General features: G+C 65.3%; 53 protein-coding genes and 2 pseudogenes (1 of these 55 cut by a window edge). 28 read left to right on the top strand and 27 right to left on the bottom strand.

Translation table 11 applies throughout. The features are described 5' to 3' along the window. Window positions 1-5 precede the first annotated feature (5 nt). The 5 genes from AC5Y47_RS20235 to AC5Y47_RS20255 all read right to left on the bottom strand — a co-directional run bounded on the left by AC5Y47_RS20235 (window position 6) and on the right by AC5Y47_RS20255 (window position 6,981). Window positions 6-782, bottom strand: a complete 777-nt coding sequence (locus AC5Y47_RS20235; protein WP_499946039.1) for a glutamate racemase — start codon at window positions 780-782, stop codon at window positions 6-8. Beyond that, window positions 779-2,713, bottom strand: coding sequence for a methyltransferase domain-containing protein (locus AC5Y47_RS20240; RefSeq protein WP_499946040.1), 1,935 nt, complete (start codon window positions 2,711-2,713; stop codon window positions 779-781). The genes AC5Y47_RS20235 and AC5Y47_RS20240 overlap by 4 nt, the downstream gene beginning before the upstream one ends. Window positions 2,714-2,842: 129 nt before the next feature. Next, on the bottom strand, window positions 2,843-3,229 hold the full coding sequence (locus AC5Y47_RS20245) for a nuclear transport factor 2 family protein (protein WP_499946041.1): 387 nt from the start codon (window positions 3,227-3,229) through the stop codon (window positions 2,843-2,845). Continuing rightward, window positions 3,226-4,215 carry an NAD(P)H-dependent flavin oxidoreductase gene (locus AC5Y47_RS20250; RefSeq protein WP_499946042.1) on the bottom strand — a complete coding sequence of 330 codons (990 nt, stop codon included), beginning with the start codon at window positions 4,213-4,215 and terminating at the stop codon, window positions 3,226-3,228. The genes AC5Y47_RS20245 and AC5Y47_RS20250 overlap by 4 nt, the downstream gene beginning before the upstream one ends. A gap of 84 nt (window positions 4,216-4,299) precedes the next feature. Then, window positions 4,300-6,981, bottom strand: a complete 2,682-nt coding sequence (locus tag AC5Y47_RS20255; protein WP_499946043.1) for an ATP-binding protein — start codon at window positions 6,979-6,981, stop codon at window positions 4,300-4,302. Window positions 6,982-7,026: 45 nt separating this feature from the next. Between AC5Y47_RS20255 and AC5Y47_RS20260 the strand changes: the two genes are divergently transcribed. Then, window positions 7,027-7,392 carry a bleomycin resistance protein gene (locus tag AC5Y47_RS20260; protein WP_499946044.1) on the top strand — a complete coding sequence of 122 codons (366 nt, stop codon included), beginning with the start codon at window positions 7,027-7,029 and terminating at the stop codon, window positions 7,390-7,392. On the opposite strand, the gene AC5Y47_RS20265 is transcribed toward AC5Y47_RS20260, so the two are convergent. Further along, entirely contained in the window at window positions 7,389-7,781 is a 393-nt protein-coding gene (locus tag AC5Y47_RS20265) for a DoxX family protein (protein WP_499946045.1), read from the bottom strand. The genes AC5Y47_RS20260 and AC5Y47_RS20265 overlap by 4 nt on opposite strands. Before the next feature lie 357 nt (window positions 7,782-8,138). Beyond that, window positions 8,139-8,918: an SDR family oxidoreductase gene (locus AC5Y47_RS20270; RefSeq protein ID WP_499946046.1), complete on the bottom strand. Its 780-nt coding sequence runs from the start codon at window positions 8,916-8,918 to the stop codon at window positions 8,139-8,141. Window positions 8,919-9,097: 179 nt separating this feature from the next. Here AC5Y47_RS20270 and AC5Y47_RS20275 point away from each other — a divergent pair, with 179 nt between their 5' ends. After that, complete coding sequence (locus tag AC5Y47_RS20275) at window positions 9,098-9,532, top strand: SRPBCC family protein (RefSeq protein WP_499946047.1); 435 nt, start codon at window positions 9,098-9,100, stop codon at window positions 9,530-9,532. Between the two features lie 96 nt (window positions 9,533-9,628). Next, window positions 9,629-10,414, top strand: coding sequence for an SDR family NAD(P)-dependent oxidoreductase (locus tag AC5Y47_RS20280; protein WP_499946048.1), 786 nt, complete (start codon window positions 9,629-9,631; stop codon window positions 10,412-10,414). Window position 10,415: 1 nt separating this feature from the next. Here the strand turns inward: AC5Y47_RS20280 and AC5Y47_RS20285 are convergent, their stop codons facing one another. Continuing rightward, window positions 10,416-11,591, bottom strand: coding sequence for a serine/threonine-protein kinase (locus AC5Y47_RS20285; protein ID WP_499946049.1), 1,176 nt, complete (start codon window positions 11,589-11,591; stop codon window positions 10,416-10,418). A gap of 209 nt (window positions 11,592-11,800) precedes the next feature. On the opposite strand from AC5Y47_RS20285, the gene AC5Y47_RS20290 reads away from it, so the two are divergent. Further along, entirely contained in the window at window positions 11,801-12,991 is a 1,191-nt protein-coding gene (locus AC5Y47_RS20290; RefSeq protein WP_499946050.1) for an acyl-CoA dehydrogenase family protein, read from the top strand. A 63-nt stretch (window positions 12,992-13,054) separates the two neighbouring features. Continuing rightward, window positions 13,055-13,789 carry a 3'(2'),5'-bisphosphate nucleotidase CysQ gene (locus tag AC5Y47_RS20295; protein WP_499946051.1) on the top strand — a complete coding sequence of 245 codons (735 nt, stop codon included), beginning with the start codon at window positions 13,055-13,057 and terminating at the stop codon, window positions 13,787-13,789. Here the strand turns inward: AC5Y47_RS20295 and AC5Y47_RS20300 are convergent. Further along, window positions 13,773-15,033 (bottom strand): annotated as a pseudogene (locus AC5Y47_RS20300) (sulfotransferase family protein). The gene AC5Y47_RS20295 and the pseudogene AC5Y47_RS20300 overlap by 17 nt on opposite strands. Window positions 15,034-15,095: 62 nt before the next feature. On the opposite strand from AC5Y47_RS20300, the gene AC5Y47_RS20305 reads away from it, so the two are divergent. Further along, window positions 15,096-16,217, top strand: a complete 1,122-nt coding sequence (locus tag AC5Y47_RS20305; RefSeq protein WP_499946052.1) for a DUF1214 domain-containing protein — start codon at window positions 15,096-15,098, stop codon at window positions 16,215-16,217. Window positions 16,218-16,244: 27 nt separating this feature from the next. On the opposite strand, the gene AC5Y47_RS20310 is transcribed toward AC5Y47_RS20305, so the two are convergent. Together AC5Y47_RS20310 and AC5Y47_RS20315 are read right to left on the bottom strand one after the other, a co-directional pair. Beyond that, a complete protein-coding gene (locus AC5Y47_RS20310; protein WP_499946053.1) occupies window positions 16,245-16,892 on the bottom strand; it encodes a TetR/AcrR family transcriptional regulator in 648 nt (215 codons plus the stop codon). A 31-nt stretch (window positions 16,893-16,923) separates the two neighbouring features. Next, on the bottom strand, window positions 16,924-17,691 hold the full coding sequence (locus AC5Y47_RS20315) for a DUF3159 domain-containing protein (RefSeq protein WP_499946096.1): 768 nt from the start codon (window positions 17,689-17,691) through the stop codon (window positions 16,924-16,926). Between the two features lie 155 nt (window positions 17,692-17,846). Here AC5Y47_RS20315 and AC5Y47_RS20320 point away from each other — a divergent pair, with 155 nt between their 5' ends. After that, window positions 17,847-18,368, top strand: coding sequence for a PadR family transcriptional regulator (locus AC5Y47_RS20320; RefSeq protein WP_499946054.1), 522 nt, complete (start codon window positions 17,847-17,849; stop codon window positions 18,366-18,368). An 11-nt stretch (window positions 18,369-18,379) separates the two neighbouring features. Here the strand turns inward: AC5Y47_RS20320 and AC5Y47_RS20325 are convergent, their stop codons facing one another. Beyond that, window positions 18,380-19,582 carry a MalY/PatB family protein gene (locus AC5Y47_RS20325; protein WP_499946055.1) on the bottom strand — a complete coding sequence of 401 codons (1,203 nt, stop codon included), beginning with the start codon at window positions 19,580-19,582 and terminating at the stop codon, window positions 18,380-18,382. Window positions 19,583-19,765: 183 nt separating this feature from the next. On the opposite strand from AC5Y47_RS20325, the gene AC5Y47_RS20330 reads away from it, so the two are divergent. Both AC5Y47_RS20330 and AC5Y47_RS20335 read left to right on the top strand, forming a co-directional pair. Further along, on the top strand, window positions 19,766-20,731 hold the full coding sequence (locus tag AC5Y47_RS20330; protein WP_499946056.1) for an LLM class flavin-dependent oxidoreductase: 966 nt from the start codon (window positions 19,766-19,768) through the stop codon (window positions 20,729-20,731). 11 nt (window positions 20,732-20,742) lie between these two features. Next, window positions 20,743-21,804 carry an NAD(P)H-dependent amine dehydrogenase family protein gene (locus AC5Y47_RS20335; RefSeq protein ID WP_499946057.1) on the top strand — a complete coding sequence of 354 codons (1,062 nt, stop codon included), beginning with the start codon at window positions 20,743-20,745 and terminating at the stop codon, window positions 21,802-21,804. A gap of 79 nt (window positions 21,805-21,883) precedes the next feature. Here AC5Y47_RS20335 and AC5Y47_RS20340 read toward each other — a convergent pair whose 3' ends face one another. After that, entirely contained in the window at window positions 21,884-22,729 is an 846-nt protein-coding gene (locus AC5Y47_RS20340; RefSeq protein WP_499946058.1) for an SDR family oxidoreductase, read from the bottom strand. Window positions 22,730-22,880: 151 nt separating this feature from the next. On the opposite strand from AC5Y47_RS20340, the gene AC5Y47_RS20345 reads away from it, so the two are divergent. The 5 genes from AC5Y47_RS20345 to AC5Y47_RS20365 all read left to right on the top strand — a co-directional run bounded on the left by AC5Y47_RS20345 (window position 22,881) and on the right by AC5Y47_RS20365 (window position 27,916). Beyond that, on the top strand, window positions 22,881-23,906 hold the full coding sequence (locus AC5Y47_RS20345; RefSeq protein WP_499946059.1) for an LLM class flavin-dependent oxidoreductase: 1,026 nt from the start codon (window positions 22,881-22,883) through the stop codon (window positions 23,904-23,906). A gap of 3 nt (window positions 23,907-23,909) precedes the next feature. Beyond that, a complete protein-coding gene (locus AC5Y47_RS20350; RefSeq protein ID WP_499946060.1) occupies window positions 23,910-25,106 on the top strand; it encodes a cytochrome P450 in 1,197 nt (398 codons plus the stop codon). Between the two features lie 158 nt (window positions 25,107-25,264). Next, window positions 25,265-25,615, top strand: coding sequence for a hypothetical protein (locus AC5Y47_RS20355; RefSeq protein WP_499946097.1), 351 nt, complete (start codon window positions 25,265-25,267; stop codon window positions 25,613-25,615). 310 nt (window positions 25,616-25,925) lie between these two features. Continuing rightward, complete coding sequence (locus tag AC5Y47_RS20360) at window positions 25,926-27,038, top strand: ABC transporter substrate-binding protein (protein WP_499946061.1); 1,113 nt, start codon at window positions 25,926-25,928, stop codon at window positions 27,036-27,038. Between the two features lie 71 nt (window positions 27,039-27,109). Beyond that, the gene (locus AC5Y47_RS20365; protein ID WP_499946062.1) at window positions 27,110-27,916 is read left to right on the top strand and encodes an MBL fold metallo-hydrolase; all 807 of its coding nucleotides are present in this window, start codon (window positions 27,110-27,112) and stop codon (window positions 27,914-27,916) included. Here the strand turns inward: AC5Y47_RS20365 and AC5Y47_RS20370 are convergent. After that, window positions 27,913-28,899, bottom strand: a complete 987-nt coding sequence (locus AC5Y47_RS20370) for an alpha/beta fold hydrolase (protein ID WP_499946063.1) — start codon at window positions 28,897-28,899, stop codon at window positions 27,913-27,915. The genes AC5Y47_RS20365 and AC5Y47_RS20370 overlap by 4 nt on opposite strands. An 11-nt stretch (window positions 28,900-28,910) precedes the next feature. Beyond that, entirely contained in the window at window positions 28,911-30,221 is a 1,311-nt protein-coding gene (locus AC5Y47_RS20375; protein WP_499946064.1) for a M23 family metallopeptidase, read from the bottom strand. A gap of 202 nt (window positions 30,222-30,423) precedes the next feature. Between AC5Y47_RS20375 and AC5Y47_RS20380 the strand changes: the two genes are divergently transcribed. Further along, window positions 30,424-31,434, top strand: coding sequence for a phosphorylase family protein (locus AC5Y47_RS20380; RefSeq protein WP_499946065.1), 1,011 nt, complete (start codon window positions 30,424-30,426; stop codon window positions 31,432-31,434). 138 nt (window positions 31,435-31,572) lie between these two features. Here the strand turns inward: AC5Y47_RS20380 and AC5Y47_RS20385 are convergent, their stop codons facing one another. Genes AC5Y47_RS20385 through AC5Y47_RS20395 form a run of 3 tightly spaced genes read right to left on the bottom strand, consistent with a single transcriptional unit; the run spans window position 31,573 to window position 34,029 of the window. Next, window positions 31,573-32,427, bottom strand: coding sequence for a sulfurtransferase (locus AC5Y47_RS20385; protein WP_499946066.1), 855 nt, complete (start codon window positions 32,425-32,427; stop codon window positions 31,573-31,575). A 19-nt stretch (window positions 32,428-32,446) separates the two neighbouring features. Beyond that, a complete protein-coding gene (locus AC5Y47_RS20390) occupies window positions 32,447-33,166 on the bottom strand; it encodes a hypothetical protein (protein WP_499946067.1) in 720 nt (239 codons plus the stop codon). Beyond that, window positions 33,163-34,029 carry an LLM class F420-dependent oxidoreductase gene (locus tag AC5Y47_RS20395; RefSeq protein WP_499946068.1) on the bottom strand — a complete coding sequence of 289 codons (867 nt, stop codon included), beginning with the start codon at window positions 34,027-34,029 and terminating at the stop codon, window positions 33,163-33,165. The genes AC5Y47_RS20390 and AC5Y47_RS20395 overlap by 4 nt, the downstream gene beginning before the upstream one ends. Window positions 34,030-34,046: 17 nt before the next feature. Between AC5Y47_RS20395 and AC5Y47_RS20400 the strand changes: the two genes are divergently transcribed. Both AC5Y47_RS20400 and AC5Y47_RS20405 read left to right on the top strand, forming a co-directional pair. Then, window positions 34,047-34,592 (top strand): TetR/AcrR family transcriptional regulator C-terminal domain-containing protein, encoded by a 546-nt coding sequence (locus AC5Y47_RS20400; protein WP_499946069.1) that lies wholly within the window; start codon window positions 34,047-34,049, stop codon window positions 34,590-34,592. After that, the gene (locus tag AC5Y47_RS20405) at window positions 34,589-35,839 is read left to right on the top strand and encodes a cytochrome P450 (RefSeq protein WP_499946070.1); all 1,251 of its coding nucleotides are present in this window, start codon (window positions 34,589-34,591) and stop codon (window positions 35,837-35,839) included. Before AC5Y47_RS20400 ends, AC5Y47_RS20405 begins: the two co-directional genes overlap by 4 nt. 75 nt (window positions 35,840-35,914) lie before the next feature. On the opposite strand, the gene AC5Y47_RS20410 is transcribed toward AC5Y47_RS20405, so the two are convergent. Together AC5Y47_RS20410 and AC5Y47_RS20415 are read right to left on the bottom strand one after the other, a co-directional pair. After that, window positions 35,915-37,510 carry a Na+/H+ antiporter gene (locus AC5Y47_RS20410; RefSeq protein ID WP_499946071.1) on the bottom strand — a complete coding sequence of 532 codons (1,596 nt, stop codon included), beginning with the start codon at window positions 37,508-37,510 and terminating at the stop codon, window positions 35,915-35,917. Between the two features lie 31 nt (window positions 37,511-37,541). Beyond that, window positions 37,542-38,657, bottom strand: a complete 1,116-nt coding sequence (locus AC5Y47_RS20415; RefSeq protein WP_499946072.1) for a DUF5685 family protein — start codon at window positions 38,655-38,657, stop codon at window positions 37,542-37,544. Between the two features lie 68 nt (window positions 38,658-38,725). Between AC5Y47_RS20415 and AC5Y47_RS20420 the strand changes: the two genes are divergently transcribed. After that, on the top strand, window positions 38,726-39,142 hold the full coding sequence (locus AC5Y47_RS20420) for a protease inhibitor I42 family protein (RefSeq protein WP_499946073.1): 417 nt from the start codon (window positions 38,726-38,728) through the stop codon (window positions 39,140-39,142). Window positions 39,143-39,144: 2 nt separating this feature from the next. Further along, a complete protein-coding gene (locus AC5Y47_RS20425) occupies window positions 39,145-39,840 on the top strand; it encodes a mycothiol-dependent nitroreductase Rv2466c family protein (protein ID WP_499946074.1) in 696 nt (231 codons plus the stop codon). Here AC5Y47_RS20425 and AC5Y47_RS20430 read toward each other — a convergent pair. Both AC5Y47_RS20430 and AC5Y47_RS20435 read right to left on the bottom strand, forming a co-directional pair. Further along, on the bottom strand, window positions 39,820-40,959 hold the full coding sequence (locus tag AC5Y47_RS20430) for an acyl-CoA dehydrogenase family protein (RefSeq protein ID WP_499946075.1): 1,140 nt from the start codon (window positions 40,957-40,959) through the stop codon (window positions 39,820-39,822). The genes AC5Y47_RS20425 and AC5Y47_RS20430 overlap by 21 nt on opposite strands. A gap of 25 nt (window positions 40,960-40,984) precedes the next feature. Next, window positions 40,985-41,506, bottom strand: a complete 522-nt coding sequence (locus AC5Y47_RS20435) for a TetR/AcrR family transcriptional regulator (RefSeq protein ID WP_499946098.1) — start codon at window positions 41,504-41,506, stop codon at window positions 40,985-40,987. 71 nt (window positions 41,507-41,577) lie between these two features. On the opposite strand from AC5Y47_RS20435, the gene AC5Y47_RS20440 reads away from it, so the two are divergent. From AC5Y47_RS20440 to AC5Y47_RS20450, 3 genes are all read left to right on the top strand, one after another. After that, on the top strand, window positions 41,578-43,005 hold the full coding sequence (locus AC5Y47_RS20440) for a serine/threonine-protein kinase (protein ID WP_499946076.1): 1,428 nt from the start codon (window positions 41,578-41,580) through the stop codon (window positions 43,003-43,005). A gap of 139 nt (window positions 43,006-43,144) precedes the next feature. After that, on the top strand, window positions 43,145-43,375 hold the full coding sequence (locus AC5Y47_RS20445; RefSeq protein WP_499946077.1) for a FitA-like ribbon-helix-helix domain-containing protein: 231 nt from the start codon (window positions 43,145-43,147) through the stop codon (window positions 43,373-43,375). Next, window positions 43,362-43,757: a type II toxin-antitoxin system VapC family toxin gene (locus AC5Y47_RS20450; protein ID WP_499946078.1), complete on the top strand. Its 396-nt coding sequence runs from the start codon at window positions 43,362-43,364 to the stop codon at window positions 43,755-43,757. The genes AC5Y47_RS20445 and AC5Y47_RS20450 overlap by 14 nt, the downstream gene beginning before the upstream one ends. A gap of 24 nt (window positions 43,758-43,781) precedes the next feature. On the opposite strand, the gene AC5Y47_RS20455 is transcribed toward AC5Y47_RS20450, so the two are convergent. Together AC5Y47_RS20455 and AC5Y47_RS20460 are read right to left on the bottom strand one after the other, a co-directional pair. Continuing rightward, window positions 43,782-47,021 carry an SNF2-related protein gene (locus AC5Y47_RS20455; RefSeq protein ID WP_499946079.1) on the bottom strand — a complete coding sequence of 1,080 codons (3,240 nt, stop codon included), beginning with the start codon at window positions 47,019-47,021 and terminating at the stop codon, window positions 43,782-43,784. Window positions 47,022-47,129: 108 nt separating this feature from the next. Continuing rightward, window positions 47,130-48,494 carry an FAD-binding oxidoreductase gene (locus tag AC5Y47_RS20460; RefSeq protein WP_499946099.1) on the bottom strand — a complete coding sequence of 455 codons (1,365 nt, stop codon included), beginning with the start codon at window positions 48,492-48,494 and terminating at the stop codon, window positions 47,130-47,132. Between the two features lie 103 nt (window positions 48,495-48,597). Here AC5Y47_RS20460 and AC5Y47_RS20465 point away from each other — a divergent pair, with 103 nt between their 5' ends. Then, window positions 48,598-49,971 carry a WS/DGAT/MGAT family O-acyltransferase gene (locus AC5Y47_RS20465; RefSeq protein WP_499946080.1) on the top strand — a complete coding sequence of 458 codons (1,374 nt, stop codon included), beginning with the start codon at window positions 48,598-48,600 and terminating at the stop codon, window positions 49,969-49,971. On the opposite strand, the gene AC5Y47_RS20470 is transcribed toward AC5Y47_RS20465, so the two are convergent. Continuing rightward, entirely contained in the window at window positions 49,949-50,083 is a 135-nt protein-coding gene (locus AC5Y47_RS20470) for a hypothetical protein (protein WP_499946081.1), read from the bottom strand. The genes AC5Y47_RS20465 and AC5Y47_RS20470 overlap by 23 nt on opposite strands. Next, window positions 50,046-50,306: pseudogene (locus AC5Y47_RS20475) on the bottom strand (cytochrome P450); the annotation flags it as partial. The gene AC5Y47_RS20470 and the pseudogene AC5Y47_RS20475, both read right to left, overlap by 38 nt. Window positions 50,307-50,384: 78 nt before the next feature. Here AC5Y47_RS20475 and AC5Y47_RS20480 point away from each other — a divergent pair. From AC5Y47_RS20480 to AC5Y47_RS20500, 5 genes are all read left to right on the top strand, one after another. Then, the gene (locus AC5Y47_RS20480) at window positions 50,385-51,629 is read left to right on the top strand and encodes a M24 family metallopeptidase (protein ID WP_499946082.1); all 1,245 of its coding nucleotides are present in this window, start codon (window positions 50,385-50,387) and stop codon (window positions 51,627-51,629) included. Then, entirely contained in the window at window positions 51,626-52,786 is a 1,161-nt protein-coding gene (locus AC5Y47_RS20485; RefSeq protein WP_499946083.1) for a M24 family metallopeptidase, read from the top strand. The genes AC5Y47_RS20480 and AC5Y47_RS20485 overlap by 4 nt, the downstream gene beginning before the upstream one ends. Further along, window positions 52,786-53,274 (top strand): VOC family protein, encoded by a 489-nt coding sequence (locus tag AC5Y47_RS20490; RefSeq protein ID WP_499946084.1) that lies wholly within the window; start codon window positions 52,786-52,788, stop codon window positions 53,272-53,274. The genes AC5Y47_RS20485 and AC5Y47_RS20490 overlap by 1 nt, the downstream gene beginning before the upstream one ends. Before the next feature lie 154 nt (window positions 53,275-53,428). Continuing rightward, a complete protein-coding gene (locus AC5Y47_RS20495; protein ID WP_499946085.1) occupies window positions 53,429-54,889 on the top strand; it encodes a DGQHR domain-containing protein in 1,461 nt (486 codons plus the stop codon). A gap of 5 nt (window positions 54,890-54,894) precedes the next feature. Further along, window positions 54,895-55,764 carry an HNH endonuclease gene (locus AC5Y47_RS20500; protein WP_499946086.1) on the top strand — a complete coding sequence of 290 codons (870 nt, stop codon included), beginning with the start codon at window positions 54,895-54,897 and terminating at the stop codon, window positions 55,762-55,764. Window positions 55,765-55,796: 32 nt separating this feature from the next. Here AC5Y47_RS20500 and dbpB read toward each other — a convergent pair whose 3' ends face one another. Continuing rightward, window positions 55,797-56,680 carry the 3' portion of a DGQHR domain-containing protein DpdB gene (dbpB, locus tag AC5Y47_RS20505; protein ID WP_499946087.1) on the bottom strand. Its footprint extends 214 nt past the window's final position, so only the last 884 of its 1,098 coding nucleotides appear in the window; its start codon lies beyond the right edge, outside the window; it ends in the stop codon at window positions 55,797-55,799.

Below are 56,680 nucleotides of genomic sequence, written 5' to 3' on the forward strand. Positions count from 1 at the left end.
TCAGCTCACGAGGCCAACGCGGTGCGCACAGGCGTCCGGACGGCGGTGGCCGTCAACACCGTCCCCCAGGCGCGGGCCGCGCCCCGGCGCATCGCATCCGGGTCACCTGTGGTGAGAAACCGCCGGACGGCCGGGTCCGCGCGCTGATGGTGCGGGTACCGGGCGGCGATCGCGGCCGCCATGTGCTCAGCCGGATCGATCAGCCGGGTCTGTGGTAGCGCCGCGGTGAACCAGCGGGATGCGGCGGGGTAGTGGGTACAGGCCAGCACCAGCGCATCCGCCCGTCGCAGCGGGGCGACGATCCTGGCCAGATCGGCCTGGAACTGCGTCGAACCGGTGCGCCCGGCTTCAATGTGCGCCGAAAGTGGTTGTGCGACACGGCACATCACCTCTCGGCCCGGCCGGGCGAGACCACGGCGGTACTGACCGGCGGCGATGGTACGCCGCCCACCGACGACGCCGATGCGGTCCAAGTCCCCGGGTACCGAGGCCAATCCGTGGGTGATGATGCCTTCCACCGGGACGACAGCCGTCCTCAACCGGTCCACGACCGTGCTGGCCGCGTTGCATGCCAGCACCACCTCGGTGGCGCCTCGTTCGGCGAGGGCGGCAATCACGGTCATCAGGCGCTCGGCCAACGCGTCGGGCGGCAGCCGGCCATAGGGTGTGGCGCCGGCGTCCGACCAGTACAGCACCGGCAGTCCAGGCACCGACCGGTCCAGGGCGTTGAGCAGACCGACGCCGCCGATGCCCCAGTCGACGATGCCCAGGCATGGCGTCATGGGTAGGACAACGGGGCGGTCTGCCCCTTTTCCAGGGGCCCGGAATCGAAAGCCACGACGCGCGCCGACATGGTTGCCGTCAGTGTCTCCAGGCGGCTGTCGGGAAAGCGGCTGCCGAAATACCAGCGGTACTCGTGCTCGGCCCGGATCGGGTTGTGCCGCAACATGTTTTGCCAGTCCGCATGCGTGGTCAGCGCGGTCAGGTCGGTGGCGAACTGCGGCCGGGTGTGGCGGGTACGCAGGTGCGCGACGGCCGAACGGGCCAGCACGGGCAGGTCGCGCATCCGCGCCGGCTGTTCGACCATGTCCACCACCCACAACCGTCCGCCGGGGGCAAGCACCCGGCGGATCTCGGCCATTACCGGATCCCAGTCCAGATAGCGGAATGACAGGAAGGAGATCACCACGTCGACGTGGTCGTCGGGCACGTCCAGGGCGGGTCCGCTGACCTGACCGAATCGCAGCCGTGCGCGGCCGTGGCTGCGTTCCCGCGCCCGGGCCAGCATGGCCGCGGAACTGTCCACCCCGACGGCGAAGTCGATGTCGCCGTTGTCGTCCAGCGCGCGCAGCAAAGATCCGTTGCCGCAACCGATTTCCAGTATCCGCACGCGTCGGCCGAGCTCGTCGTGGACCGCAGCCAACCGGCTTGCGGCCCACTGCCACTCGGCTTCCCGGACGCGGATGTCGGCGTAGGCGCGGTCGTAGAGCTCGGCGACCCGGTCATAGGAACGCCCGGGTTGGGTTGCGGCGGGCAGGCTTTCGATCATCGGCTCGGCGGGACAGCCCAGGTACTTGCGCATGCTGCCGGCCCAGCCGTGCGACTTCTTGCCCGGAGCCGCGATCAGGTAAAGATCCGGGCGAGCCGCCGGATGGCGGCCCGCCCACGCAAACCGGTCCTTGCGAAGCGACACGGTGGTGTAGTTGTGGTTGCCGAACGTGGGCACCCCGAACACGTCGGCGAAGAACGGAGCGAACCAGCGCGCGGTCCGGCAGGCGTGAAAGTAGGCGCGACCATCGGGCGCGAACGGGATCGTCATGGCCCGCCATTCGTGCGGCGAGAACTGCTCAGGCCAGTCCGTCGAGCCGAACATCGGGCCGTACATGCCCGAATGGCTGATCAAGTGCAATTGGCTGATGAGCCTGCCGGACAGGGCGAGCCAGGCGAGTTCGGTTTCGAAATCCGCCTTGTGCCGAACCCCGGAGACGATCACTTCCGCGTCGGGGTGTGCGGCGGCCAACTCGCGCCCCATCGTCGCAGCGGCCACCGCGAACTCGGCGGATCCGCCGCGGTAGTGGGTGGTGTGCGCCACCCAGATGACCGGCCGCTGTTGGGGTTTCGGCGCGACGTCGGCAAAGGGAACCCGCACGTGGTCACCCGCCGGGATCCACGCGCCGAAGTCGCCGACGAGCTCGAGCGCCTCGCCGCGCTCCAGGTCGAAGACCCGCATGCCCGCCGGCGGCGGGCTGTACAGGTGCAGGGTGAGACCGCCTGTGTCGGCGGCCATGTCGTGGATGACGTCGGGCGAGATCTCGATGGCCGCGTCCGGCGCGCGCAGGATTCTCTCGATGACGGCGAGTTGTGTTCCGGCCCAGTCGAATCGCCGCTCGTGGAACAGTCCTTCGACCGCGACCACGAAACCACCCGATCCGCCGTGATCGTGCGGGGCGCAACTGTGCCCGGGACGCCAGCGGGCGAGCATGATCTCCACCTGGTCGTCGACGCGCAGGATCGACCGGGAGTACGGTTCACCGTCGCCGGGTTCTTGCGCCAGCGTCGAGAGCAGCGGGCGGGCCGCCGCAGTGCGGGCCAGCAAGTCGGGACCGGGAACTTCGCCGCGCACCGCGACGCGGGCCAGTGCGTCAAGGAGCGAAGCCAACTCGGCGAGCGGTTCGCGTGTGCTCGGTGCTGACGGGTGCGCGATGTCGGTCATGAATGATCCCTTTTCGACGAACCCGCCCGAAGTGGCCGTCGTGACGATGTTGTTACCGAGGCAACGCTCTCGCCGGGATCTACAAGGATTCTTGGAAGATTCTTGGAGCGGTCGAGCCGGCCGGACCGATCAGGTCGCGGCCAGCAGCTCGGCCATCTTCGGAATGATGGCCTGCAGCGCCTTGAGCGGGCGGATCATCACCTTGAACGAAACGATCTTGTCCGCGTCGTTCCAGTGGATGATGTCGACGCCCTCGACGGTGATGCCGTCGATCTCAGCGCTGAACCGCAGGATCGCGGACTTCTCGCTGTACCAGTGTTCGAGGTAGCGGAAGTTGTTGCCCGCGAACAGCTTTTCAGCTGCCAGCAGGTAGGCGCGGGTCTTGGCGCGGCCCTGCTGGGGGGTGAAGACGGCGGGGGAGTAGAACGTCGCGTCGTCGTCCAGCAACTCGTCCAGGGCGCCCGGGGCACCCGACTCGATGAAGGCCAGCCACCGCTGGATGACGGGCGGTGTCACACCGAGGCCCGCGCCGCGGTCATGCCTGCCAATCGCCCGGTGATCAGCTCCTCGGCCTCGCTGACGATCCGCGACACCAGCTCGCCGACCGTCGGGATGTCGTTGATCAGGCCCATCGCGGTGCTGACGCTCCAGATGCCGGCATCGAGGTCGCCGTCGTCGAACACCCGGCGGCCCCGCACCCCGGCCACCAGGTCCTTGATGTCCTCGAAGCTGCCGCCGTCCTTGAGGATCTCGACGACCTCGCGGGACACCACGTTGGATGCGACCCGCGCGGTGTTGCGCAAGCTGCGGAAGATCAGCTCGGTGCCGCGCTCGTCGCCGGCGACGATGGCCTCCTTGACGTTCTGGTGGATGCAGGATTCGGCGGTGCACATGAACCGCGAGCCCATGTTGATCCCGTCGGCGCCCAGCGCCAGCGCCGCGACCAGGCCTCGGGCGTCGGCGAACCCGCCGGAAGCGATCATCGGGATCTCGATCTTGTCGGCCGCCGCCGGGATCAGCACCAGCCCGGGGATGTCGTCCTCACCGGGATGGCCCGCGCATTCGAAGCCGTCGATGCTGATGCCGTCGACTCCCAGGCTCTGCGCTTTGACCGCGTGCCGCACCGAGGTGCACTTGTGCAGGACTTTGATGCCGTTGTCGTGAAACATCGGCAGGTGCGGCGCCGGGTTGGAACCGGCGGTCTCGACGATCTTGATACCGGCCTCGACGATCACCTGCCGGTACTCGTCGTAGGGCGGCGGATTGATCGCGGGCAGGATCGTCAGGTTCACCCCGAACGGCTTGTCCGTCAGATCGCGCGTCTTGGCGATCTCGTTGGCCAGATCGGCCGGCGTCGGCTGGGTGAGCGCGGTGATGAAGCCCAGTGCGCCCGCATTCGCAACCGCCGCAACCAGTTCCGCGCGACCGACCCACTGCATGCCGCCCTGGGCGATCGGGTGTTCGACACCGAACGCCTCGGTGAACTTCGTCGTCAATGCCACTTCGACGTCTCCTATTTGTGCTGTTTCCGCCAGCTACGGTAGGCGTTGCCGTTTTGCCCGGCGGCGCCGGGATGCCGATCGAGCTCAGCACGCGCCGCCGGCCCGGAGTTCCGTTCGGGTCTGCTCGATCTGTTCGTAGGCATAGTTCGCCATCGCGGCGGTGGACATGGCGGCACCGGCGCGCGTGCAGGATTCATAGACGTCGCGGCCCAGCACGTCGCGCAGCTTGGCGACGAGAGTGTTGAGTTCGGGAACCGACTGGGCGGTGACCGGAGTGAACGCCGAACCGGCGAGCGTGGCGGCGGCCTGGAAACGACCCTGCCGCTCCAGAAAGCTCGCCAGCAGAGCCAGCGGCGTGCTGATCATCGTGGTGCTGCCCGACTCGTGGTGATTGCGGATGGCCAGCTCGAAGTAGTCGAGGGAGGTCAGCGGGTCGCCGTACTGCGATTCGACGCGGCACAACACGGACGCGAGATGGGAGACGCTGCTGCGGTTGCCGGAATCCTTCGCGATCGACAGGCCGCGCCGCATCGCCGTCAGGGCCCGGGCGGGATCGGTGTCGCGGAACGTGAAGCCGACGGCAAGGAGTGCGAAACAGAGCGCGAGCGGATTGCGGGTAGCCTCGGCCGCCTCGATCAAACCGTCGCACAACGCCATTGCCTCGTCGTTCGGACCCTCGATCGCCAGCGCGAAAATCAGACAGCCCCTGGTCAAGGTCAATACATCGCCATGACGCGCCAACTGCCTGCGGCTCAATTCGACACCGCGCTGTCGCTGCCCGCTCACGGTGAACGCCCCACTGGGCCAACCCCGCACGTCAAAGGGCACCGCGCCCTGATCGCGTTCGAGCAACGTCACGGCGGCTTCGGCATGTGGCACCGCGTCCTCCAGCCGTCCGGCCGAGTAACACATCGACGCCAGCAGCGTGAGAAAAGTCAGCCACGGATGGTCCGCAGCGACAGCGGGTTCCAGCAATTCTTCCGCCCACGACAGCGGTTCGAATATGTCCAGCGAATAACCCAGGAACGCCGCGTAGGCGGCGATGGTGGCGCCGCCGTCGAGGTCTCGACGGTCTACGGTCCAGCGGAAGGCAGTACGCAGATTGGCCAGCTCGACGGTGAACCACGCGTACGCCTCGCACTGCTCCGGACTGTCCCACACGGTCATGGCATCGGTGATCCTGCGGGCGAAGTGACGGGCATGCGTGTTTCGAACATCCTGTGCTACACCGTGATTGACCAATTGCTCCTCGGCGAACTCCCGGATGGTCTCCAGCATCGCATACCGTGTCCGGCCCGCCATCCGGTTCACGACCACCAGCGACTTGCGCACCAACGCATCCAGTAAGTCCAGGATTTCGTAGTCGTCACTGGCATCGACGGCCGCTACCGCGCACGCACTTTCCAGGTCGAACCCACCGGTGAACGTCGAACAGCGTTCCAGGAGAACCTGTTCCGGTTCGTCCAGGTGGTCGTAGGACCATGCCACCGCGTGCCGCAGTGTCTGATGCCGACTCAACCCGCGCCGGGAGCCGACCAGCAGTCGGAATCGGTGGTCGAGCCGGTCGCGCACTTCGATCGGCGACATCGACGCCATCCGGGATGCGGCGAGTTCAATGGCCAACGGGATTCCGTCCAACCGGCGGCAGATCTCGACGACGGCGTTTTCATCCTCGGCATCAGCGGCCGAGAACCGCGCCGAAACACTCTGTGCGCGTTCGACGAACAAGCTCGCAGCCGCCGAGGTGATGCCGCCTGCCAACTCCAGGGAAGGCACCGACCACACTTGTTCGTCGGCGACTTCGAGACGTTCGCGGCTGGTCGCCAGGATCCGCACACTCGAGGACGGGGTGAGGATCGCCTCGATCAGGTCGGCTGCGGCGTCGCGCAGGTGTTCGCAGTTGTCGAAGATCAACAACCGCACTCGACCTTCCAGCGCGGAGGCGACGCTCTCGGCCACACTCTTGCCCGGTTGCTGCATGATGCCCAAGACGGCGGCCACCGCATCGGGGACCGCGGCCGGGTCGGTGACCGCCCCCAACTCGAAAAACCAGACGCCGTCGGGAAATTCGTCCGACATCCGCGCCCCGACCTCCAATGCGAGGCGGGTCTTGCCGACCCCTCCCACGCCGGCCAGGGTCACCAACCGATGAACCTTCAGTGCCGCCCGCACCTGATCGAGCTCGGACTCGCGTCCGACGAAACTCGTCAACGTCGGCCGCAGGTTGCCACGACTGGTGTCCAGGGCGCGCAGTGCGGGAAACTCGACCCGCAGCCCGGGCGCCCGGACCTGGAATACCCCGATCGGGGTGGGCAGGTCGCGCAGTCGCCGCGGCCCGAGATCGATCAGGTCGACCCCGCTGACCAACCCGGCCGTCGAATCGGTCAGCAGGATCTGGCCGCCATGGCCGGCAGACATCACCCGGGCGGCGCGATTCAGCACCGAACCGAAATAGTCTCCGTCCCGCAGCTCGGCTTCTCCCGTCGCCAAACCCATGCGCACCGGCAATTCCAGTGCTCGCTGGGCGGTCAGCGCGGCGTCCACCGCGGAGCGGGGCGAGGCGAACGCGGCGCAGACGCCGTCGCCGGTGCGCTTGAACAGCCATCCGCCGCAACTTTCGATCGCACGGCGAAGCACCTGATCGTGGGCGGCCAGCGCTGTCCGCATGCCGGCGGCGTCGGCCTCCCACCGGCGCGTCGAACCCTCCACGTCGGTGAACAAGAACGTCACGATCCCGGTAGGCGCAACCCCCGGAAGTGCGGTCACTCAGGCAGAATGCCACAGTCCGCAACCAGGTGACAGACTTCTGACGTGGCAGAACCTCAATTCACTTCGGTGGCGCCGATCGTGCCCGTGGCAAACCTCGATGCCGCTCTGGAGCGCTACCGACGGCTCGGATTCGACGTCCGGAGCTATGACGGTCCGGATCGGTACGGGTTCGTCGACCGCGGCCTGGTGTCCCTGCACTTGACCGAGTGGGCCGAACACGACCCGCTGACCACCGCCTCCGGCGTGTACTTCTACGTCAGCGACGCCGACGCGCTCTACGCGCAGTGGAAAGCGTTGGACAGTCTCGGCGGTCGACTGCATCCGCCGCAGGACACGCCTTACGGCTTACGGGAGTTCGCGTACGTCGACCCGGACGGCACGCTGCACCGGGTCGGCTCACCGCTCTAGCTGTTCCGATAGATCTTCAGGGCGGTAGTGATCATCGGAATCTGAAGTGGCAGACGGGCAATGGCGATGGCGCGCATGTACCAGGGCTTGTCCCACCACAGCCGCACCATGTTGATGTTGCCCGGCCAGACCCCCAGAAAAAGCGTGATAGCCGCCAGCGCGCCGAGCCTGCGGGTGGCGGGCGCCAACAACAACGCGCCGATGCCGACCTCCGCCACGCCCGAAGCGTGGGTGTAGAACCGTGCGGTGCCCGGCAGCTCGACCGGGATGATGTCGTCGAACGGCTTGGGCGCCACGAAGTGCAGAACCCCCATTCCGACCAACCCCGCACCCATCCGGGACGCGGTTTTCTGGACAGAGTCACGCGGGGCTAATTCTGTGGAGGTCATTCCCTCATTGTTACCTGCCGCGCCGATCGGTCCGCACTAGACGTCGCCGCGCTGCGGTGAACCAGGTTTCGGCGCGTGAAGCCTGGGCGTTGCGCGTGAATCCTGGGCGTTGCGGGTGAAGCCTGGGCGGGATCCTGCCGATTTTTCCGCCCAGGCTCCACACCGAAAGCCGTCACTTCACACTCAACGCCCAGGCTTCACAACCGAAGTCATGCAGCAACCGAACGTCCCAACCGGCCGGGGTGAACCCGTGCTCGAGCCGGGAATTCGGAAGTCGAGTGCTACACCATTCCCGGCGCGGACCCTGCTGGACTCAACCGCCGCGTCATGTCAGAACCAGCAGACCACCGACACGTACTAGACGCCGGTGGCGCGGTGGTTGATCTCCCGCAGCACCCACGGTGGCGCGATGTGGGCGATCGTCATCAGCGCCTTGGCCTGCTTGCCGACCGCGAAGTGCGGACCGTGCGGCAGCCGGGGGCGGCCCTGGGCGATCTTGAACACCGTCTCGGCGACGTCGTCGGCCGTGAGGTTGATTCCCATCGTGCGGGTGCTTCCGGTGTCGACGCCTTGGACCATGCCGGTGTCGACGAACAGCGGCCACACGGCGCACACCCGGATGTCGTCCGCGGCCCACTCCAGGTCGAGTGCCTCGGTGAGCCCGCGCAGCGCGAACTTGGAAGCCGAGTACGTCGCCAACTCTGCCTGCCCGTACATCGCCGACGCCGAGGACATGTTGATGACCTGCGCGTTGGGTGTCGCGCGCAGATAGGGATAGGCCGAATGGCAGCCGTTGAGAGTGCCCTTGACGTTGACGTCGATGATGCCGAGCTGATCGGACAGCGGAATCTCGGCGAAGCGGCCCGCCTTGAGGATGCCGGCGTTGTTGACCAACACGTCCAGCTGACCGCCGGTACGTTCGGCCAACTCGCCCAGCCGGGTGGCCCAGGCGTCGGCGTCCTGCACCTCCAGCGAGTCGACGACGGCGCCGGGGCTCAATTGCTCACGCAGCTCGTCGAGAGCCGCGGGGTTGCGGCCGTAGGCGGCGACGCGGTAACCCGCGCGGTCGAAGCGAAGGGCCGTTGCCCGGCCGATTCCTGCGGTCGCGCCGGTGACGGCGACGGTTTTGGTGGCCACACCCAGATCGTTCCCGCCGATGGCTGGGGATAACCGGGAATCGGACGGGAAATGTGCGGACGCTACCATCGCCCCCGGGTGCCTGTTCAGCCTGAGGAGACTCGCCGGACACCGGCCCGGGCTCCGCCGGGGTCAGACACGGCCACTTCGATGCCCATCGCGGCGAGGTAGGAGATCTCATGGTCGAGATTCACCTGGAACGCACCATCGCGGCACCCGTGGAACGGGTCTTCGACTGGTTGGCCGACCCCGCCAGCCTGGCGGCGGCGCCGTTGGTCATCAGATCCGGATGGGCGAAAGGCTCCCCGGCGCCCGGCACCGGCGCGACTCGGGAAGTGTGGGGGACCGGCATGTGGTTCCGCGAGGACATCACCGCCTACGACCGACCGCACAGCTACACCTACCTGATCGTGCGTTCGGTGCCCGCGTTCGACCACGACGGCGGCACGTTGACGTTCACTCCCACCGGCGAGGGCACCCACGTCGACTGGCTGACCAACTACACCCACCCGCTGTACGCCGGCGGCAAGGCGATGGAGAAGATCAGCCGCCCGCTGCTGCGATGGAGCTTCCTGGCGATCCTGAACGCCTGCGCCAGGGAGTTAGAGAAGTGAATCTCAGAAACGCCCGTCGCACGGGCGGTCGCGGTGCAAGACTTTTTCCATCAGTCCAATGCGGCCGTCGAGGGGTAGTCCGGGTTGGCTGGACACATGAACGCTGACCGGGCCCGTTCGCGCACCTTCGTCGTGACCGGCGCCGCGTCGGGTATCGGCCTGGCCACCGCGCAGCGTCTGCTCGACGAAGGTGGCACCGTCATCGGCGCCGACGTGTCCGCACCGCCTGACCTCGGCGCCGAGTTCCACTTCGTGACGGCCGACATCAGCGACGAGGCCGCGGTCGAGGCGGTGTTTGCCGCGGTTCCCGACCGCCTCGACGGCGTCGTCCATTCCGCCGGAGTGGCCGGCGGAGGGCCGGTGCATCTGCTTCCCCGCTCCGAATGGGAGAGGGTCATCGCCGTCAACCTCACCGGGACATTCCTGGTGGCCAAGGCGGCGCTGGCCCGGATGATCGAGCAGCCCCGGGTCGACGGAGAGCGCGGCTCGATCGTGACGCTGGCCAGCGTCGAAGGTCTGGAGGGCACCGCAGGGGGCAGCTCCTACAACGCCGCCAAGGCTGGGGTGGTGCTGCTGACCAAGAACATCGCGGTCGACTACGGTCCCAGCGGCATCCGGGCCAACGCAATCTGCCCGGGATTTATCGAAACCCCTTTGGCCGAAAGCGTTTTCGGGATGCCGGGGATGGAGGGTCCGCGAGCCTCGATCACCAGGGAGCACGCGCTGCAACGGTTGGGCCGTCCCGAAGAGGTCGCGGCCATGGCGGCTTTCCTGGTGTCGCCGGATGCGTCGTTCGTGACGGGGCAGGCCATTGCGGTCGACGGCGGGTATACGGCCGGCCGCGACCATGAGGTCGTGCAGATGTTCGGCTTCCCCGACTGAGTCAGTGGTTCTTGCCGCCTTTGGGTTTTTTGCGGGGGTTCGGCGGCGGACCCGGTGCCGGCGCGGGGACACTGCTGGTCTCCGCCGCCGATGTGGGCGGCGTCGTCGTCGCCGTGGTGCTCGGCGGTGGCGGCGCGGGCGTGGTGGTGGTGACCGGCGATGACGGTGGTGCCGAGGACGGCTTGCCGACCGCAATCAGGATCGCTGCCAGCAGCAAGGTCGCGACGAGCGCCACCGCCCACCACCTGCGTCTGCCGAGGCTCGGTTGAGGCGGCGGACCCACATAGGAGTAGGTGCCGGAACTCGGAAGTGGTGCCGTCATCGCTCTCGTAGGCGGGGGAGACGTCCGCGGAGGAAGCGATACGAACGCCGGACCGGTACCGGTCAGCGCGGCACGCATCGCTGCGGCTTCTTCGAACCTCTCGGCGGGATCACGCGCCATCGACCGCTCGATCACGGCCGCAAGGTTGTGGGGAGCATCGGGTCGCAGCGACGACAGTGGCGCCGGCGCGTCGTGCAGGATCGCCCGAGCCAGGGCACCGAGATTCGTCTGCGGGAACGGTCGGCGTCCGGTCAGGGCCTCGTAGCCAACCACGCCGACGGCATACAAGTCGTCTGCGGGTGTGGCCGGTTTGCCGGTCAACCGGTCCGGGCTCAGGTAAGCCATGCTGCCCAGGATCTCGCCAGTCATCGTGTGGGCCCCGCCGCTGGTCTTGGCGATTCCGAAGTCCCCCAGCTTCGCCTCCCCGGTGGCGGTGAACAACACGTTGCCCGGCTTGACGTCGCGGTGCAGCACCCCGGCGTCATGAGCGACGATCAACGCGGCGAGGATGCTGTCGAGAACGGACCGTACGAAGGCCGGCTCCAGTGGGCCTCGCGCGATGTGGTCGGCAAGCGACACGCCCGGCAGCCGCTCCATCACGATGAAGGGCAACCCCTCATGCTCGCCGACATCATGGACGACCACGATGTGCGGGCTGGTCTGTGCCGCGGCGACGCGCGCCTCAGTCTCGAACCGCACCCGGTCTTGGGCCCGACCGCCTTCGGAGTGCAACAGTTTGATCGCCACCGGCCGGCCGAGCTTCAGATCGCGACCTTCGCGAACCTCCGCCATGCCACCACGACCCAGGACGGGCCCGAGTTGATAGCGACCGCACAGCGTAGCCCTCGGTTCCAATGCTGTTGAGGCACTGCCAGTTTGAAGGGGGGCGGAGCTCGGAGGATGCGTTCTCATTCTGGTCGGTGCCCCTCGTGCCGCTATCGACGGACGCATACTTGGTCCCGCGCAATTTCGCACACGTGGATTAGCCGGAATCGGAGAAATTGAAACCTGGGCGCGGGTGCATACTGTTCGAGTCGCAAGCTGACTGGAAAAGGAACACCAAAATGACACGGACAGCAGGCGGCCCGGTGGTGTCCAAGGTGCTCGCCCAAGCTCGGGGGATGCGCAACCTGGTGCAGGCCGAGGCCGCGGCATCCGAGCAGCTGCGCACCATGAGCGACCCCATCGTCGACGAGATGTGGGACAGCGGGCTGATGACGTCGCTGAGTCCCCCCGAGGCCGGCGGTATCGAGCCCTCGCTGGCCGAGATGATCGAGACGTGGATCGAAATGGCTTGGCAGGACGGCTCTTTCGGTTGGATCGGAATCGCCAACCTGCCGTCCAGGTTCGCCGCCGCCACCTATCTGCCCGACGACGGGTTCGCCGAAGTGTTCACCGCCCACGACAACCACGTCACGATGGGCGGACAGTTCTTTCCCAACGGGCAGGGCGCCGTCGTCGACGGCGGCTACCGACTCACCGGGTCGTGGAGCTTCGGCTCCGGCACCGGCCACTCGCAGTACGTCGCAGCGGGCTTCTTCCCGATGGACAACGGCGAGATGCGCTGGATCAGCGAAGGCGTTCCCGACATGCAGGTGGCCGTCATCGCGCGCGAGGAGATCCAGTTCAACGACGGCTGGCATGTGCAGGGCCTCAAGGGAACCGGGTCCTACGACTACAGCGTGCAGGACGTGTTCGTGCCTGCCCGGCGCACGTTCGGGCTGTTCGACCGCGTCCCGCACCGCGGCACGTCGCCGGCCGCGCGGATGGGTCTGATGCCGGTGACTGCCGCCGGGCACGCGTCCTGGGCGCTCGGAGTCGCCAAGAGCATGCTCGACGACGTCGCCGAACTGGCCGCGACGAAGTTCCGGATGAGCGACATGGCGTCGCTGGCCAGCCGTCCGACGTTCCAGAAAGGGTTGGCACACCACGTTTCGGCGTGGCGTGCGGCCCGGCTGTTGGTTCTCGACGCGTTCGGCGCCGCCGAGTCCGCCGTCGCCGCCGGTGCCGATCTGAGCCCGACCCTGCGTGCGGACATGCGCGCCGCCGCCGTCTACGCCACCGACACCGCCCGCGCGTGTGCCGAGTGGTCGCACCTGGTGGCCGGCACCAGTTCGATCCGCGAGGGGAGCCGTCTCGAACGCGCGTTCCGCGACATCTACACCGGTACCCAGCACGCGTTCATCAGCGAGAAGGTGGCCATCGACTCGGCGCAGATCTGGCTGGGTGTCATCGAGGACCAGTTCGGGCTTTGAGTAGGTGGGTAAGTCGGTTAATATAGCCAACATTTCCCCCATCCCGCTGAGGTAGCCGCTTGCATGAATGACCATGACCTGGCCGCGCAACTGGCCACCCAAGCGGGCACGTTACTGCTCACCGTCCGCGAGGAGTTCGCCAGCGCCGACGCGAAGGAGCGAAAAGCCGCTGGAGACAAGCGCTCTCACGATTTCCTGATGGACGCTCTGAGCAACGAGCGCCCAGGGGACGCGGTGCTTTCGGAGGAAGGCGCCGACGACCCGGTCCGGTTGCGTTCGGAGCGGGTCTGGATCGTCGACCCGCTGGACGGCACCCGCGAATTCTCCGAGCTCGAGCGTGGCGACTGGGCGGTGCACGTCGCGCTGTGGCAGGCGGGGGAGTTGGTCGCCGGGGCTGTGGCGCTGCCGGCGCAGGGGATCACCCTGGCGACACCGACCGTTGCGCCGCCGCCGGCCGGGTCCGGGAAGCCCCGCATCGTGGTGTCGCGCACCCGCCCACCCGCGATCGCGCTGGCGGTGCGCGAAGCGCTGGACGGCACCCTGGTCGAAATGGGTTCTGCCGGAGCCAAAGTGGCCTCGATCGTGCAGGGCGTGTCCGATGTCTACGTCCATGCCGGGGGACAGTTCGAATGGGACTCGGCCGCGCCGGTAGCCGTCGCCCGGGCCGCCGGCCTGCATACCTCACGCATCGACGGGTCGGCGTTGGCCTACAACCAGCCCGATCCCAAACTGCCGGACCTGGTGGTGTGCCGGCCCGAGTTGGCCGAGGCCGTACTCGCCGTCACCCGCGGCTCGTGACGCTCGACCTGTCGACGAACCGCTCGACATACGGCGCGAACCGTCGTCTCAGCTCGTTCCTGTCCAATCCGAGATCCTCGGGGTGGTACTCGACCCGGCCCAGCCGGCCGCGGCGGTGCCCGACCAGATAGTCGGCGACCGCGGTGCGTGACTCGGGGGAGGGCGCGTAGCGCGCGACGTCCCAAACGCGTTGCACCATCGCCAGATCGTCGGCCATGAACTCGTCGAACCGGACGTCGATGGTGCGCTCGGCCGGCAACTTGTCGTGGTCGCGAAGGCATGCGCTGAGCAACTCGTCGATCCGGGTGATCCAGTAGTCGGCGACGGTGTGCACGTCGACCTGATCCACCGACATGCGCATGGTGTAGGTCATCATCGTGGCCATCGAGATCGAGACGTCGACCGGGTCGCGGTGGGTGATGACGAACGTCGCGTCGGGAAAGACGTTCAAGGATCGGGACGAACTGCTCCAGATGCTGCGGCGACTTGAGCACCCAGCGCCGGTCGTACCCGTCCTGGTGCTGCAGCACCTGCAACATCATCCGCAGAAATTGGTAGCCCGGCGTCTGATCGTTGTCGCGCAGATAATCCGACCATCTCGGCAGATGAGTGAGCGTGGTGAAGAACCCGCTGGAGAAGTCCTGAACCATCAGCCCGATGTCCTCGTGGATGTGGTCGATCGTCATCTCGTGCATCAACGTGAAGTACGGCATCAATGTGTTCGAGATGTTCAGCGCGTCGCCGGTGCGCAGGCGGCGCGGCTCGATGGTGCCCTCCTCGCCCGGCGCGGGCAGCGGCTCCTGAGCTTCCCAGTACGGGAGCGACCGCAGCGCCGGATCGGCTGCGAGCAGGCTGTGCAGGTGCGTGGTACCGGTGCGTGGCAACCCCGCGATCACCAGCGGCGCCTCGATCTCGACGTCGAAGATCTCCGGGTGTCGCTTGAGGTGGTCGATGACGCGCAGCCGACCCTTGAGGAAGGTCAGCATCAATGAGAACGCGTAGGTGCGGCCGAAGGCGGTGAAGTGGGGCAACTCGCCAAAGGCCTGCAGCAGCACCGCCATTCGTTCGCGGTAGTCCTGGTCGCCGAAGTCGGTCAGACCGGTCTGTGCGGACGCTTGCTCGTGCAAGCCGTCCACGGTGAGCGGGCAGTACTCGGCCATCGCGGCCATGCCGTCGATGATCGCCTGCGCTTCGGGCGTGAAAGTCGGTCTGGCGAGGTCGGTGATGTGCACGACGTCGGTCACCGTCGGACCATACTCCCAGCGGTGCAGATTTTACAACATCCGCGCTGGTGTATCTTGATCGGATGGTTGCACCCGAAAGTTCGGCGGCGTGGCGCGAACTTCTCAGCGCCTTCGCTGATTTCGACAAACTCTTCCTCGAGGGCGCCAAGGCGGTACGCGGCGAGGCCGCCGCCGCCGAGGGATATCGGTTTCTGGCCACCATGCTCGGGATGGCCTTCGACGTGAACGTCTTCGGGGACCCGGTGGCACCCCGTTTCGCCGATCTGCTGACGCCGTTTCGCCACGACCGTCGCTGGGGCGGTGACAACACCGACGCTTACTACAGCTATGCCGTTGTCGACCCGCGCCGCACCTACCGCGTCAGTGGCGCGCCGAACGGCAGCGCGATGTATTCGGTCGCTGTCTACAACGAACCCAAGCCCGGTGCCTGGCCCGATCGCACGGTCGGCGTGCTTTACGACGAGGACATGCCCCTGGATGCCGAAGGAAGGTTCGCCTGTGTGTTGGGCCCGGCGCGGCCGCCGGGTTACGACGGGCCGTTCATCGAGTTGGGCGGCGACGCACGCGGCGTGTTGACCCGGGATTACCACCTGGATCCCGCGCGTACCCGTCGGGTGGACTGGACGATCGATGTCGTCGACCATGGCGGACAACCCGCTGTCCCACTGAAAAGCGATGCGGCAGTGGCAGAGTCGTTACGGGCAGCGTTGCGCTGCGCGCAGGACATGTTCGCCATCGTGCCGCTGGTATTCCCAGGACAGAGCGAGTTCAGCAACGCCTTTGCCCCGCCCTACCGTGCCGGCGCCGCCACGCACGGCTACTCGATGCAGAATGCGGTCTACTCGTTGGGCACCTATGCTCTGGAGCCCGACGAGGCACTGGTGATCACCTCGGTTCATCCGCCGTGCCGGTTCTGGAATCTGACGCTGTGGAATCAGTACATGGCCGCGCCGGATCTGGAATACGGTCGCGGTGGGATCAACTGCGGCTCCGCGGTACCCAACAGCGACGGCACCGTCACCATCGTGATCGCCCGGCGCCAACTCGAGCATCCCAACGCGATCTCGACCAAGGACCATCCGGAAGGGCTGCTGTCGTTCCGTTGGTTTCACGCCGACGAACTGCCGGCACAGCCCGTCACCGCGGTGATGCCGGCCTCCCAAGCCCCGCGGACGGTCACCTAACGTTGCGCGAGCAGACGTAAAAGCCCCTCAAACGGGACGTTTTCGGGGGCTTTTGCGTCTGCTCGGCAGGGAACGGGGCGGGGTCAGCACCACCGGGCCGATCCAGTGCCGCAGCACCTTGCGCAACTGCGCCGCCGAGCGCGGCGGGTCCGGGGGCGCCAGCACCATGGACTGCACCAGCCGTAGTAGGTACTCGACCAGGTCGTCGAAGTCCTTTCCCCGGTATCCCAATGCGGCCCAATCGATTCCGGTATGTTCGAGCAGAAGTCGCGACCGTTTCAGTGCCGTTCCGACGACCATCTGCCGGCTGGTCAGCTTGGCCCGTTCGGCGTCCAGGAGCATCATCAGCAACGGTTCACCGGGTAGTTGCTCGACGAGATAGGCGACCGTTTCGACGAGCAGGTCGACGGGATCGCTGATACCGGAGGCGAGGTCGGCGATCCGCCCGGTCCATCCACCCAGGGCGACTTCGCCGGCCGCGGTGACCAGGTCGTCGATCGTCGGGAAATACCGGTAGACGGTCGGTCGGGTGACGCTCAGGTCGTCGGCGATGACCGAGATGCTTGTCTGTCGTGGGCCGCGCTGCTCCAGGCTGCGGATAGCTGCGTCGACAATGCGCTTGCGCGCCTCCTCGTCGTCGGCGGGCGGTGCTCCGCCCCAACCCTTTCGGCCCACGGTGGGTAATCATACGGTGAGGGTGCGGCTGTCAAATCCGGTCAGGCGGCAACTTCGCCAGGACGCCCGAGATCACGCCGCCGACCACGATCAGCACGACGCCGACGACGGTGTCGATGGACGCGGTTGCCAGGCCGGCGATCCCGGTCACGATGATGAACGTAGGCAGCCAGTCCAGGATCTGCAGGATCGAAGGGACCTGCGCCGGCTCCCCGTTGTCCAGTGCGGACATGGCCGAGGCGTAGTCGGGGTAGAACTCGGTGAACGCGACCGCCAAGAAGATCGCGCCAAGCTGCAGGATCCAGCCGGTCCAGAAGTTGCCGGGGTCGCCCAGCACGTAGTCGCCGACGAAGCCGACGCCGGCCGCGAACGTGAACGCGCCGGCCCACACCGCCGAGATCACCTTGTTGATCTGTTTGAACAGTGGGCTACCCCAATGTTCTTGCGGTGTGGTGTCTTTGGCGTAGGCCATGGTGAAGGGCTTGCGGATGAGCACAGAGAGCCAGGCGAACATCGCCAGTGAGATGTTGGTGATCTCGCCGGCCCACACTTCCAGGAAGCGGATCACGTCGTGCGTGGCGAACAAGCCGACGATTGCCATCGCACCGAAGAACGCCGCGCCGAACATCTCCAGCGAGTGAATATTGATGTTGCGGACAAGACCAATCAGCATCACCAGCACCGAGAAGCCCAGCGCCGCAACGACTGCGACCTCGAAGCGGCCGGGTTGGGACAGGGCCGACAACAGCGCCCAGGGCGCGATGCCGGAAAAGGGCGATTTGAGGAATCCGTCGAGCATGCTGCCGGCGCTGCGGCGCTCGGACCGCTGCCGGTCGCGGTTGGCGAAGAGGGCTGTCTGGGTCATGAGCTGTTCTCCAAAACGTGTCTATAGTGACATGTCGATAGTGACTTATCAGTAGTGACATGTCAATGCTGGATGGTTAGGATGGGCGGGTGAGCCTACGACATGCCGCGCTCGGGTTGCTGTCCCAGGAACCCGGCAGTGGGTACGACCTGCTGAAACGGTTCAAAGAGTCGATGGACAACATGTGGCCGGCCACCCAGAGCCAGCTCTACGGTGAGCTCAACAAGCTCGCCGCCGAGAAGCTGATCGAGGTCTCCGACCGGGGCCCGCGGGGCCGCAAGGAGTACGCGATCACCGATGCCGGCCGGGCCGAACTGCATCGCTGGATGTTGGCGCCGCAGGAGGATCCACCGATCCGCAACGCCGCGATGCTGCGCGTCTTTCTGCTCGGGCAGCTGCCGCCCGAACGGGCGCGGGAATATCTGGAATCCCTGCAGACCATGGCCAGGCAGGAACACGCCCACTACCGCAAGATCCTCGACTCCTACGACTGGTCGGACGACCACGACGCGTTCTTCGCCCGCGCCGTGCTCGAGCAGGGATTGCGCTGGACGCAACACGAGATGGACTGGGCCGAGTGGGTCATCGAGCGGCTCGACAAGCGGGCGTGAGGTGCCCGCTGCTAGCGTTCGCGCAACGCTCGTCCCATGCGCGAGACCGCCTCAGTCAGAATGGTTTTCGAGGTGGCGAAGTTGAGGCGGACGTGTCCGGCGCCCCCGGTGCCGAACACATGTCCCGAGCTGAGCGCGACGCGGGCGTGGTCGCGAAACCAGCGGGCCGGTCCGGACAGGTCGGAGACGACCTTGATGCCGTCGCCGGCCTGGTCGTCGATGCCGAGTTCGCGGCAGTCCAGCCAAGCCAGGTAGGTCCCTTCAGGGCGCAGCAGCCGCACGCCCGGAAGGTGTTCGGCGACCAGATCGCCTAGCAGCGTACGGTTTTCGTCCAAGCCGGCCAGCAGCGCATCCAGCCAGGTGCCGGCGGCGGTGAATGCTGCCGTGTGCGCGATCAAACCCAGATGGCTGGCCCCGTGGCCGACTTCCTCGGGCATCCGGCGGAGTTCGGTGGCCGACTCGGGGCCGGCCACGGCGATGGCCGCTTTGATACCCGCAAGGTTCCAGGCCTTGGAGGCCGATGTCAGCGCCAGGGCATTCTCGGCGCCGGGCACGCTGAGATACGGGGTGAACCGCGCCCCGGACAGGATCAGCGGCGCGTGAATTTCGTCGGAGACCACTCGAATATCGAAGCGGCGAGCCAGTTCGGCGACGGCGCGCAGTTCGTCGGCGGTGTGCACCGCTCCGGTCGGGTTGTGCGGATTGCACAGCAGGTAGGCAACTTTGCCGCCGGGGCCGGCCGAGCGGCGACTACGCGCGAACGCATTCTGCAACGCGTCCAGGTCGATTCGGCCGTCGGTACCCAACGGCGCCTCGACCACCACGCGCCCGTCGTGCGCGACGAAGGCGTAAAAGGGCGCGTAGACAGGTGAATTGACGATGACGGTGTCGCCGCGGTCGGTCACCAGGCGCAGCATTTCGACGATTCCCAGCATGACGTCGGGAACGACGCGGGTCCGGCCCACCGCCATGTCCCACTGCCAGCGCTGCGCGGCGAATTCGCCGACCGCCTTGGCGTAGTCCTTGCCGTGCGGGTATCCGGTGTCGCCGGAATCGACGGCCCGATGGATGGCTTCGGCCACTGCCGGCGCCAGGTTGACATCCATCTCGGCGACCCACAACGGCAGCACATCGGCCGCGTGTGCTCGCCATTTCATACTGCTGCGCCGGCGTAGTTGGTCGAGCGTCAACTCCTCGAGGGGGTTAGCCGTCACCCTCGGATTTTAGCCCGCGCCTCTTCCCCCGCGACCGCGCCCGTTCTCCCGCACCCGCGCCCGTTCTCCCGCGAGCAGACGCAGAATCGCACTGAAATCGCTCGATTTGTGCGATTCTGCGTCTGCTCGCGGGGAGGGTCAGCGGCATGGTGGATTGAACAAACATTAGGTTAGGGTGCGAGAGTGTTCACCCTCCGGTTCGACATGCGCGCGCCCAGTTGGGCCGGGTCGGCCGCCGACCTCTACGGCGCGGCTGTCGACATGTGCGCCTGGGCGGAGACGCGCAGAGCGGTGCTGGTCATCTTGTCCGAGCACCATGGCGCCGACGACGGCCACCTGCCGGCGCCGCTGATGTTGGCCTCGGCCATCGCTTCGCGCACCAAGCACTTGGCGATTCTGGTTGCGGCGGTACCGATCCCGATGTGGGACCCGGTCCGACTGGCCGAGGAGATCGCCGTACTGGACCTGATCAGCCGGGGACGGGTGTCCTACGCGTTGGGTGTGGGGCATCGCGCCGAAGAGTACGAGCACTTCGGCATCGACATGACGACGCGCGGCCGGGTGGCCGACGAGATCGTCAGTGTGCTCGCTCCGTTGGTGCGCGGCGAGACCGTGCAATACCGCGCCCGTCAGGTCCGGGTCACCCCGCGGTGCGCCACCGCCGACGGCCCGCTGATGCTGATCGCCGGGGGCAGCAAGGCCGCGGCCCGGCGGGCGGGTCGCCACGGGCTCGGCTTCATCTCCCAGACCGACTCGCCGGGTCTGCGGGAGTATTACGAATCCCAGTGTCGCGCAAACGGATACGAGCCGGGACCCTACCAAGGCCCGGTGCCCGGCACGCCGACCACGGTGTTCGTCGCCGACGATGTCGACAAAGCCTGGCGGGAACTGGGTCCCCACCTTCTGCACGACGCGAAGATGGCGGCGTCCTACCGGCCGCACGACGACACGGTCGCCAGCATCACCCGCGCCGACACCGTGGCTGCGCTCCGGGAAGAGGGCGGCCCGTACCGCATCCTCACCGTGCAGCAAGCCGTCGAGTACGTCGGTAGCGGACGGCCGCTGCCGTTGCATCCGCTGTGCGGTGGCGTGTCGCCGGACGTGGCGTGGCCCTACCTGGAATTCGCCGCCGCAGCGGTTCAGACGTGAAGGAGACTGCGATGCGCGTTGTCGTGTGGGCGACCGGGGGAGTGGGGTCCATTGCTATCGACGCCATCCGGCGCCGGCCGGACCTGGAATTGGTTGGCGTGTGGGTACATTCGCCGGACAAAGTCGGCAGGGACGCGGGTGAGCTGGGCGGCGGGGCGCCGCTGGGATTGGCGGCGACCGACGACGCCGACGCGCTGCTGGCCTTGCGGCCCGACTGCGTGGTCTATGCCGCCAGCGGTCCCGAGCGCGACGCCGGCGCGGTGCCCGACTACCTGCGGTTGCTGTCGGCGGGCATCAACGTGGTGTCGACGTCGTCGACCAGTCTGGTCCATCCGCCGTCCTACTTCGCGCCGGACTGGCGCGGCCAACTCGAGGCGGCCGCCCGCGCCGGCGGGGCTTCGTTCTACGTGTCTGGGATCTTTCCCGGTTTCGCCTCCGACGAGTTGGCCCTGCTGATGACCACCCAATCCAAGAGCATCCGCCGCATCACTGTCAGCGAGGTGGCGCTCAATGATCACTATCCGGTGGCCGACGTGATGATGGACGGCATGGGATTCGGCCGTCCGCTGGATTTCGAGCCGATGCTCAAGACGCCTGGTTTCATCGAAATGGCATGGAAGGCACCGCTTTACCTGATTGCCGACGGGCTGGGCGTGCAAATCGAGGAAGTGCGCGGCACGCTGGACCGCGAGCTGACCGATCGCGACATCCAGGTGGCGTTCGGCACCATCCCCGCGGGCACGTGTGGTGCGGTGCGCACCCGGGCCGCGGCGGTGGTCAACGGCCGCGAGGCCATCGTGATCGAACACGTGATCCGGATGGCGCGCGACGTCGCACCCGACTGGCCGGCTTCGGAGTTCGACGCGACCTACCGGGTCGACATCGACGGGGATCCCGACATCCACTGTGTGCTGACGCTCGGCGCGGCCGAGGGGCACGGCGCCGGACGGGCGGCGATGGCCGCCACGGCGATGCGCGTCGTCAACGCGATCCCCTATGTGGTGGCCGCGCCGCCGGGACTGCTCAGCTCGTTGGACCTACCGACGACGTTGCCGCGGCACGCTTTTGACTAGCGCGAGCAGACGCAAAAGCACCTCATTTCGGCACGAAATGAGGTGCTTTTGCGTCTGCTCGCGCAGACTCAGGCAGGGCTCAGGCCAGCTGGACCCGGCCGGTGATCAGGTCCATGATCGCCTTGCCCGGCGCATACGAGCCGGTGATCGACGACATGGCGTGGCCCTGGTCGACGTTGAGCGTGATGCCGTTGATGGAGCCCGAGGCGTCGCTGTTGAGCATGATCATCGCCTTGCCGATGTCCTCGGGGGTCAGCGTCGCGGTGCCGGTGTCGTCGCGGTAGTCCTGGGCGAAGGTCAGCCACAGGTCGGCGTTCGCGCGGGCCAGCGGAGTGTCGGTGGGGCCCGGGCAGACGGCGTTGATCCGAATGCCCTTCTTCTGGAAGTGGTAGCCCTGCCAGGCGACGTAACCGTTGATCGCCTTCTTGCTGAAGCCGTAGTGGATGATTCCCTTCGGCTCGCGCTCCTGGCACCAGTCGTGCGCCGACTTGTAGTCGGGCGTGGCCAGGAAGTCCTGCACCAGTTCCAGGTCGTTCTCCCACCCCATGCCTGCCACCGACGAGATGAAGCAGATGGCCGCGCCGCGCTGGAGCAGGTCCTTGTCGAGCAACCGCTCGATCAAGTGGCGGTGCCCGATGAAGTTCACCTGCATCAGCTTCGGGCCATCGGCGACACCAGCGGCGGAGAACAGCGAGTGGACGGGTCCGTCGAGTTCGTCGACCGCACGGTCGATCGAGTCCTGGTCGCTGAGGTCGAGCGAGATCACCTTGTCGGTGTCGAAGTCGACGGGCGCGAAGTCCATCACCGTGACGTGTGCGCCGAGATCCTTGGCGATCTGCGCCGCGGCTGCGCCCATGCCGGTCGCACCACCGACCACCAGAACGCGCTTTCCTTCATAACCCAGTAAGTCTGACGCCGTCGTCATCTTTCCTCTTTTCGCTGGTGGTTAATGCACCGACGTTACAATATCCGGACCAGCTGTAAGTTACAAACCTGTCCCGGTTTCAGCGGTTGACCTCGATCTCGGGTCCCACGTAGCGTACGTGAGACAAATATTAGGTCGGCTAGGAGTAGCTGTGTTCACCCTGCGCTTCGACATGCGGGCTCCGGCGTTCGGAGCCGACCCGACGGCGCTGTATGCCGCCGTGCCGCAGATGTGCGCGTGGGCGGAGGGGCACGGGTGCCTGGCAGCCGTCGTGTGTGAGCACCATGGTTCCCCGGACGGTTATCTGCCGTCACCGATGCTGCTGGGTTCGGCGGTGGCGGCGTCCACCGAGCGCCTGGCGCTCAGCTTGATCCTGATCCTGCCGTTCTACGACCCGGTCCGGCTTGCCGAGGACATCGCCGTGCTCGACATTCTCAGCGCCGGCCGGGCGTCCTACATCATGGCGCTGGGATACCGCCCCGAGGAGTACGACATCTTCGGGCTGGAACTGGGTGATCGGGGTCGGCTGGCCGACGAGAAGCTGGGTCTGCTGCGCCGACTGCTGGCCGGTGAGACGGTCGTCGAAGATGGCCGGCGGATCTTCGTGACGCCTCAGCCGCTCACCAAGGGCGGTCCGGCGATGATGTGGGGTGGCGGCAGCCTGGCCGCGGCGCGCCGCGCCGGTCGCTACGGACTCGGGATGCTGGCCAATGGCAATGTCCCGGGAATGCGTGCGGCATACGAGGATTCGTGCCGCAAGCACGGACACGAGGTCGGGCCGGCCTTCTTCCCCGACCGCAACACGCCCTCGGTCACCTTTGTCGCCGACGACGTCGAGCAGGCCTGGTCGGAGCTCGGTGAGCACCTGTTGCATGACGCGCGCACTTATGCCGAATGGAATCCCGGCAACGAGACGTCCGCGGGTTTCTCGCACGTCACGACCGTGGACGAGCTGCGGGCGACGGGCACGTCGCACGTGATCATCACCGTCGACGAAGCAGTCTCGCGGGTGCGGTCCGGAAAGATGCTGACGTTGTCGCCGCTGTGCGGCGGGCTCCCGCCCGAGGTGGCGTGGCCGTATCTCAAGCGCGTCGGCGAGGTCGTGCTACCGGAGGCGTCCGGGGCGCCGCCCGGCGACGGCGCGCTCGGCGAGTTGCTCTCCAACAAGAACGGGTGACCCATGACCGGGGCGAGCGCCACTGAGATCTATTACGACCCTTTCGATTTCGACATCGACGACGACCCGTACCCGGTCTGGAAGCGGATGCGGGACGAGGCTCCGCTGTATCACAACGAAAAGTACGACTTCTACGCGTTGAGCCGGTACGAGGATGTCGCGCCTGAGCTGACGAACTGGGAGACCTACCGGTCGGGCCGCGGCACCACCATGGACATCATCATGAGCGGTGTCCAGGTGCCGCCGGGGGTGATCCTGTTCGAGGATCCGCCCCTGCACGACCTGCATCGCCGTTTGCTGTCAAGGGTTTTCACGCCGCGGCGGATGGAAGCGATCGAACCGCTGACCCGGGACTTCTGCGTGCGGGCGCTTGACCCGCTAATCGGGTCGGGCCGGTTCGACTTCATCGAAGACCTCGGCGCGATGGTACCGATGCGCACCATCGGCTATCTGCTGGGGATTCCCGAAGAGAACCAGGCGGCGATCCGCGACCGCGGCGGACGGGCAATCAACTTGCGCGAGGGCACCTTTCGAGCGGTCGAAGCCGACCTGTTCGAGAAGAGCTACGAAGTGTTCTCCGACTACATCGACTGGCGGACCGAGCATCCGTCCGACGATCTGATGACGGCGCTGCTGAACGCCGAGATCGAAGAGAACGGTGTCACGCGACGGTTGGACCGCACCGAGGTGCTGATGTACACCAGCACGATCGCCGGCGCCGGCAACGAGACCACGACACGGCTGATCGGATTCCTGGGTCAGCTGCTCGCCGAACACCCCGAGCAGCGTCGCGAACTCGTGGCGGACCCGTCGCTGATCCCGATGGCGATCGAGGAGACCTTGCGCTACGAGGCTCCCTCACCGGTGCAGGCACGTTACGTCGCGCATGACGTCTCATGCCGCGGCACGCTGGTACCGGAAGGCTCGATCATGTTGCTGCTCAACGGATCAGGCAATCGTGACGAGCGTAAGTTCGCCGACGGCGAGCGCTTCGACATCCACCGCGGCGCCAGCCACCTCAGCTTCGGACACGGACTGCACTTCTGTCTTGGGTCGGCCCTGGCGCGCATGCAGGCGCGGGTGGTTCTGGAAGAGGTGATCAAACGCTGGCCGCAGTGGTCGGTGGACTACGACAACACCGTCAAGGCGCACACCAGTAGCGTGCGCGGCTGGGCGAGCCTACCGGTTATCACCGCGTAGCTGTGTTCACCGGGGTTCTCTGTCACACGCGCCCCATCCGTCACCGCGTCGAGACAGTTGACGCCATGCCCGCCTCAGCGCGACTTGCCCACCCACGCGCGACACCCTGTGCGCGTGACGCTTCGATGCCCTCGATGTGGCCGCTGAATGTCATACCAATGTGCAACGGTAGCCTCATGACTCTCATCCTGAGCGGAATCGAACTGCGTTACGTACTTGCCTGGCAGCTACAGTTGCACGGGCAGGCGACTATCCCCGAGATGACGAAAGCATTGAGCCATCACGGCTTTGGCGTCACCGGCCGACCGTCGAAAGCCATCTCGGATGCTTTGCGTTGGGAAATTTCCCGAGGCCGAGTAAAGCGAATCGGTTGGGGCAAGTATGGTCCATCCGGCATTCCGCGCAGCACCCAGCACCGTATACATCAACGAGTGCTGGCGCTCCGCGGTGAGGCGGACGCGCGACGGATGCTTGAGGAGATTGGGTACACCGACCCACGCGATTCTTAGGCGGCGTGGGTCGCGGCAATGCTGGCGAATGTCGCGCTGGGGCGGGCAAGTCGCGCTGAGGTGGGCATCAGGCGAACTATCCGCGGATGTTGACCGATGTGGGGGGTGTGCTTCAGTGCCGGAACTGCTTCGAGCGGGAATGTCGCGCATGGGTGGGCAAGTCGCGCGGAGGTGGGCATACGGCCAACTGTGTTGGGACGGTGACTTATCTGGTGCATGTGACCCAACGGGCGGGCGATTGTTGACTCGGCACTCAGGTCTCTGCACGATGAACAACTGTTAGGTTTCAATCCTCAGGCTAGGAGAATGAGTGTCCTACGAAAGCACCGCGCAGCCAATCAAAATCGGCTACCTGATGGACTTTCTGCTCCCCGAAGGATTCCCGAAGACCTACTTCGAGGACTTGACCCAACCGTTCGATCTGGTGTTCAAACAAGCGGTCGAGCAGGGGTTGATAGACCGGCCGATCGAGATCCTCTACCGCGAAGTGGAAGGCCTGCCGAAGGGTTCGGTCAAAGCGGTCATCGACGCCTACGGCGAGTTGTGCGACGAAGGCTGCCTGGCGATCTTCGGCCCCAGCATCGCCGACAACGCGATCCCGGCGCGGGAGGCGATCGAGGAACGTTTCAAGGTGCCCTGCATCAGTGTCACGGGATCCGATGTCGCACTCGGCGAATGGTTCTTCGCCTTTCCGATGGGCTCACACACCGACGAGCCGATCTTCTGGTCCGACCTGTTGACGAAGGCGGGCCACACCGAAGTCGGCGTACTGGTCGAGCAGTCGATAGTCGGGGAGACCTATCTGCGGAATTTTCGGGATGCGTGCAGGCGTAAGGGTATTCGGGTGGTGGCCGAAGCGTCGATAGCGCAGACGGCACAGGACGTGACCGCCGCGGTGAACACCCTTCACGCAGCCAAGCCGCAGGCAATCGTGCACTGCGGCTTCGGGTTCGGCGTGGTTTTCGTCAATCCCGCACTCCAGGCCCTGGGCTGGGACCCGCCGCGCTACTGCGGCACCGCTTTCCAGAACGCCTGGCTCAATCCGATCATGTGGAACGCGTTCATGGGCTGGACAGGTGTGGACCAGTACGACGAGGGCAATACGGTCGGGCAGAAGTTCCTGGACGAATACCACCGGGAGTACGGTCGCCGGCCGGAATGGTGCGTGCCGGTGGTCAACAGGGACATCGCATGCACCCTGCTGCGGGCACTGGCCGAGGCACACCCGTTGAGTCCGCGCGGTGTCAAGGAGGCGCTGGAGCGGGTGAAGATGATGCCGGCGGCGTCCGGCGCACCCGGCACGCGGGTGTCGTTCGGCAACTGGACGCGTCGGGCGTGGATGGGCGCGGGTTACCTGGTGGCCCGGCGGCTCGATGCCGACGGCGTGAACTCCCACCTGGTCGATCGCTTCGGGGAAGAGTAAGTCCCGCCTGCGCCTGACCGGATCAACGACGACACGTTTTGTCCGCCGTTCTCCGGGAACTCGCAGCAATCATGGACATCACCGTCACGTTCATCGGCAACGCCACCACGCTCATCCGCGCCGGCGACATCACCGTGCTCACCGACCCCAACTTTCTGCACAAGGGTCAGCACGCCTATCTCGGCTACGGCCTGGTATCCAAACGCCGCAAGGCACCCGCGCTGACGATCGACCAGCTCCCGTCGATCGACGTCGTGCTGCTGTCGCATCTGCACGGCGACCACTGGGACCGGGTGACGACGAAAGGGCTGGACCGTGAACTTCCGATCCTGACCACGCCAGCGGCGGCGAACCGGTTGCACTCCAAGGGCTTCGAGCGCGCCGCCGCATTGTCGACGTGGCAGGCGCACACGATGGTCAAGGGGGATGTCCAGCTCACCGTGACGGCGCTGCCGGGTCGTCACGCCCCGCTGTGGACGAAGCGCCTGCTCCCGCCGGTCATGGGCAGCATGCTCGAATTCGGAACGGTGGACAGCCCGACCAGGCGGCGCCTCTACATCTCCGGGGATACGCTGCTCATCGACGAACTCGGCGAGATCCCGGTCCGGTTCGACGCCATCGACGCGGGCATACTCCACCTCGGGGGGACCCGGCTGCCCGCCGGCGCGCGATTGCCGTTCGGGTTGACCGTGACCATGGACGGGCAGCAAGGTAGCGGGCTCGTCGAACGGCTCGATTTGCCCAAGGTCATCCCGGTCCACTTCGACGACTACACGGTGTTCGCCTCACCGCTGTCCGACTTCAAGGCCGAAATGAAACGCCGCGGCCTCGACGACCGCATCCTGGAGATCGAACGCGGCCACTCGGTGTCGGTTTAGCTCGCCTGATCCACCAGCACCGCGCCCTCGGGCCGCTCGCCGAGGGTCTGCAGCTGCAGCGCGATGTCGGCGCCCTGCGCGGTCAGGCGAATGATCTGCGCCAGTTCGGCGGGTGCGTCACATTGCAGGTAATGATCGGCCGTCGGGACCACCCAGTAGCGGCTCCGACCGGGCATCCCCCGCAGGTAGGTATGCCAGACATGGTTCGCGACCCGCAGCGGGGCGACAGCGTCGTGCAGCCCCCAGATCAGGGTCACGTTGACCGGCAACTGCGAAAGCGCTTCCAGCCAACGCTTCTCGTCGGCGGCCCGCTCGTGCAAGTACTGGATCGTGTCCGGCAGCACCCGGATCCCGTCGTTGTAGGCGAAACACTTTGTCAGCGCAGAGATCTCCGGATCATCCGGCATCCGGCGCGGCATGAACGTGGTGACCCCGAGGCCGGCGGCCAACAGCTCCGGCGTCGTCTCGGCAGCAGCGGCACGACCCGACGCGGCGTCGAGGAGCGCGAGCTGAAAGGCGGTCAGATTGGACAGCGGCAGATAGATGTTGCCGTTGGTGATGATCAAATCGACAGGCAGCGCTGACTTCTCAGCGAGCAGGCCTAACGCGATCATGCCGATGCTGCAGCCGCGGTCGTGGGTGATCATGCGGTAGTCACTCAGTTTCCACACCTCGGTGATGGCGTGCACGAGCAGTCGCGCGTCGTCGTAGAGCGAATAGACGTACGGCTCGGGTGGTTTGTCGGAGACGCCATAGCCTGGGAAATCCAGCGCGAAGATCTCGAATTCGCCGGCCAATTCCCGCGCCAGCGGAAAGTAGTCGATGCTCGACGTGGGGAAACCGTGCACACACACCAGCGCAGGTTTGCCCGGCGTACCGAATCGTCGCAGGAACACCGTGACCGGCTGCCGGTCGTTGGCGTCGGTGGTCGACCGCCAGCTCAATTCGGTTCCGCCGGTGTGCCATTCCACGAAGATATCCATCGTCGAGCCTCTCAGGTTTGCGGGAACGTCACGACGGCCAGCAGTAGCGGCAACTGTTTGCCCTTCAGTTGCGGGGTGGGCAGTATGTCCGGGCCGAGAAAGGAGCCGCTGAGGTAGTTGTCGGCATTGAACACCGCCGTCGTACTGACCTGACCCTGGTAGCTGAAACCCTCGAGCACGTAAGGCAATCCATCGGCTTCGAGTAGCGACGGGCCACTCATCAGCTGAAAGTGCAGATGCGGCGCGTTCGAATTGCCGGTATTGCCCAGCTCGGCGATCTGCTGTCCCTTCTTGACCTTGTCGCCCGGTTTCACCAGCAGTGATCCCTGGATGAAATGGGCGTACATGGCGTAGACCCCGTCGCCGATGTCCATGATGATGTGATTGCCGTCGATGTTCTCCACGGTGAGTTTCGCGGCCAACGCGGGATCGGATGACGGCAGGATACCCGGCTTGTTGGCTTCGATGCTGTCCAGCGTCGACACCACGGTGCCGTCGGCGACCGCGTAAACCGGTGTCCCGTAACTGATGTAGCTCTCATTCACCGCCCGGTCGCCCACGTAGAAATTGCCTTGGTCGTTCATCCGCATCCAGTCGATCGCGAAGCGCTGGCTGTTGTTGAGTTTCATGTTGACCGGAAGGATGGCGTCACGGTGCGCCCACCCCGGATCGCAGCAGCCGTTGAAGGCGACCCAATTGTTGCCGCGCAAGGGAGAACCGATGATGCGCGGCGTCCCGGCCGAGATGTCGAACGGTGCGCCGAGGGTGTCGATGGCCCCGGATGTCTTGGCGGCGCTCGGATTACTCACGCCGGTGCCGTGCAGCCGCAGCATCACCGCTTTCGGGAAATCCGAGAGGTTATCGAGCCGGAAGTCGACGAGCAACGACCGCGACGACTGCGGCGCGATGGTGAAGTCGGGTGCGGGCGCGGCGGGCACCAGGCGCAGCCGGTTGCAGTTGCCGTAGTTGCAGGCGGGATCGACCAGTTGATTTCCCGAATATGACGCCAACACCCTCTTGGGGTCCCGGCCGTCGACCACGTCCACCCCGGTCAGGCTGGCCGGCTCCGCCGTCGAGTTGGTGACTTGCATGTCGAACGCCAGGTGATACTTGTCGTCGGTACCGGGAAACGCGAAGGTCGGCCGGCTGATCGGTGACACCGTCAACGGCGTGAAGGCATCTGGGACGCTGACGCCGGCCAGCGGGTCGCTGGTCGGGGGCGCGTCGCCGGCGGGCTGCTTGGGCGCCGATGTACAGCCGGCAAGCACGAAGGCGAACCCGATGGCTGCCAGCTTTACCCAGCAACGGTGCCGCTTCGCCATCTGGTGTTGCCTCCTTGGTCAGCCGTACGCTCGGCCACCGTCAGCTCCCTCGAGTCGCGGTTGCGTCACGGCACTTGAAAAGAACGGTAACGAATCTCCAACCTCTCGCCGTGTCGCGCGAAAATCAAGCCGTTGTTGTTCCAGCCACGTCCATGAGAGTCCCGGCCATGACCGACGAAACCTCGACGACGAGAGGGAGACTGTGCTCAAACGGTTGCGCGCTGTCCTCGTCGTGGTCGTCGCGGTCTGTGTGGGCGGCGGATTGGCCGTCGCAGATCCCGCCGGGGCCGCGGGCGTGACGGCGGCGACGTGCGAACAGCGAACGCTGGTGCTGACCGCCTTCCCAGCCGAGACCGACGCGGTCTTGGCGCACACCACGCTGGACGCGAATCCCAAAGCGATACATGACAATCAATATTTCTATCGCGGTTCGATCGCCGGCAAGAAGGTGCTTGTCGCCATGACCGGGATCGGCATGGTGAACGCCACCCGCGTCACCGAGACCGCACTGAACCGGTTCACCTGCGCCTCCGGCGAGACCATCGCAGCGGTGGTGTTCTCCGGGGTCGCCGGAGGAGCCGGGCGGACCAGCATCGGCGACGTGGCCGTGCCCGCCCGGTGGAGCCTGGACAACGGAGCGACATTCGCCGCCGTCGATCCCGGCATGCTGGCCGCGGCGCAAGCGCTCACCGTCAACCTCAGCAGCGTCAACAACCTCGGCAATCCAATGTGCCTGTGCCGTCACGTCCCGACCGTAAAGCTGATCGATCTGAAACGGTCGCCGCAGCTGTTCGTCGGCGGCGACGGCTACAGTCATGACGCCAACAACGGCCAGGCCTTCCCGTGTGTACCCAACGGCGGCGACGTCTTCGGATGCCAACCGTGCAGCCCGCCGGGGCGTTCCTTCTTCTACACCGGGAACTTTGTGCAGGCCATCGGGCCGTTCCTGACCAAAGGGTTGCTGAGCAACCTCAACATCCAGACCGCCGAGAATCCGGCTTTCGACGCGGTGGACCAGGAGACGGCTGCGGCGTTGGCGGTCGCCGCGGCGCACGGCGTCCCGTTCCTGGGCATCCGGGGCATGTCCGACGGGCCCGGTGACCCGCTGGGCCTGCCGGGCTTCCCGTTTCAGTTCTTCTTCTACAAGCAGATCGCCGCGGAGAACGCCGCCCGGGTGGTCGAGGGATTCTTGGGGACGTGGGCCGGGGCATGAAGTGCTGTTGCGGCCGTCGGCCGGACTAAGCGCTTCGCCTTACCCTGACGCGCCCCGCGAGGGTCCGCAAATGTACGGCAGAGCACCCTTTTTCTGGCATTTTGCGGACTCTCGTGCACTCAGTGAACCCGCCACGGCCTACTCTGCCCCGCGCTGCACAGGGCGTCCCGGCTCCGAACTCCATTCCGACCACGAGCCGGGAAACAAGGCGGCTTGATGGCCCGCGACGGCCAGTGCGGCCACCAGAACGGTGGCGGTAACACCCGAGCCGCAATACGCACCGACGAGCTCGTCCCGCTCAATTCCGCTGTCGGACAACCGTTGCGCGAGCGCCTCCTCGGAGAGAAACGCACCATCGTCGGACAGCAGAGTCATGAAGGGCAGGTTCTTCGCACCGGGGATGTGGCCGGCCCGTGCATCGGCGGGTTCGCTGTCACCGCGGTAGCGTTCGGGGGCGCGCGCATCGAACAGCGGCAGCGCACCCGCGCCAGCCTGCTCGGCGGTCAATGTGGGCAGGCCACCGGCATACAGATCCTCGTGCTGCACAACCACATTCCCGGGCGCAGGATCCACCGCGCCGGCTTCAAGCCGACCACCCGACGCGCGCCATGCGGCCAGCCCGCCGTCCAGGATCCGCACGTCGGGCAGGCCCGCCGCGGTCAGCACCCACCACGCTCGTCCAGAGCCGGCCCGATTCCAGTCGTCGTACACCACCACCGGCACGCCCTGCCGAACCCCCCACCGCCGCAAGGCTTCCTGCACGCTACTGCCCGACGGCAGCGGATGCCGGCCGCGCCCGTCGACGCTGTGGTCGCTGAGCTCGTCATCCAGGGACACATACACCGCGCCGGGAAGGTGGCCGTCCAGGTAGGCGGGTCGTCCGTCCGGGACGTCGAGTTGCCAACGCACATCGAGAATGCTCAGCGGTTCGCCCGACTCGACGAGGTCGGCCAGTTCGGTGGCGGTGATCAGGACGCGGTTCCGAGGTTGCACACGTTCACCTTAACGACCACTACCGCGGCCAGGCCTCCCAGCTGATCATGCTGCGCAGCGGCCCGGCGAACACCGGCCGCACCGCTGCCGAACGCCAGCGCTCCTCGACCAAAGGCGCCGCGGCGGCCGTCACGGCCAGCGGGTCGTCGTCGAGGTAGACGACGGTGACGTAGTGCGCCTCGGTACGCCACCCGCGGGGCGCCGGCTTCCACGTCGACCCGAACGTCCACGCCCCGGCGGTGCCCGGAGTGGCCAGCAGCGCCGGATAGTGTTCGGCGTGCAGCCATTCCAACCAGTGATCGGGGCGCTCGCCGGTTGGTTCTTCGACGATCAGCAGCACGCCGCGGTGCGGCCGCCACGGCACCACCTCCGCCGACACCAGGGCTTGCGGTGCCGAATGCCATTGCAGCAGGCGAAGTCCGGAGATCTGCAGCAGCGGGCGCATGGCCGGCATGCGGCCGTTCTCCCGCAGCGCCCGCCCGAGGTCGACGAAGTCGTCGACCGTCTCCGCGACGGGCTCGCCGACCAGATAGTGCACGACGTTGCCGATCTCACCCAGCGGACCATTCGACGCCAGGAGGTGGTCCCGGTCAGCGATCCAGCGCAGCCCGTGCAGAATTCCCGGCAGTTGGAACTGCTCGGGCATGTGATCGAGCAGGTGCCACCGCAGGTAGCTGCCGTCGTCGTCACGCGGTGCTGCACCCGTGAAGCTGAAAATACCGGCCCGGACGCGGTTCACGAGGCGTTCAGTTCCGCGAGTGCCTGCAGATTCTCCAGATAATGCTGCAGCGAGGTGCTGGCGAAGTTGGCGCTGACGATGGTCGCGCCATGCGCGACGGCCTCGGCGATGAGTTCGCGCGACCGCTCAGGGTCGTGGATCGGATCCAGCCTCCTGGCCGGCGCGAGGACAACGTCGAAGTCCGGGCGAATGTCGAAGCGGCTCAACCAGTCCCGCGCCTGTCGCAGACTCACCGAGAAAGGTGTCCAGCCGTCGGCCAGGGTGACCGCACGGCGCAGCGACCGCAAGGTGCGCCCGCCCACCCAGATCGGGACATGATCCTGCACGGCACACGGGTCGACGACCATGCCGCCGAACGAATAGAACTCGCCGCGGTAGGACGGCTCGCGGACCGACAGCGAGGCACGCAGGGCGCGCACCGCGTCGTCACCGCGGGCGCCACGGTCGTCGAACGGCGCACCGATCAGGTCGAATTCCTCTTTCAGCGAGCCCACGCCAACGCCCAGGATGAGCCTGCCGTTGCTGAGCTTGTCCAGCGTGCCGTACCGCTTGGCGATCTCCAGCGGATGATGGTAGGCCAGCACCAGCACGTTGGTAGCCAACCTGATTCGGCTGGTCCGGGCGGCCAGATAACCCAACGTCGGCAGCGGATCCCAATAGCGCACCCCCCGCCGTTCCTCTTCGGCGGCAGGCAGTGCGATGTGTTCGCTGCATGTCAGATGGTGATATCCCAACCGATCCGCGGCCTCGGCGACGCGGGCGAGATCCTCGACCGACGCGGTCCGTTCCCAGTCGGCGTTCATGCCCGGGATCGTGGTGACCACCGGAGAGGCGATCGACAACTTTGCCGTCGGTGTGCTCATCGCGCTAGATTCTAACAATGCTCGAATCAGTCCGGACGAGACGTCCATACGGCGAACTGGACCGCGGACAAGTGGTCTCTTCGCTGCACACGCTGGCCCGGCGGGTGGGGGTGCAGCAGGTCACGATGCGCGAGCTGGCCGCCGAACTGGGGGCGGCGGTGCCGTCGGTCTACTACCACGTGCCGGGCAAACAAGCGGCCCTCGACCTGCTGGCAGAAACGGTGCTGGCCGGCATCCCGGTGCCGCGGCAGGGGCCGTGGGACGTCAGGCTCACCGAGTTGTATTGCACAGCAAGGGAAGCGCTGCTCGCGGTCCCGGGGATCGCCGGCATGCTGCAGACCGGCGGCGGCGGTGAGCAGGCGCGACGGCTGGACCGGCTCAGCCGCTCCCTGCTGGTCGAGGCGGGTCTCGCGAAACCGGTTGTGGCGGCGGCTCACATGGTGCTGTACACCTACCTGCTGGGGTCGGTCAGCCTGGAGGAGTCAGCGCCGGCCAAACGGCAGTCCGCCGCACGTTTCCGTGCCGGACTCGACGTGATCATCGCCGGGATCAGGGCGTCATGACGGTTCCTCAGCTCGGCTCGGTAGTAGTCGAAAACCTGGACAGCCCAGCCGATCGCGACGCCGCCCGGGTGCTTGATCCGGACACTTTCGTCGTCGGCGCTCCGTTCGATGCGATGGCCCGGCTGCGGGCCCAGAACCCGGTGCATCCGGTGCAGTTGTCCGGGCTGCCCAGGGCGTGGCTGCTGACCCGGCACGCCGACGTGCGACTGGTCAGCCGCGACACCGACACGTTCACCAGCAGCAACGGCAACACCCTGATCCAGGTCGAGGCGGGCCCCACCTCGGCGATGCTGCCGGGCATCGACCCGCCGCGACATGTGCTCTACCGCAAGCTGATCAACCAGGGTTTCACCGCCCGCAACGTGCTGCGCCTGGAACCGCACATGCGCCGGGTGGCTCGCGACATCGTCGACGACATCCGCGAGAAGGGCGAATTCGACGCTGTCCCAGACATTTCCGCGGAGATGTCACTACAGGTGATCGCCGACGTGCTCGGGGTACCCGCCGAAGACCGGCTGGATGTCTTCCGGTGGAGCAATGCCATCGGAACCCTGGGCATCGAGGATCCCGACTATGCGCCCACTCCCGAGGCGCTCGGGCAAGCGGCCGCCGAGATGTTCACGTACTGCAACGATTTGGTGAAACATCGACGAAAGCACGGTCTGACCGACGACATCCTGTCGGCGCTGCTGGCCGCCGAGGTCGACGGCGAGAAACTCAACACCGAGCAGCTCAACGAGTTCTTCGTCCTGCTGGCGATCGCCGGCAACGAGACCACCCGCAACACCCTCAGCCACGGCATTCTGGCGCTGTCGCAGCACCCGGAACAGCAGGCCCTGCTCGCCCGTGACCCCGACGCTGTCAAAGCGGCGGTCGAAGAACTACTGCGATGGGCGACCCCGGTGCTCTACTTCCGGCGCACCGTGACCCGCGATGTCGAGATCCGCGGGCAGCGCATCCCGGCCGGCGACTGGGTGCTGATGCACTATCTGTCGGCCAACCGCGACGAGGACGTGTTCGACCGGGCCGATGAATTCGACGTCACCCGAACCGATGCCGGGCATGCCGCGTTCGGCGGCGGGGGTGTGCACTTCTGCCTCGGTGCCCAGCTGGCCAGGCTCGAGCTGCGGGTGATGCTCGAAGAGCTGTATCCGAAGGTGCCCGGGCTCACCGTAACCGGCGAACCCGACCGGCTGCGGTCGTCGTTTTTCCATGGGATCAAACGACTTCCGTGTAGCACGGGATGATCAGCCGTACCGCCGAGCGTGAATCCTACGACGCAGCAGCGGCGTGTTACGCAGCCAGATTCACAGTCGCCGTAGTCAGTCCACGTCGGCCGGGCCGAGCAGTCGCACTTCCTCCAGATCCAGGGCGGCTTGCACTTCGCGCAGCACGATGTCGTCGATCAGGCGTTGGTCACGAAGCTCGGTAAGGGCTTGGCGTTTGCGCTCCAGCACGCGCAGTCGCACGGTACGGATCTGATCACCGGCTTCGGACAGCCTGTTGCTGTCGTCGGAGTCGTCGCCACCGGCCTCGACCAGTAGAGCGTGCTCTTCGTACTCCTTCTGCAGGCGCGCCCGGATCTTCGGTCCGACACCGAGTTCGTCGGTAATCTCCGGTAGCGCCTCCAGCGCCGCTTGGGCGCCGCGGGTACGGGCCAGCTGCAATTCGTCGGCGCGGGCGACGTCTTCGGGCAACCGCGCCCAGCGCACCACGGCGGGCAGGGTGCTGCCCTGAAGGAGCACGGTCACCAGAATCACGAAGGAGACGACGTAGATGATCAGGCTGCGATTGGGGAAGGGGCCGCCGTTGAACGTTTCCAGGGGCACGGCCAGCGCCGCGGCCAGCGACACCGCTCCCCGGAAGCCCGCCCAACTGGTGACGCAGCGCTGCCGGAAGTCCGGCTGCTGAATGTCGCGGTGCAAGCCCTTGTCCAGGGCGCGGCCCAGAAGCGTGGTCAATTCCACCCAGGCGAAGCGCGTCACGATCACCACGGCCGTGACCGCCAGGGCGAGGTAGGTGGCGTGGCGAAGGCCGCCCCCGCCGTCGACGATGGCGTGCACGTCGCCGGGAATCTGCACGCCGATGAACACCCACAGCGAGCCGTTGATCAGGAACGTCGAGATGTCCCAGAAGGCGAACGCCTGCAACCGGGAACGGGCCCGGATCACCCGCGGGCCGACATAGCTGATCACCAGCGCCGACACCAACACCGCGACCACACCGCTGCAGTCGAACTCGACGGCCAGCAGGAACGCCGCGAACGGGGTCAGCACGCTGAGGGCTCCCTCTTCGAGCGGTGCGTCGATGCGGCGACGCAGCAGCGTCACCAGGCCACCGACGATCAATCCGGCGGCGATGCCGCCGAGGTAGGAGTAGACGAATCGACCGGTCAACGCGAGCGGGCTGACCTCGTTGCCGCCGACGGCGACCGAGACCGTGACGCCGAACAGCACCAGCGCGGTGCCGTCGTTGATCAGGCTTTCCCCGCGCAATACGGTCAGCGCGCGGCGCGGCAGTTTCTTCGCCAGGCCGGCCACGGCCGCGGCGTCGGTGGGGGAGAGCACGGCGCCCAGCACCGCCGCCGCGTGTGATTCCATGCCCAGCGCACGCGCCGTCGAGGACACCGCGACCGCGGTGACGATCACCAGGCCGACGCTGGTCATCACGATCGGCCGCATGTTGGCCTTGATCTCGCGGAAGCTGGTGTTCAGGCTCTCCCAGTACAGGATCGCCGGCAGGAACAACAGCAGGACCAGTTCCCCGTCGATGTGAATGTGACCGAACCGCGGGATCAGCCCGAGCAGCGTGCCGAGGAAGATCAGCAGGACCGGGGGGCCGACGCGATAGCGCTGGCCCAGGACGGTGCCGACGACGACGGTGAATACCAGCGCGACGATGACGACAAGCGCAAACACCTGCCCATCCTTGCCTACGGCTCAGCGGCGGCTAGCTGCAGTCACAGCAGTCGCCGCAGTCGCAGCAGCAGCCGTCGCCGTCACAGCAGGAGTCGCAACAGCAATCGCACTCGCAGTCGCAGCAGCAGGCGTCGGTGCACCGGTCCCAGCAGCCGCGCTTCTTCTGCGGCTCGGGCGGCAGCTGACCGGGGGGCGGATAGCCGCCCGGCCCGTACATGCCGTATTGGTTGCCGCCGAAGTTGATGCCGTCCTGCTCGCCGTGTGGGCTTCCGTAGGGGTAGTTGGCCGTCGGGACGGCGCCGGCGAACGTGCGGGAGACCGAGCGGCGCAATTCCTTGGTCAACAGCCGGCGCGGCAGCCGGCCGTCGGTGAAATCGACGTCGGCCAGGGCCAGTTCGATGCCGAGCGCCGCGTCGTCGCACAGCTTGCGGACCTCGGCGACGGGTGTTCCGGTGGCGGCCAACGGATTCCACTTCCCGCGCGCCTGGTCGTCGTGGTAGTCCTCGACCGCGTCGAGCAGGTGCGCCACCCGCCCGAACAGCAGCCCGATCTCACGCAGCGGCGCCTCGTTGGCCGGGCGGCCCGCCAGCACGGCGGTGTGGGCGAACGCGGCGGCCACGGCCGTCTCGGTGGGCTCGGTGACGGCCAGCAGCGAGCTGCCCGGCCCGGCCGTCTCCTCGAGTTCGACCTGCCGGTCCATCGCGGCCACCAGCACACCGGTGTCGAAGCCCAGGGTGTGGCCGGTGTCGGTGCCGCGGCGGACCCAGCTTTCGGCGATGCGCCGCGCGGCCGGCCGGATCGCCGCCACGCCGACCAGGCCGTCGCGGTCGTCGACGTGGTCGCGGACCTTCGCCGCCGCCAGCGCCAACGACACCACCGCCGCCAGGCGCACGCATTCGCCGGTCGCCACGTCGGCACGCTTCATGCCGCGCAGCGGGCACGGCCCGGCGGTGCGGCGGGTGGGCTTGGCCTCGGACTGGGCTTCCACGAGCAGCGAGACGATCAACCCGTCGTAGTTGGTCGCGATCCGCGCCGCCTGCCCGTAGTCGTCGCGCAGCGCCAGGCACAGGCCGCACAGTTGTGCTCGCCAAGCCGCAGTCAGTTCGCCGCCGAGCCGGTGACGGCAGGGCCGAATGATGCCAAACACGGATTGAAGCTACCCGACCAACTGCAGATTTGGGCAGATCTGTGGGCTCACGGCCTAGTGTTCGTCTTATGAGAATCACGCTGCTGGCATTCGCTGCCGCGCTGCTGTTGGTGGGTTGTTCGAGCCCGGGTGCGGCATCGACCAAGACCGTGGAAGTATCCATGGACGATGTTCTGAAGCAAGGCAACATCATTCGTGAGGTCACGCTTCGGACCGGCGACACGCTCACGGTGTCGCTCGGCGCCAACCACAGCACCCCGTACCGGTGGACGCCCGAGCCGAAGATCAGCGACGCCGCGGTCCTGAAGCAGGACAGTCATGAGTATTTCCGCGGCAACACCGACCGCATCGGTGCGCCCGGCACGGAGGTGTGGACGTTCACGGCGGCCAAGGCCGGGAAGACCAGCATCGTCACCAGTTACGGCCCGGTCACCGGCGATGGCGCGCCGTCGTGCACATTCACCGCGAATGTGACGGTGCAATAGCGATGACCGTCGACTTCCACTTCGACCCGATGTGCCCCTTCGCCTACCAGACTTCGCTGTGGATCCGCGAGGTCCGCGCGCAACTCGGGATCACCATCGACTGGCGGTTCTTCAGCCTGGAGGAGATCAACCGTGTCGAGGGCAAAAAGCATCCGTGGGAACGGGATTGGTCCTACGGGTGGTCACTGATGCGGATCGGCGCTTTGTTGCGGCGCACCGGAATGGACCTACTCGATCGTTGGTATGCCGCAATCGGCCATGAGCTGCACACGCTGGGCGGCAAGCCGCACGATCCCGATGTCGCCCGACGACTGCTGGTCTCGATCGGCGCCGAAGCCTCGATTCTCGATGCGGCGCTTGCCGATTCGACGACGCACGACGAGGTGCGTACCGAGCATCAGCGGGTGGTCGATGCCGGCGGGTTCGGGGTGCCGACGTTGTTTATGGACGGGCAGTGCCTGTTCGGGCCGGTGCTGGTCAATCCGCCTGTCGGACAGGAAGCGGTGAAGCTGTGGGACGTGGTCACCGGCATGGCCGAGTTGCCCCACGTCTACGAACTGCAGCGGCCCAAGTCGGCCGCGGACGCCGAGCTGATCGGGCGCAGCCTGCGGCCTTATCTCGACGGGCGCGATTGGGTCAGCATCAATCGCGGCGAGGTCATTGACCTGGAGGGGCTTTCACACCATGGCGAGCGGTGAGATCTTGAGCCCGATTGCCAACGCGCCGGCCAGTTCTCGGCTGGTGTCGTAGTCGAAGATCACGTGCCCGCCCAGCACGTCGACGTCGCGTTTGGCCCGCTGCAACGGGTTGTCGAGGAAGTGCACGCTGCCTCCGGATGCTTCGAGCAGCTGGCCTATCACGGCACGCGACTCCTTGACGACGTGCGCGGCGGCCAGCCGGGCATCGGCTCGTACGGTGCGCGGAACCCGTTCTCCGGCTTGGAGAATCGCTTCGATGCGGCCGATGGTGTCGGCGATCAGCCCGTGTAGAGCACGCAGCCGGACCCTAGCTTCGCCCAACCTGGCCTGCGCTGCCGGTTTGTCTTTCTGCTTGCTGCCCTCGTAGGCGATGACCCGCTCGCCGAGGCGCTCGGCGAACAATTCGACGACCCGCTCGGCCGTGCCCAACGCCGGCATCGACGCCAGAAACGCCAGCGCGGGCACCATCGGCCAGCGGTAGAGCGTCGCGTCGTGCAAGACGGCTCCCGGTGCGGTGCCGCCGTAGATGTCGGTGACTTTGACCAGTCGGTGCTCGGGGACGAACACGTCGGTGATGACGATGTCATTGGATCCGGTGCCGCGCATGCCGTCGGTGTGCCAGACGTCGACGATCTGGTAGTCCTCGGCGGGCAGCAGCGCCAGGGCGGGATAGATCCCGTCGTCCGGGCCGCACAACGCGCCGACGATGGTCCAGTTGCCTTCCATCACACCGGTTGCCCAGGACCAGCGTCCGGCGAGCCGGATACCCCCGTCGACCGGTGTGCCGCGCCCCGTCGGCGCGAGCGGCGACGAGGCCAGGAACGGTTGGCTGGCGAAGCCGTCCTGCTGGGCCTGCTCGCCGAACAGCGCCAGCATCCAGTTGTGCAGGGTGAAGAATCCCGCGGTCCACGCGGTCGACGTGCACCCGTGCGCGAGGCGCCGGACCGGATCGAGGATCCGCTGGAAGTCGGCCTGCCGCCCGCCGTAACGCGCCGGTTTGAGCAGGTCGAAGAGTCCTTCTTCGTTCAGTTCCTTGACGGTCTCGGCAGGTAACCGCCTTAGTTCCTCGGTCTCTTGGGCGCGGCGCCGGATCCGTTCGACGAGGTCCTCGCTGATCATGCAGACACCATACCTTTTGGTATGGTCACCGGCGCAACATGAAGTCCAGGAAGTCCTCGTGGTGCAGCCACTTCTTGGGTGATGGACCGGCCAGGTGCAGCAGGCCGACACCGGCGGCGAACGTGGTGTGGGCACGCAGGTCAGCCTCGTCGTCGTCGAATCCGTACTCGCGGAACGCTTGTCGCACGGCGCTGAGGATTCGACGGTCGGAGGCGTGGACGGCGGCGGCGACGGTCTCGTCGGACCGGGCCCATTCGCGCATCGCCCGCTCCAGCGACCATTGTCTCGGCCGGACCAGCGACGCCATCATCCGGGACAGACGTTCGCGGGGCGGCAGATCGCGCGTTTCTTCGATGTCGCGACGGTCCTGGTCTTTGAGCTGCGCCCACGAGTCGATCAGCGCTTGGCGATAGGCGGCCATGTCGTCGAAGTGCCAGTAGAAGCTGCCTTTGGTGACGTTGAGGCGCGTGCACAGCCGGTCGAGTTTGAGCGCGTTGAGGCCGTCACCCGCAATGATCGCGTAGCCGGCCTGCAACCAGTCGTCCATCGTCAACCGGGTGTTGGTAGCCACGGACCGCAGCCTACGTAGCGTCCCGGAAAAACGGGTAGCCCGGTGGGATGACTAGCTCGGATTCGCGTGTTGGTACCCGGTTTGGGCCTTACCAACTCCGCTCGCTGCTGGGTGCGGGCGGCATGGGCGACGTGTACCGGGCATACGACACCGAGCGGGATCGGATGGTCGCGTTGAAGCTGCTGCGCCGGGAGCTGGCCGACGACCCGTCCTTCCAGGAACGCTTCCGGAAGGAGTGCCGACTGGCGGCGCGGCTGCAGGAACCGCATGTCATCCCGGTGCATGACTTCGGCCAGATCGACGGCGTGCTGTTCATCGACATGCGTCTGGTCAATGGCGGCACGCTGCAGGATCTGCTGCGTTCGCAGGGTGCCCTGGACCCGGTGCAGGCGGCGTCCATCGTGACTCAGGTGGCGTCGGCGCTGGACGCCGCGCACGCCGACGGGTTGGTGCACCGCGACGTCAAACCGGAAAACGTGTTGCTCACCGCCGACAACTTCGCCTACCTCGCGGACTTCGGGATCGCCCACATCGCCGGCGATGCGAACGTCACGGCCACCGGATCGGTGATCGGGTCGCGTCTCTACATGGCGCCCGAACGCTTCAGCGGCGACCGGGTCGGGCCGCAGACCGACGTCTACTCGCTGACGTGCGTGCTGTACGAATGCCTCACCGGCCGGCCGCCGTTCGAGGAGTCCGAAGTGATTGCGGCACATCTGATGTCGCCGCCGCCGAGACCGAGCATCATGCGCCGCGGGATCGACCGCGCGTTCGACGGGATCGTGGCCACCGGTATGGCCAAACAACCCGCGGCACGGTTCGGTTCGGCAGGGGAGTTGGCGGCGGCGGTGCGCGCGGCGGCCGGGTCCGGTATGGCTCCCGTCGGGCCGAGCCCGCCCACACCTACCCGGCCGTTTTCGGTCCGGTACCCGAATCCGGAGGACAGTGGCTACAGCCCGTATCCTTCGGCGCCGGCTCCGGTTGTGGCCGGTCGACCCAGTCGGGTTCCCGTGCTGGTCGGGGGTTTTGCGGCGGTGATGTTGTTCGTCGCGGCGGTGCTGGCTGTGGTGCTGGCGTTCGGGAGCCGACCCGCGCGCGAGGCTGCCGGGCCCGTTTCGGCCGCGCCGACGACACCGTCGCTGTCCCAGCCCGTCGACGGAGCCGACGGCTTGGGATTCATCGGCCACACCGCCCGCTGTGATCCGGGCAATCCGCCTGCCGCTGTGCTGCGCACCGCCCAGTCGCTGGTGGTGGTCTGTCAGAGCGGACCGCAGAGTTACTACTACCGCGGGGAGCGGATCAGCGACGGCGCCAACATCGAACTCGGCAATGCGGTGCGCACATCCGGCGGGTTCGACGTCACCAATCCGGCCAACGGTGTGCGCTACGAGATTCGCCCGCAACGACTTACGATCCTCAGCGGCAGCCACGTGGACTCCGCGGAACCCGTATTGCAGTACGCCACAGGGGTTTAACGTTTTTGGGACCCTGCACCGGGTGTCACATCCGTCACTGCAGTCACCGGCGTAAAGCGTTTTCTCGAATGCCCGCCTCTCAGCGACAACAGGTTTGTGGTGACTTGCGTTATAGCGCCAGTAGCGCCAAAGTGGCGCCATGCCCAGCGTGCAGATCAAAGACGTCCCGGAAAGCACTCACCGAGTCCTGCGTGAACGCGCGGCGCGTGCACATCAGTCGCTTCAGGAATATCTTTTGACTCGCTTGATTGACGAGGCGAATCGCCCCACGCTGGATGAGGTTTTTGACCGGGTGACCAAGCACAGTGGTGGACGGGTATCGGTCAAGGCCGCCGTGGAGCACATCCGGGCCGACCGTGATCGTCGTTGATGCCAGTGTCTTGGCTGTAGCGCTGGGCGACGACGGGGATGACGGCGAGCGCTGCCGGCACCGGATAGTGGGCGAAACAATATTCGCCCCCGAACTCGTTGACCTCGAAGTGGTTTCGGTATGGCGTCGGCACGTTTGCGCCAAACTGATGACAGCGCGGCGGGCTTCGGCTGCGGTCGCAGACCTGGCGGATTTGCCGCTGCGTCGTTCCACTCATCAGCCGTTGCTACCGCGCATCTGGGAACTGCGGCACGTCGTCCCACCCTACGACGCTGCGTACGTTGCGCTGGCCGAGCAGTTGGATGCACTACTGGTTACTGGTGATGCCCGCCTGTCACGTGCGTCCGGAGTGCGGTGTGCGGTCGAGGTTGTAGTCGGCTGAGGCGCTCAACCCGTCGGGCGCGGCTCACGCAAGCAATCCGCGGATGTCGTCGGCGGTAAGCGCGGAGCCGAACGCGTTACCGTCGTCGATCACGCTGGCGAAAAGTTTGGCTTTGCGGGCGTTGAGGGCGACCACCTTGTCCTCGATGGTGTCGTGGGCAATGAGGCGGTACGCCATGACGTTACGGGTCTGACCGATGCGATGGGTGCGGTCGATTGCCTGGGCCTCGGTGGCCGGATTCCACCACGGGTCGAGCAGAAAGCAGTAGTCGGCCTCGGTGAGGTTCAGACCGAATCCGCCGGCCTTCAGGCTGATCAGGAAAACCGGTGCGTCTCCGTCCTTGAACCGCTGCACGACTGCTGCCCGCTGACGTGTTCGCCCGTCCAGATAGCAGTAGTCGATGCCCTCAGCGTCAAGGCGATCGCGGACCATGGCCAGAAACCGGGTGAACTGACTGAAGACGAGTGCCCGGTGGCCACCGTCGGCGACGTCGCGCAGCTGCTCGGTCAGCAGTTCGATCTTCGCGCTCGCCAGCCCCTCTTGAGCCGGGTCGACCAGCCCGGGATGCAGGGCCATCTGTCGCAGCACGGTCAACGACTTAAGGATGGTGAATCGGTTCTGCTGCATGTCATCGAGCAGGCCGAGCACCTTCTGCCGCTCTCGTTGCAGTCGCTTGTTGTAGAGGGCGCGGTGCCTGGGCGGCAGCTCGATCTGAAGGATCTGCTCTTGTTTTGCCGGCAGCTCGGCAGCCACGAGCTCCTTCTTTCGGCGTTTGACCAGAGGTTTGATGCGACGACGGAACAGAGCCAACAGCTCTGGGTCCCCGGTCTTTTCGATCGGCTTGGCAAAGAAGTCGGCGAATGTCGTCGGGTTGGGGAACAGTCCAGGAGCGGTGATCGACAGCAGCGACCACAGCTCCATGAGGTTGTTCTCTAGCGGAGTTCCGGTGATCGCCAGCTTGAACGGCGCGGTCAACTTGCGAGCACACTGGTAGGTCTTGGCGTGACGGTTCTTCACGAATTGGGCCTCGTCCAAAATCAGGCCGGACCAGGCCGTCTTGGCGTAGGCGTCGAAGTCCAGTCGAAATAGCGTGTAAGAGGTGACCACGATGTGCGCGCCGGCCGCCAGTTCTTCGAGGTCGGCACCGGAGCGGCGCAGCGTGTCAGAGACAGGCACCACGGTCAGGTCGGGCGCGAACCGCGCTGCCTCGGTCGCCCAGTTCGCGACCACACTGGCCGGCGCTACCACCAGAAACGGCGCCATGTGCGGATTCTGTTGACGGACATGACAAATCAACGCCAGCGACTGGATGGTCTTGCCCAGACCCATGTCATCGGCGAGGATCCCGCCGAGACCATGTGCATACAGAGTCGCCAACCAGGCGAACCCATCGGCTTGATAGGGCCTGAGCGCGGCATGCAGGCTGCTTGGCGGCGTCACCGGTCTCAGGCCGTTCAGCGCGCGCAGCCCCTCGGTCTGACGGCGCCACTCGTCGGCCTGGCGCGACACGACTCCGAGCTCGGCGAGTTCGTCGAACAACCCGACCTGGAATCGGCTGATCCGGGGTGGTCCGTCCTCGGCGTCGGTGAGTGCACGGGCCTCTTCGATGAGCTCGCGCAGCTTCACCAGCTCCGGTTTGTCCAGCGCGAAGTAGGCACCGCCGGGAAGCAGGAGGTGCGACTGCCCCGACGCGAGCGCGGTGAACACGCTCGCAAACGAAACCTGTTTTCCTTCGATGCTGATCGTGACACCAAGGTCGAACCAGTCCGTCTCACCGGCCGTCGCGTCCGTCGTCACCGCGATGACCAGGGAGCCGCTCGCCTCTCGGTAATCCACCTGGTCGCCGAACACCTCCAGCGCGACGTCGGGTAGCTCGGCCAGCAACGGTTGAATTTCGGTGGCGAACCGCATGGTTTCGAGGCCGGACAACCTCACGCCGGTGATCAGCGTTCCTTCGGCGGTGCGCAGCCCCACTTGCTCCACCGGAGCTTCGATGCTGCAGGCGAGCATGTTCTCCGCTTCCAGATCGCGATAACCCAGGTGTTCGGATGCGCCGATCGGCACGCGAAAGTCGTTGTCGCTTATCCGGTATAACCACTCCCAGGTCAGTTCGAGCTCATGCTCAGGCTGGTAGTCGGCGCGCAGGACCAGCGTCGGCCCAATGATCTCCGGCAGTATGAACGACTCGTCCGATGACGTCACCGTGGTGATTTGGCGCAATCTCGGGTAGTAGTCTGCGGCGAAGCGCGGTCCCTGGTCGGCGGGAACTATCAGGGCTTCAGCGCCGAGTGCCATGCGCTGCAACGCTTCCGGTGCCGGCTTTTCCAGCCGGGCCAGACACAATCCGTTGTCGTCGTATACCACGCCATGACCAGACGAGCCGATGAACGCCAGCGGCTGCCCCGTGACGCCGCCGACCCGAAGCACGGGTTCGACGGCGAGATCGCCCGTCTCGCCGACCGTGACGTCCAAGCACATCAGCGCATTCGCGGACACCGGTACATCCTGTTGAGTCCCACCCTGGATCAGCCGCACCCCGGCTTGGCGTGCCTCGTCCAGCAGCGGCCACAGCTGCGGTGATCCGAAGTGCGACAGCGAGATTGACTTCGCGTCGCTGTGGGCATAGCTTCTGTACGAATAGCTGTAATAGCCAGCGGAATGCGAGATCGACGATCGATAGGTCGCATAGAGCTGTCGCAACACCCCTACCTGAGTGTCGGAATAGCCGAAGCCGCCTAACACGTGCAGCCTTGCCCAGCTCAGATCCCCGGCCACCCAGCGGCCGCGCTTTCCCTGGCGAACGAGTCGTGCGTCCAGGGTCTGCCACGGCCCGTTCGCCGTCAGGGTCAGCTCGATCGCCAGCGGCGTCCCGGTGTTGTCGTCTGTCGAAACCGCGGGCAGCAGTGCATCCAGTGAGTGTTGCCACGCCGCCTGGTTCGTACGGTGGGCACCTGGCATTGCAGCCTCCGCTACGGCGATGGCGAGTGCTGCGACGTGCTTACAGGACAGGTGTACGGGGCAACTGCAGAACCCGTATTGGACGCCCCAGATATCGGCGTCTCGCGGCCGAAGCTGCACCAAGGTTGCGTAGGTGCGGCCCTGGCTACCTCGCACACTTCCGGCAAGGTTCTGCAGCTCTGGGTCCCACGCGCAATTCAGCACCCGACCCTCATTTGCATAGGCCTGCCCGCGGGCGTAGGCAGGCTCGCCAACCAGCTTGAGCGCGCTGGCAAGGTCGATCGAGGGATACTTTCGTGACTGCATGCCCGCACGGTAACGACACGGTCTGACAAGTAGGTCGAGGCATGCCGCGTGACAGCCGGAAATGGTGCAGATGAGGTTGAAGAGGTTTTGGCCTGCGATGTGGCGATGTTATTCGTTTCCGAACACAACCCCCGGGTTGAGGATCCCCGCCGGGTCGAAGCTCTCTTTGATACGCCGCAACAGCGCGACCTTGGCCGGATCTTCGAGCCTCACAAAGTAGGGCGTCTTGGCGCGGCCCAGCCCGTGCTCACCGGAGATCGCACCGCCCAATTGCATTGCCAGCGCGAAGGTGTCGGTCATCAGCTGCTTTCGCTTCGCGCCGTCCTTGCACAGTATCGCCAGATGCACATTGCCGTCCCCGGCATGCCCGCACCCGGCCACGGCGGCACCGGCGGCGGCCGCGAGATCGCGTGCAGCGGCGAGGAATTCGGGCATGGCACCGCGCGGCACGACGGTGTCGACGATGTCGTCGGCACCGATCGCCTTGGCCGTCCAGAACGCCCTTTCGCGGGCCTCGATCAACCGGCGCGCCGCACCGCCGCCGAGCACATAGGCGTCGACCGCGCCCAATTCGGCGAGCAGTTCACCCGTCCGCTGCACATCTTCGTCCAGCCGATCCAGCGTCCGGTTCTCCAGTGCCACAACCAGATACGCCTGACAACTGTCGCGGATCTGGTCGGGTATGCCCAGCTCGAGGTTCTGAGTATGGATGATCGCGGCCATGGTCATGTTGTCGATGTATTCGAGAATGTAGGGCGCCAATCCGCCAGCCAACACGGCAGGCACCGCCGTCATCACCTGGCCGAGATCGGCGAAAGGAGCGAGCACGGTGGCGCTGTGGTCGAGCTTCGGATGCAGTTTGACGATGATCTCGGTGGCCAGCGCCAGCGTGCCCTCGGAGCCGACAATGAGCTGGGTCAGGTCGTAGCCGGTGGACACCTTGGCGATCTTGCCGCCAGTGCGGATGATCTCACCCGTCGGCAACACTGCCTGCAGACCGAGGATGTTGTGCCGGGCGACCCCGTACTTGACCGCCCGCATCCCGCCGGCGTTGGTGCCGACGTTGCCGCCGACGCTCGACGACAACTCGCCCGGGTACACCATGTAGCGCAGGCCGGTTCCCTCGGTGGCGGCGTCCAGTTCGGTCAGCGTGACCCCGGGCTGGACGACGGCGACCTGGTTGGTGGTGTCGACCTCCAGGACCTTGTTCATCCGCTCGAACGAGATCACCAAGCCGTCGGGGTGCGGGCGTGCGGCGCCGGACAGACCGGACCCGGACCCTCGGGCCGTCACCGGGACCTTGTGCTCGCCCGCAGTTTTCAGTAGTTCGGCGACTTCGTCGGCGGTGAGCGGCTTCGCGACATACAAAGGCTTGATCGGCGGTAGCGACAATTCCTCGTCGTGCGAGTAGTCCTCGGGAATCGCGTCGCCGGTCAGCAAATTGTGGTCGCCGACGATCTGCGCCAACCGCATCGCAATGTCACCCACAGCACCACAATCTATCGTTCGTTCGTCCCGTCGAGTTGAGGACTTCCGGCCCTGACCCCGGCGGCCTTCGAGGCGAATAGTGAGCCGCATGGAGCGATTGTCAGCCTTGGATGCAGCTTTCCTCGAAGTCGAAGACTCCGATCCACACGTCAGTCTGGCGATCGGCGGTGTGTCGATCATGGAAGGACCCGCACCGAGCTTCGACGAATTCGTCGCCGCCTTTTCCGAGCGGGCGCAGAGCATTCCGCGTTGCACCCAAGTGCTGCATACACATTCGCTCGACCTCGGTTCGCCCGAGTGGGTGGACGATCCGCATTTCGACATCTCCCGGCACCTGCATCACGTGGCGTTGCCGCAGCCCGGCGGCGACGAGGAACTGTTCGAGGTGATCGCCAGTGTGATGGAGCACCGGCTGGACCGGGACCGTCCGCTGTGGGACTGCTTCGTCATCGAGGGTCTGCGCGAAGACCGGTGGGCCGTGCTGACCAAGCTGCACCATTGCATCGCCGACGGCATCGCCACCACTCGCATGCTGGCCAAATTCAGCGACGACGGCGACATGGCGTCGTTCGCCACCGACATCCGCGCCGCCAAGGAACCCGAGCAGCGTGGATTCTGGCGGCCCAGCCTCAACCCGCTGAACTGGGCGCGCGGCGCATTCGGCGCGGTTGCTAGTGCCGAACATATGGCGGTGGGTGCTCTCGAGCTGACGGCCAACCTGTTCAACTCCGCGCCGCGGACGTCGTTGAGCGGACCCGTCACGGCGATGCGGCGGTTCAATGCCGCGCGGGCAAGACTGTCCGATCTGCACGAGGTAACCCAGGCGTTCGACGTGACGCTCAACGACGTGGCGCTGGCGGCCATCACGCACGGCTACCGGCGGGTGCTGCTCGACCGCGGCGAACATCCCGCACGCAACTCCCTGCGCACACTGGTGCCGGTCTCGGTGCGCGGCATGAATCACTTCGACATGACCGACAACCAGGTGTCGGCGATGCTGCCGCTGCTGCCGGTGGACGAGGACGACCCGGTGACGCAGCTGGAGCTGGTGCACGACCGATTGACAGCGGCCAAGGGCAGCGGACAGCGCGAGGGCGGCAACGCGCTGTTCTCGGCCGCCCGAAATGTGCCGTTTGCGTTGTCGGCGTGGATGGTTCGGTTGCTGAGTCGGCTGCCGCAACGTTCCGTGGTCGCGTTGGCGACCAACGTCCCCGGTCCGCGGGTCGAGCAGAAGCTGCTCGGGCGTCGGGTGCTGGAGATGTTGCCGATCCCGCCGATCGCGCTGCAATTGCGCACCGGCGTCGCGATGGTCAGCTACGCCGACAACTTCGTCTTCGGCATCACCGGTGACTACGACACCGCGCCCGACGTGTCGGCGCTGGCGGCCGGGATCGAGGAGGGTGTCGCGCGGCTGGTCGCGGCGAGCCGACGGCTGCGGGTCAAGCGCGGGGCTGCGGTGTGAAGGTGACCGACAGTCTGGCCAGCCCGGTCATGCTCGGGTTGCCGAGGTAGTGCTCGACGTCGTCTTCGGCTACGCGCCGGTTGACCTGCGGGTCGTGGCACGCCCATCTCATCCTGGCAGTCGATGCCGTCTGTGGAGTCGGGCTCGTATTTGTGGGCGAAGGTGTCGCCGGCTCGTGCCGCCTGGCTGACGGCCTGATAGCTGGACAGGAACCAGAAACCGCCGTAGTTGCGGTTGTAGGCGACCGGGCATTTGTGTCTTCGCTCGGCGCTGATGTTGAGTTCGTTGAGGTTGAAATCCTCTGAGTGGTGGTCGAAGTCGACCGTGGCGTCAGGGCGCGCTGCCGTCGAAAGCCTCTTGGGTCTTCAGGTCGCATGCCGGCTATTAGGCTATCTTTGCGTTATTGCGCTTGGGTGCCCAACTTGAAGGTGGTGGACGTCATCGAGGACTGGGCATCGGGAGCGACCATCGGCGGCATTGCGATTCCGGAGCTGCCCGATCTCGCCCGCATGCGCCGGGAAAGGTATGCCCGGTTGCAGTCCGAGCTGGTGGCGCAGAAGTTGGACGGTCTGGTGCTGTTGACGTCCAGTGCGGTGGCGTATGCGACGGGTGCCGCGACGCCGGCGATGGACGGCGACCGGGCGGCGCTGTTCCGCGCGGTGGCCATCGTGGTCAAGGGTGAGCCGATGCCGCATCTGTACTCGATGTTCGGCGACGGAGTGCCCCTCGGCGTGCATCTGCATCCACCGCTGTTTCCCGACCTGGAAGACGGGATCTCGGAATTCAGTGCGGCGTTGTCGGAGCATTTCTCGGCCGGCGCCCGGGTGGGGATCGACCACTTCTCGCACGCGATGATCCGTGGCTTGCAAGGTGTTTCGTGGGCGGACTCGTCGGGAATCATGGGCAAGGTCAAGGTGATCAAAACGGTGGACGAGGTCGCCTGTATCCGCCAGGCGCAACGACTCAACGAACTGGCGATGGAAGATGCGTTGCGGGCGTTGCGCGTTGGGGTGCGACAGACCGATCTGAGCGCGGTATTCCTGCGGCGGATCTTCGAGCTGGGTGGGTCGGCGGGCGGGACCGACCCGATCTGGCAGGTGATGGCCCCGTCGCTGGACTCAGGTCCTTGGACCTCCCACGGCGATCTCGCGTACCCGACCGTGACCACCGACCGGTTCCTTCGGTACGGCGACGTGATCTGGGCGCACACCGCGATCACATGGGAGGGATACGCGTCGAACTACGGTCGGACCTGGGTGGTGGGACGGGAACCGAATGCCGCTCAGCGTGGGCAGTTTCGTCGGTGGCGGTCGGTGATCGATGCTTGTCTGGATGTATTGGCGCCGGGGGTGTCTGCTCTGGAGCTTTGTCGGGCGGCTGTGGCGACCAACGGCGGAGCGCGGCCGTGGATCTCGCACTTTTATCTGGCGCACGGGGTGGGTGTCGATAGTGCCGAAATGCCCTTGATCGGAACCGATCTGGGGGATGAGTTCGATGCGCAACTGAGTCTGCAGCCAGGCATGGTACTAGTGCTGGAGCCGGTGATCTGGGAAGACGGTGCAAACGGATATCGCGCGGAAGATATTGTGGCCGTGACGGATCGGGGCTGGGTCAAGCTTTCCGGTCCTGACTACGCACCCTTCGGAAGTGTTCCATGAGTCCGGTGCCGCGTGACCCCGGGGTGCGTCTGGGGGTTTCGAGCCTCGAAGATGGCGCGCGGATCGACTTCGGCTGGCTACGTGGTGAGCGGCGGTTGAAGATTCTGGCGGGCATGGAGACTCATGATCTGGACGCGCTGATTCTGGGTCGTTCGGGCAACGTGCACTACGTGTCAGGGGCTCGGTGGCTGGGGCGGGCCGGGGTGCTGCCGTTCGCGCCGCTGGCTGTTGTGGTCAGGTCTTCTGGGCATGTGCATCTGCTGCGTTCGTGGGATGAGGGGGTGCCGCCGGAGATCGCTCGTGAGGATCTGTACCCGTTGAGCTGGAATCCGATGAAGGTGATGGAGTCGCTGATGTCGATTCCGGGGCTTCGGGAGGCGCGGCGGATCGGCACCGACGGGATGACGGCATCGTTCGTATTGCTCGCCGGGATGGCCGGAATGTCGGATTTCCTGGACGCCGGCCCGGTGTTGGATGCCGCTCGGAGGGCCAAGACAGCGGAAGAGATTACGTGTCTGCAAGTGGCGGCGGCTATTTCGGAATCCGCTCTGGGGGCCATGGAGACCGCCTTGCAGCCCGGTGTTTCTGAGCGGGAGCTGCTCGGGGTCTACTACTCTGCGGTGGCGTCGCTCGGTGCTCCGGTAGCGCCCACCGAAAGTGTCTGTTTCGCAACGGCTTTGCGTGGTTCGGTGCCGTTTCGCTTCGTGGCCTCGGATCGTCCGGTGCGGGAGGGGGAGTTGGTGGTGCTGGCGCCTTCGGCCCGGTATGCGGGATACGAGGCGGGGCTGGCGTGTACGCGGATGGTCGGCGGGTCGCGGTCGGTCCGTGCTGCCGCGCTGTCTTCCTCTTGCGGCTCAGGATTGGATGCGTTGGTCGCGGCGTGCCGGCCGGGTGCTACCGGTGCCTCGCTATATCGGGCTTGGGAACGGCTGGGGTTCGGAACCCCCGGTGTGTTGCTGGCACATGGGCTGGGGCTGGGAGCCGAGCCGCCGGTGATCGGGCTGGGGCGCGGACGGGATGCGGTCTTGGAGGAGGGGATGGTGTTGAGCGTGCAGTCCTGGGTGACGCAGCCTGGGGTGGGGGGCTGTCTGGAGCGGGCGACCGTATTGATTTCGGCTGGCGGCCCTCAGGTTCTGTCGCGGTACGGGAGGTTGTAATGGTTTCGCAGCCGGTCGTTTTCAACCATGTCGGTCTTGTCGTTCGAGACCGTGCTGCGTCCCGGCGCTTCTACGAGGAGCTACTCGGGTTTCAATTCTGGTGGGAGATCGAACCGCCGGACGATCGGACATCTCAGCTCATCGGGTTGCCCGAACCGTTAGGGACGCACGCGACGTATCTCGTGCTCGGTTCGTTCGTGTTGGAGTTGATCGATTATTCGGCGCGCGAGGTGCACGCCGGGTCGGAGCGGACGATGGATCAGGTTGGGCTGTCTCATCTTTCGTTCTCGGTGTCGGATTTGCCTGGGGTTTTGGATCGGGTTGCTTCGTTTGGAGGAACCATTGTGGAGGGCTCCGTCGGGGAGGGGATGGCGATGGTGCGGGATCCGGATGGGCAGTTGTTGGAGGTGCTGGGGGATGGGTGGCGCTCAATGTTGCAGCCACGACGACAGGAGTACCTAGTCGTTAGCCGGGATCGGTATCGCTGAGGGTAGATGATCAACTGTTCTCGAAGGTGGGGGCGTGTGCATGGACTGAGGGACGACACTTAGCGACGCCGAGCACATTCGTAGGGACTTCTACAGATAAGATCGACAAGACATTTTACGGCTGAGTTTTATCGATTGTCAGTTAGGCGCCAACATGACCATGAACCGGAAAGACATTGCCACCTTGCCTGCGATTGCCTTTGAGCAGCGGCCGGGTAGTCCTCGGATGTATGTCGCTGCATCGAAAGCAAATGACATCCTTGAGTGGGCGGATGCGCCCCGCGCTTCAGTTAATCTGATGGCACTATATCAACGAGCACTTGATCCTAAGCGCGCACCTGAATTAACGCAATTTCTAAAATCAGATTCAATGAATATCGTTCCAGGTGCAGTAATAATTGCTACGGCTCCAGGTGCTGTGCGAGCGCAACCGGAACTAACGACTGACGGTCCGCAGGTGTGTACACTAACTATTTCAACGATAGTTCAAGCCCGAGAGGCCGCGCTGCAGTCAGCAATTGCCGCGCTACGGCAGCGCTTAAACGAAGCCGAGAATGAGGTGGTAGATGACCTCGAGCAAGATACCACCATGGAACAAAGTGAAATTGAGGAATTTGAGGTTGCTGCAGACGATGAGGGCGACGCTGGCATTCCGACATCCTACTTAACAGTTGTTGTCGCAGACTTGGAACGGGCTGCAGACGAATGGTCACAATTGGATGATACCCAGAAGTTAGCGATCGATGAGTATATTCGGTATGTTTCGAAACCTGGTTTGATTATTGATGGTCAGCACAGGATATATGGCGCGAAGGATGTAGACGAGTTCGACGTCATCTTACCGGTAGTGATCATAGAGTCGCTTCCGATGGCTGAGCAAGTTTTTCACTTTTATGTTCTCAACAATAAAGCTAAGCCGCTATCGAAGACCGATCTTCGCAGGACAATCAGCACAGCGCTTACGACTGAGGAGATCGACGCATTGTGGAACAGGTTAAAAGCTGCAGGTATCGACCCCGATAAGGTGCGGCTTACGCACCTAATCAACACAGATAGCGATTCGCCATTCAAAGGTTTGGTTGACTTCGGCCTAGCGGGCGACGCGGGTTTTATCAAAGAGAATGTTGCATATCAGGTGGTCGACCACTTCGTGTCGATGCCTACACGATATAAAGCACTAGGTCGTGATGTGTCCGCGTGGGTAAATAAAGAAGACAAAGCATCTCGCTTGCCTACTTTCTATGCATTCTGGAACGCGATAAAAAACCGATATCCTGAGGCCTGGAGCAAGGGTATCGAAGAGAAGCGCGGGCAGATTTTTATGAAAGTGTCACTGCTCACATTGCAGAGTTTCGTCCTGGACAATCTGCTGACGCTTAACAACTATTTACGAAAAAGCGGTCAGGCGGCACCGTTTGCCGATCTTGAGCAACTTGCCGATTACGTGGTAAGCACGATTGAGGAACTTCCTGAGGAATTTTTCACCAAAGAATGGATGGAAAAGCAGATCGACACTGTACCAGGGCGAAAAATGCTCCGAGCATCGATTCAGGAAGTAATTGATGCGGGAGGCAAGAATCTTGGCAACCGTAAATTATTTCAACCGAAGGCTTGAGGCGCATGGATCTGAAAGAGACTGTCCGAATTCTGGATGCTCTCGATGTGGCGTTATATACGTTCGCGCTTGTCCCCCCGACTCATGACGAACCCAGTGGGGCCGCGGTTTATCGAGAGCTCGTCATGGCGCGCACAGGTCGTGAGGGATTGCAGCGGTCGATGAACAAGGAATCCATACTTGCGGCACAAAGGCTGCGCGTGGCGCTGCAATTAGCGCCGATTGATGCGATCGCGTATTCGCAGTCGAATTCGGTCGCGCGCTGGAAGATCATCGAAAGCCATTTAAAGTCGCGATTCAAGTTGGCCACGCCGGACTTGGTCAACCAGTTAGCCCGGCGGATAGCGATGACCTTGGCAGATTGGCAGGAATCCCGCAGTAGTAGCAGCATCACTTCCTACCGGCGCGAGGTCTTGGCGAAAGCCCAAGGCAAATGCTCCGCTTGTCACTATGACTTTGAGGCAGAAGATTCGCCTGCTCTACGAGTGCTTGATCCGTACAAGCCCTATTACCTCTCGCCCGAAGAACTTACAGCCAAAGAGGTCGATCATGTAATACCAATAAGCGGGGTCGGGACAAATGATCTTGACAATCTACAATTACTTTGTCGGTGGTGTAATTTCGGGAAAGGCGATGGCTTAGGCGTCGATATTCGGCGAGAAGCTGAGTTCGCTGCTATTGCTTTGACGAACGTTCCACGAGCCCATATTGCGTCGATGTTCTATATAACGCTTTCGGCCAGTGGCTTCACGTGTGAGGTTTGTCAATCGAATTTCGAATTGACGGTGCGAACACGAGACAAATATCATGGGTTCCTTCTTTCAAATCTGACCACAATCTGCTATCGATGCGAAGTAGCAGATGGGCCAGGATGACCTGGGAGTCACTTATGGAAAGTTATCGCGGTCTAGCGAAGTGAGGCGAGAAGCACGTTGGTGAGCAGTTTCACATCGTTGGGGGTGTTCTGCAGGCCGTTCCACCGACGTTGATCGTTGGGTCCCAGATTCCAAATGCCATAGCACCACGCAGTGACGTCGCAAAGCGCCGACAAATGCCGATCCAGTCCGATGCCAGGAAGTGCATCGGCATCATGGCCTTCAGTGAGCGCGTCCATGACGTACCCGAGTGCCTGGATGCCGACGCCATGAGTCAAGCGTGATTTTCGCGGAATGAGCTTCCACTCGATCGGCCAAGTTGTTTCCACGAGTGCCCAGAAAATCTTAAGGTGCAACACCATTTGTTCAATGTCACCGGACCCATCCTCTGCATCTCTGTATTGATATAGCGCTCCGTCGTACAGGCTGTTCTCGATCATCTTTAGGACGCTGTTGTCCTTAATGTAGCCGTTGGGGGACGTCGGTGTCGCGATCGCGCCACGAAATGGACTGTCAGTATCCAGGTTCAAGCGGGTCATCACCTGCGCTGGGAGCTGACGACGCGCGTACTTGGGCGGCAAGTAACCAGATGCATCGGGAAGTAATTCGTGGATTAGACCCTTGGGCAGTGGCTTGGTGTTGTTTACCAAAATGAACTGTGAGCGCTGTTCGTCTGCGCCAGTGGCTATAAATGCGACCACTGCCACCGGGAACTCTGCGACGTCGGCGTCGCGTATAGCCGCTACCCTCTGCTGCCCATCAACCAGAAGTGCTGGCTTCTCAGCGTCGGGAAGGGCTTCGTCCACCGGGATGACTATCTCGCCAATGGTCGAGTAATCCACTGGACTTCGACGGCGGGCGGGTGAGAATCGCACGCGCGAATCGAAAGCCAGGACGATAGCGTTTGGGAGCATGG

The sequence above is a fragment of the Mycobacterium sp. NGS22 genome (assembly GCF_059813095.1).

Bases quoted from the DNA above. Each gene is read 5' to 3' on its own strand.
- AC5Y47_RS20405 (WP_499946070.1), top strand. From the start codon at position 34,589: ATGACGGTTCCTCAGCTCGGCTCGGTAGTAGTCGAAAACCTGGACAGC.
- AC5Y47_RS20495 (WP_499946085.1), top strand. From the start codon at position 53,429: ATGACCATGAACCGGAAAGACATTGCCACCTTGCCTGCGATTGCCTTT.
- AC5Y47_RS20420 (WP_499946073.1), top strand. From the start codon at position 38,726: ATGAGAATCACGCTGCTGGCATTCGCTGCCGCGCTGCTGTTGGTGGGT.
- AC5Y47_RS20485 (WP_499946083.1), top strand. From the start codon at position 51,626: ATGAGTCCGGTGCCGCGTGACCCCGGGGTGCGTCTGGGGGTTTCGAGC.
- AC5Y47_RS20370 (WP_499946063.1), bottom strand. From the start codon at position 28,899: ATGGATATCTTCGTGGAATGGCACACCGGCGGAACCGAATTGAGCTGG.
- AC5Y47_RS20490 (WP_499946084.1), top strand. From the start codon at position 52,786: ATGGTTTCGCAGCCGGTCGTTTTCAACCATGTCGGTCTTGTCGTTCGA.
- AC5Y47_RS20425 (WP_499946074.1), top strand. From the start codon at position 39,145: ATGACCGTCGACTTCCACTTCGACCCGATGTGCCCCTTCGCCTACCAG.
- AC5Y47_RS20440 (WP_499946076.1), top strand. From the start codon at position 41,578: ATGACTAGCTCGGATTCGCGTGTTGGTACCCGGTTTGGGCCTTACCAA.
- AC5Y47_RS20340 (WP_499946058.1), bottom strand. From the start codon at position 22,729: ATGACGACGGCGTCAGACTTACTGGGTTATGAAGGAAAGCGCGTTCTG.
- AC5Y47_RS20355 (WP_499946097.1), top strand. From the start codon at position 25,265: ATGTGCAACGGTAGCCTCATGACTCTCATCCTGAGCGGAATCGAACTG.
- AC5Y47_RS20445 (WP_499946077.1), top strand. From the start codon at position 43,145: ATGCCCAGCGTGCAGATCAAAGACGTCCCGGAAAGCACTCACCGAGTC.
- AC5Y47_RS20455 (WP_499946079.1), bottom strand. From the start codon at position 47,021: ATGCAGTCACGAAAGTATCCCTCGATCGACCTTGCCAGCGCGCTCAAG.
- AC5Y47_RS20290 (WP_499946050.1), top strand. From the start codon at position 11,801: ATGACACGGACAGCAGGCGGCCCGGTGGTGTCCAAGGTGCTCGCCCAA.
- AC5Y47_RS20470 (WP_499946081.1), bottom strand. From the start codon at position 50,083: ATGAGATGGGCGTGCCACGACCCGCAGGTCAACCGGCGCGTAGCCGAA.
- AC5Y47_RS20400 (WP_499946069.1), top strand. From the start codon at position 34,047: ATGCTCGAATCAGTCCGGACGAGACGTCCATACGGCGAACTGGACCGC.
- AC5Y47_RS20350 (WP_499946060.1), top strand. From the start codon at position 23,910: ATGACCGGGGCGAGCGCCACTGAGATCTATTACGACCCTTTCGATTTC.
- AC5Y47_RS20465 (WP_499946080.1), top strand. From the start codon at position 48,598: ATGGAGCGATTGTCAGCCTTGGATGCAGCTTTCCTCGAAGTCGAAGAC.
- AC5Y47_RS20500 (WP_499946086.1), top strand. From the start codon at position 54,895: ATGGATCTGAAAGAGACTGTCCGAATTCTGGATGCTCTCGATGTGGCG.
- AC5Y47_RS20375 (WP_499946064.1), bottom strand. From the start codon at position 30,221: ATGGCGAAGCGGCACCGTTGCTGGGTAAAGCTGGCAGCCATCGGGTTC.
- AC5Y47_RS20305 (WP_499946052.1), top strand. From the start codon at position 15,096: ATGGTTGCACCCGAAAGTTCGGCGGCGTGGCGCGAACTTCTCAGCGCC.
- AC5Y47_RS20265 (WP_499946045.1), bottom strand. From the start codon at position 7,781: ATGACCTCCACAGAATTAGCCCCGCGTGACTCTGTCCAGAAAACCGCG.
- AC5Y47_RS20315 (WP_499946096.1), bottom strand. From the start codon at position 17,691: ATGCTCGACGGATTCCTCAAATCGCCCTTTTCCGGCATCGCGCCCTGG.
- AC5Y47_RS20335 (WP_499946057.1), top strand. From the start codon at position 20,743: ATGCGCGTTGTCGTGTGGGCGACCGGGGGAGTGGGGTCCATTGCTATC.
- AC5Y47_RS20460 (WP_499946099.1), bottom strand. From the start codon at position 48,494: ATGCGGTTGGCGCAGATCGTCGGCGACCACAATTTGCTGACCGGCGAC.
- AC5Y47_RS20275 (WP_499946047.1), top strand. From the start codon at position 9,098: ATGGTCGAGATTCACCTGGAACGCACCATCGCGGCACCCGTGGAACGG.
- AC5Y47_RS20435 (WP_499946098.1), bottom strand. From the start codon at position 41,506: ATGGACGACTGGTTGCAGGCCGGCTACGCGATCATTGCGGGTGACGGC.
- AC5Y47_RS20395 (WP_499946068.1), bottom strand. From the start codon at position 34,029: ATGAGCACACCGACGGCAAAGTTGTCGATCGCCTCTCCGGTGGTCACC.
- AC5Y47_RS20235 (WP_499946039.1), bottom strand. From the start codon at position 782: ATGACGCCATGCCTGGGCATCGTCGACTGGGGCATCGGCGGCGTCGGT.
- AC5Y47_RS20365 (WP_499946062.1), top strand. From the start codon at position 27,110: ATGGACATCACCGTCACGTTCATCGGCAACGCCACCACGCTCATCCGC.
- AC5Y47_RS20430 (WP_499946075.1), bottom strand. From the start codon at position 40,959: ATGATCAGCGAGGACCTCGTCGAACGGATCCGGCGCCGCGCCCAAGAG.
- AC5Y47_RS20240 (WP_499946040.1), bottom strand. From the start codon at position 2,713: ATGACCGACATCGCGCACCCGTCAGCACCGAGCACACGCGAACCGCTC.
- AC5Y47_RS20295 (WP_499946051.1), top strand. From the start codon at position 13,055: ATGAATGACCATGACCTGGCCGCGCAACTGGCCACCCAAGCGGGCACG.
- AC5Y47_RS20280 (WP_499946048.1), top strand. From the start codon at position 9,629: ATGAACGCTGACCGGGCCCGTTCGCGCACCTTCGTCGTGACCGGCGCC.